This is a genomic window from Aminicella lysinilytica (assembly GCF_004362975.1).
Taxonomy (GTDB): domain Bacteria; phylum Bacillota; class Clostridia; order Peptostreptococcales; family Anaerovoracaceae; genus Aminicella; species Aminicella lysinilytica.
On the sequence record NZ_SNXO01000003.1, the window covers coordinates 1 to 57671 of the forward strand.

Annotated in this window: 63 protein-coding genes and 2 tRNA genes (1 of these 65 running past the window's edge); 57 read left to right on the plus strand and 8 right to left on the minus strand. The window is 45.4% G+C overall.

Translation table 11 applies throughout. The annotated features are described in order from the left end of the window. Positions 1-112: 112 nt before the first annotated feature. Positions 113-1252, minus strand: a complete 1140-nt coding sequence (locus EV211_RS01035) for a 3-phosphoglycerate dehydrogenase (RefSeq protein WP_133527579.1) — start codon at positions 1250-1252, stop codon at positions 113-115. A gap of 134 nt (positions 1253-1386) precedes the next feature. Here EV211_RS01035 and serC point away from each other — a divergent pair, with 134 nt between their 5' ends. The 5 genes from serC (at position 1387) to EV211_RS01060 (ending at position 7374) form a co-directional block, all read left to right on the plus strand. Continuing rightward, positions 1387-2478, plus strand: a complete 1092-nt coding sequence (serC, locus tag EV211_RS01040; protein ID WP_133527580.1) for a 3-phosphoserine/phosphohydroxythreonine transaminase — start codon at positions 1387-1389, stop codon at positions 2476-2478. A gap of 123 nt (positions 2479-2601) precedes the next feature. Continuing rightward, positions 2602-3816 (plus strand): cofactor-independent phosphoglycerate mutase, encoded by a 1215-nt coding sequence (locus EV211_RS01045; protein ID WP_133527581.1) that lies wholly within the window; start codon positions 2602-2604, stop codon positions 3814-3816. A gap of 25 nt (positions 3817-3841) precedes the next feature. Further along, on the plus strand, positions 3842-5173 hold the full coding sequence (locus tag EV211_RS01050; RefSeq protein WP_133527582.1) for a D-alanyl-D-alanine carboxypeptidase family protein: 1332 nt from the start codon (positions 3842-3844) through the stop codon (positions 5171-5173). 1 nt (position 5174) lies between these two features. Further along, the gene (uvrC, locus tag EV211_RS01055; protein WP_133527583.1) at positions 5175-7019 is read left to right on the plus strand and encodes an excinuclease ABC subunit UvrC; all 1845 of its coding nucleotides are present in this window, start codon (positions 5175-5177) and stop codon (positions 7017-7019) included. 73 nt (positions 7020-7092) lie between these two features. Then, on the plus strand, positions 7093-7374 hold the full coding sequence (locus EV211_RS01060; RefSeq protein ID WP_133527584.1) for a DUF1292 domain-containing protein: 282 nt from the start codon (positions 7093-7095) through the stop codon (positions 7372-7374). Positions 7375-7454: 80 nt separating this feature from the next. Here the strand turns inward: EV211_RS01060 and EV211_RS10645 are convergent, their stop codons facing one another. Then, on the minus strand, positions 7455-7625 hold the full coding sequence (locus EV211_RS10645; RefSeq protein ID WP_166635323.1) for a hypothetical protein: 171 nt from the start codon (positions 7623-7625) through the stop codon (positions 7455-7457). 134 nt (positions 7626-7759) lie between these two features. On the opposite strand from EV211_RS10645, the gene EV211_RS01065 reads away from it, so the two are divergent. From EV211_RS01065 to EV211_RS01075, 3 genes are all read left to right on the plus strand, one after another. Continuing rightward, positions 7760-9142: an NAD(P)/FAD-dependent oxidoreductase gene (locus EV211_RS01065; protein ID WP_133527585.1), complete on the plus strand. Its 1383-nt coding sequence runs from the start codon at positions 7760-7762 to the stop codon at positions 9140-9142. 87 nt (positions 9143-9229) lie between these two features. After that, complete coding sequence (locus tag EV211_RS01070; protein WP_166635324.1) at positions 9230-10306, plus strand: glycerophosphodiester phosphodiesterase family protein; 1077 nt, start codon at positions 9230-9232, stop codon at positions 10304-10306. Between the two features lie 123 nt (positions 10307-10429). Next, a tRNA-Leu gene (locus tag EV211_RS01075) sits at positions 10430-10512 on the plus strand. 73 nt (positions 10513-10585) lie between these two features. Here the strand turns inward: EV211_RS01075 and EV211_RS01080 are convergent. Genes EV211_RS01080 through EV211_RS01090 form a run of 3 tightly spaced genes read right to left on the minus strand, consistent with a single transcriptional unit; the run spans position 10586 to position 12461 of the window. After that, entirely contained in the window at positions 10586-11221 is a 636-nt protein-coding gene (locus EV211_RS01080; RefSeq protein ID WP_133527587.1) for an ABC-2 transporter permease, read from the minus strand. Next, complete coding sequence (locus EV211_RS01085; RefSeq protein WP_133527588.1) at positions 11218-12081, minus strand: ABC transporter ATP-binding protein; 864 nt, start codon at positions 12079-12081, stop codon at positions 11218-11220. The genes EV211_RS01080 and EV211_RS01085 overlap by 4 nt, the downstream gene beginning before the upstream one ends. 2 nt (positions 12082-12083) lie before the next feature. After that, a complete protein-coding gene (locus EV211_RS01090) occupies positions 12084-12461 on the minus strand; it encodes a GntR family transcriptional regulator (protein ID WP_133527589.1) in 378 nt (125 codons plus the stop codon). A gap of 172 nt (positions 12462-12633) precedes the next feature. Between EV211_RS01090 and EV211_RS01095 the strand changes: the two genes are divergently transcribed. The 4 genes from EV211_RS01095 (at position 12634) to EV211_RS01110 (ending at position 14801) form a co-directional block, all read left to right on the plus strand. Further along, positions 12634-13176 carry a nitroreductase family protein gene (locus EV211_RS01095; protein ID WP_133527590.1) on the plus strand — a complete coding sequence of 181 codons (543 nt, stop codon included), beginning with the start codon at positions 12634-12636 and terminating at the stop codon, positions 13174-13176. 29 nt (positions 13177-13205) lie between these two features. After that, positions 13206-14006 carry an alpha/beta hydrolase gene (locus EV211_RS01100; RefSeq protein ID WP_133527591.1) on the plus strand — a complete coding sequence of 267 codons (801 nt, stop codon included), beginning with the start codon at positions 13206-13208 and terminating at the stop codon, positions 14004-14006. A gap of 73 nt (positions 14007-14079) precedes the next feature. Beyond that, entirely contained in the window at positions 14080-14667 is a 588-nt protein-coding gene (locus tag EV211_RS01105) for a helix-turn-helix domain-containing protein (RefSeq protein WP_133527592.1), read from the plus strand. 58 nt (positions 14668-14725) lie between these two features. Beyond that, positions 14726-14801 (plus strand) — tRNA-Pro (locus EV211_RS01110). Positions 14802-14868: 67 nt separating this feature from the next. Here EV211_RS01110 and EV211_RS01115 read toward each other — a convergent pair. Then, positions 14869-15180 carry a type II toxin-antitoxin system RelE/ParE family toxin gene (locus tag EV211_RS01115; protein ID WP_133527593.1) on the minus strand — a complete coding sequence of 104 codons (312 nt, stop codon included), beginning with the start codon at positions 15178-15180 and terminating at the stop codon, positions 14869-14871. Then, positions 15173-15427, minus strand: a complete 255-nt coding sequence (locus EV211_RS01120; protein WP_133527594.1) for a type II toxin-antitoxin system prevent-host-death family antitoxin — start codon at positions 15425-15427, stop codon at positions 15173-15175. Before EV211_RS01120 ends, EV211_RS01115 begins: the two co-directional genes overlap by 8 nt. Positions 15428-15664: 237 nt before the next feature. Here EV211_RS01120 and EV211_RS01125 point away from each other — a divergent pair, with 237 nt between their 5' ends. From EV211_RS01125 to EV211_RS01265, 29 genes are all read left to right on the plus strand, one after another. Then, positions 15665-18049: an EAL domain-containing protein gene (locus EV211_RS01125; protein WP_166635325.1), complete on the plus strand. Its 2385-nt coding sequence runs from the start codon at positions 15665-15667 to the stop codon at positions 18047-18049. Further along, positions 18033-19046: a sensor histidine kinase gene (locus EV211_RS01130; protein ID WP_133527595.1), complete on the plus strand. Its 1014-nt coding sequence runs from the start codon at positions 18033-18035 to the stop codon at positions 19044-19046. Before EV211_RS01125 ends, EV211_RS01130 begins: the two co-directional genes overlap by 17 nt. Before the next feature lie 10 nt (positions 19047-19056). After that, the gene (locus tag EV211_RS01135) at positions 19057-19767 is read left to right on the plus strand and encodes an ATP-binding response regulator (RefSeq protein WP_133527596.1); all 711 of its coding nucleotides are present in this window, start codon (positions 19057-19059) and stop codon (positions 19765-19767) included. 107 nt (positions 19768-19874) lie between these two features. Further along, positions 19875-20411, plus strand: coding sequence for a hypothetical protein (locus tag EV211_RS01140; protein WP_133527597.1), 537 nt, complete (start codon positions 19875-19877; stop codon positions 20409-20411). Next, positions 20411-21733 (plus strand): Na+/H+ antiporter NhaC family protein, encoded by a 1323-nt coding sequence (locus EV211_RS01145; protein WP_133527598.1) that lies wholly within the window; start codon positions 20411-20413, stop codon positions 21731-21733. The genes EV211_RS01140 and EV211_RS01145 overlap by 1 nt, the downstream gene beginning before the upstream one ends. A gap of 35 nt (positions 21734-21768) precedes the next feature. Then, the gene (locus EV211_RS01150; RefSeq protein WP_133527599.1) at positions 21769-22386 is read left to right on the plus strand and encodes a CYTH domain-containing protein; all 618 of its coding nucleotides are present in this window, start codon (positions 21769-21771) and stop codon (positions 22384-22386) included. 143 nt (positions 22387-22529) lie between these two features. Further along, the gene (gene tig, locus EV211_RS01155; protein WP_133527600.1) at positions 22530-23933 is read left to right on the plus strand and encodes a trigger factor; all 1404 of its coding nucleotides are present in this window, start codon (positions 22530-22532) and stop codon (positions 23931-23933) included. Continuing rightward, positions 23933-24514: an ATP-dependent Clp endopeptidase proteolytic subunit ClpP gene (gene clpP / locus EV211_RS01160; RefSeq protein ID WP_133527601.1), complete on the plus strand. Its 582-nt coding sequence runs from the start codon at positions 23933-23935 to the stop codon at positions 24512-24514. The genes tig and clpP overlap by 1 nt, the downstream gene beginning before the upstream one ends. 13 nt (positions 24515-24527) lie before the next feature. Continuing rightward, positions 24528-25835 carry an ATP-dependent Clp protease ATP-binding subunit ClpX gene (clpX, locus tag EV211_RS01165; RefSeq protein WP_133527602.1) on the plus strand — a complete coding sequence of 436 codons (1308 nt, stop codon included), beginning with the start codon at positions 24528-24530 and terminating at the stop codon, positions 25833-25835. A 140-nt stretch (positions 25836-25975) separates the two neighbouring features. Further along, positions 25976-28309, plus strand: a complete 2334-nt coding sequence (gene lon / locus EV211_RS01170; RefSeq protein WP_133527673.1) for an endopeptidase La — start codon at positions 25976-25978, stop codon at positions 28307-28309. A 9-nt stretch (positions 28310-28318) separates the two neighbouring features. Continuing rightward, positions 28319-28909 (plus strand): ribosome biogenesis GTP-binding protein YihA/YsxC, encoded by a 591-nt coding sequence (yihA, locus tag EV211_RS01175; protein ID WP_133527603.1) that lies wholly within the window; start codon positions 28319-28321, stop codon positions 28907-28909. After that, entirely contained in the window at positions 28910-29257 is a 348-nt protein-coding gene (locus tag EV211_RS01180; RefSeq protein WP_133527604.1) for a YkvA family protein, read from the plus strand. Between the two features lie 11 nt (positions 29258-29268). After that, positions 29269-29811: a hypoxanthine phosphoribosyltransferase gene (gene hpt / locus EV211_RS01185; RefSeq protein WP_207667973.1), complete on the plus strand. Its 543-nt coding sequence runs from the start codon at positions 29269-29271 to the stop codon at positions 29809-29811. A 54-nt stretch (positions 29812-29865) separates the two neighbouring features. Further along, positions 29866-30441 (plus strand): PduL/EutD family phosphate acyltransferase, encoded by a 576-nt coding sequence (locus EV211_RS01190; protein ID WP_133527606.1) that lies wholly within the window; start codon positions 29866-29868, stop codon positions 30439-30441. A gap of 69 nt (positions 30442-30510) precedes the next feature. Further along, positions 30511-31188 carry a lipoprotein intramolecular transacylase Lit gene (locus tag EV211_RS01195; RefSeq protein ID WP_166635326.1) on the plus strand — a complete coding sequence of 226 codons (678 nt, stop codon included), beginning with the start codon at positions 30511-30513 and terminating at the stop codon, positions 31186-31188. A gap of 1 nt (position 31189) precedes the next feature. Then, positions 31190-31999 carry a PHP domain-containing protein gene (locus EV211_RS01200; RefSeq protein ID WP_133527608.1) on the plus strand — a complete coding sequence of 270 codons (810 nt, stop codon included), beginning with the start codon at positions 31190-31192 and terminating at the stop codon, positions 31997-31999. A gap of 35 nt (positions 32000-32034) precedes the next feature. Then, positions 32035-32595: a glycerol-3-phosphate responsive antiterminator gene (locus EV211_RS01205; RefSeq protein ID WP_133527609.1), complete on the plus strand. Its 561-nt coding sequence runs from the start codon at positions 32035-32037 to the stop codon at positions 32593-32595. A 16-nt stretch (positions 32596-32611) separates the two neighbouring features. Continuing rightward, on the plus strand, positions 32612-34273 hold the full coding sequence (locus EV211_RS01210; protein ID WP_133527610.1) for an MBL fold metallo-hydrolase RNA specificity domain-containing protein: 1662 nt from the start codon (positions 32612-32614) through the stop codon (positions 34271-34273). A gap of 1 nt (position 34274) precedes the next feature. Next, entirely contained in the window at positions 34275-35312 is a 1038-nt protein-coding gene (locus EV211_RS01215; RefSeq protein WP_243108526.1) for a homoserine dehydrogenase, read from the plus strand. Then, complete coding sequence (locus EV211_RS01220) at positions 35309-36214, plus strand: DMT family transporter (protein WP_133527612.1); 906 nt, start codon at positions 35309-35311, stop codon at positions 36212-36214. The genes EV211_RS01215 and EV211_RS01220 overlap by 4 nt, the downstream gene beginning before the upstream one ends. A 182-nt stretch (positions 36215-36396) precedes the next feature. After that, on the plus strand, positions 36397-36723 hold the full coding sequence (locus EV211_RS01225) for an ATP synthase subunit B family protein (protein WP_133527613.1): 327 nt from the start codon (positions 36397-36399) through the stop codon (positions 36721-36723). Continuing rightward, positions 36710-38695, plus strand: coding sequence for a V-type ATP synthase subunit I (locus tag EV211_RS01230; RefSeq protein WP_207667974.1), 1986 nt, complete (start codon positions 36710-36712; stop codon positions 38693-38695). Before EV211_RS01225 ends, EV211_RS01230 begins: the two co-directional genes overlap by 14 nt. Positions 38696-38734: 39 nt before the next feature. Further along, complete coding sequence (locus tag EV211_RS01235) at positions 38735-39205, plus strand: V-type ATP synthase subunit K (protein WP_133527615.1); 471 nt, start codon at positions 38735-38737, stop codon at positions 39203-39205. Between the two features lie 32 nt (positions 39206-39237). Beyond that, positions 39238-39846 carry a V-type ATP synthase subunit E gene (locus tag EV211_RS01240; protein WP_133527616.1) on the plus strand — a complete coding sequence of 203 codons (609 nt, stop codon included), beginning with the start codon at positions 39238-39240 and terminating at the stop codon, positions 39844-39846. Then, the gene (locus tag EV211_RS01245; protein WP_133527617.1) at positions 39830-40837 is read left to right on the plus strand and encodes a V-type ATPase subunit; all 1008 of its coding nucleotides are present in this window, start codon (positions 39830-39832) and stop codon (positions 40835-40837) included. The genes EV211_RS01240 and EV211_RS01245 overlap by 17 nt, the downstream gene beginning before the upstream one ends. 28 nt (positions 40838-40865) lie before the next feature. Then, entirely contained in the window at positions 40866-41192 is a 327-nt protein-coding gene (locus EV211_RS01250; RefSeq protein WP_133527618.1) for a V-type ATP synthase subunit F, read from the plus strand. Next, entirely contained in the window at positions 41189-42964 is a 1776-nt protein-coding gene (locus tag EV211_RS01255; RefSeq protein ID WP_133527619.1) for a V-type ATP synthase subunit A, read from the plus strand. Before EV211_RS01250 ends, EV211_RS01255 begins: the two co-directional genes overlap by 4 nt. Continuing rightward, the gene (locus EV211_RS01260; RefSeq protein ID WP_133527620.1) at positions 42961-44331 is read left to right on the plus strand and encodes a V-type ATP synthase subunit B; all 1371 of its coding nucleotides are present in this window, start codon (positions 42961-42963) and stop codon (positions 44329-44331) included. Before EV211_RS01255 ends, EV211_RS01260 begins: the two co-directional genes overlap by 4 nt. Before the next feature lie 10 nt (positions 44332-44341). Continuing rightward, positions 44342-45040 carry a V-type ATP synthase subunit D gene (locus EV211_RS01265; RefSeq protein WP_133527621.1) on the plus strand — a complete coding sequence of 233 codons (699 nt, stop codon included), beginning with the start codon at positions 44342-44344 and terminating at the stop codon, positions 45038-45040. Between the two features lie 61 nt (positions 45041-45101). Here the strand turns inward: EV211_RS01265 and EV211_RS01270 are convergent, their stop codons facing one another. Next, on the minus strand, positions 45102-45899 hold the full coding sequence (locus EV211_RS01270; protein ID WP_133527622.1) for a hypothetical protein: 798 nt from the start codon (positions 45897-45899) through the stop codon (positions 45102-45104). A 233-nt stretch (positions 45900-46132) separates the two neighbouring features. Between EV211_RS01270 and EV211_RS01275 the strand changes: the two genes are divergently transcribed. The 16 genes from EV211_RS01275 to EV211_RS01340 form a co-directional block, all read left to right on the plus strand. Then, the gene (locus EV211_RS01275) at positions 46133-46540 is read left to right on the plus strand and encodes a hypothetical protein (protein WP_133527623.1); all 408 of its coding nucleotides are present in this window, start codon (positions 46133-46135) and stop codon (positions 46538-46540) included. A 157-nt stretch (positions 46541-46697) separates the two neighbouring features. After that, positions 46698-47636, plus strand: a complete 939-nt coding sequence (locus tag EV211_RS01280) for a hypothetical protein (protein ID WP_133527624.1) — start codon at positions 46698-46700, stop codon at positions 47634-47636. Positions 47637-47638: 2 nt separating this feature from the next. Continuing rightward, positions 47639-48187: a hypothetical protein gene (locus EV211_RS01285; RefSeq protein ID WP_133527625.1), complete on the plus strand. Its 549-nt coding sequence runs from the start codon at positions 47639-47641 to the stop codon at positions 48185-48187. Between the two features lie 13 nt (positions 48188-48200). Continuing rightward, complete coding sequence (locus EV211_RS01290) at positions 48201-48956, plus strand: hypothetical protein (protein ID WP_133527626.1); 756 nt, start codon at positions 48201-48203, stop codon at positions 48954-48956. Beyond that, complete coding sequence (locus EV211_RS01295) at positions 48923-50362, plus strand: ATPase, T2SS/T4P/T4SS family (protein WP_133527627.1); 1440 nt, start codon at positions 48923-48925, stop codon at positions 50360-50362. Before EV211_RS01290 ends, EV211_RS01295 begins: the two co-directional genes overlap by 34 nt. Further along, positions 50359-51303 (plus strand): hypothetical protein, encoded by a 945-nt coding sequence (locus tag EV211_RS01300; RefSeq protein ID WP_133527628.1) that lies wholly within the window; start codon positions 50359-50361, stop codon positions 51301-51303. The genes EV211_RS01295 and EV211_RS01300 overlap by 4 nt, the downstream gene beginning before the upstream one ends. Next, the gene (locus EV211_RS01305; protein WP_133527629.1) at positions 51300-51902 is read left to right on the plus strand and encodes a hypothetical protein; all 603 of its coding nucleotides are present in this window, start codon (positions 51300-51302) and stop codon (positions 51900-51902) included. The genes EV211_RS01300 and EV211_RS01305 overlap by 4 nt, the downstream gene beginning before the upstream one ends. Continuing rightward, entirely contained in the window at positions 51903-52064 is a 162-nt protein-coding gene (locus tag EV211_RS10650; RefSeq protein WP_166635327.1) for a hypothetical protein, read from the plus strand. It begins immediately after the preceding gene. Position 52065: 1 nt separating this feature from the next. Further along, entirely contained in the window at positions 52066-52209 is a 144-nt protein-coding gene (locus EV211_RS10655) for a hypothetical protein (RefSeq protein WP_166635328.1), read from the plus strand. Further along, on the plus strand, positions 52210-52614 hold the full coding sequence (locus EV211_RS01310) for a hypothetical protein (RefSeq protein ID WP_133527630.1): 405 nt from the start codon (positions 52210-52212) through the stop codon (positions 52612-52614). A 6-nt stretch (positions 52615-52620) separates the two neighbouring features. Continuing rightward, positions 52621-52974, plus strand: coding sequence for a hypothetical protein (locus tag EV211_RS01315; RefSeq protein ID WP_133527631.1), 354 nt, complete (start codon positions 52621-52623; stop codon positions 52972-52974). 10 nt (positions 52975-52984) lie between these two features. Next, entirely contained in the window at positions 52985-53839 is an 855-nt protein-coding gene (locus EV211_RS01320; RefSeq protein WP_133527632.1) for a DUF5688 family protein, read from the plus strand. Then, positions 53836-54117, plus strand: coding sequence for a hypothetical protein (locus EV211_RS01325; protein WP_133527633.1), 282 nt, complete (start codon positions 53836-53838; stop codon positions 54115-54117). The genes EV211_RS01320 and EV211_RS01325 overlap by 4 nt, the downstream gene beginning before the upstream one ends. An 85-nt stretch (positions 54118-54202) precedes the next feature. Then, entirely contained in the window at positions 54203-54487 is a 285-nt protein-coding gene (locus EV211_RS01330; protein WP_133527634.1) for an iron-sulfur cluster biosynthesis family protein, read from the plus strand. 120 nt (positions 54488-54607) lie between these two features. Further along, positions 54608-57469, plus strand: a complete 2862-nt coding sequence (locus EV211_RS01335; protein ID WP_133527635.1) for an MSCRAMM family protein — start codon at positions 54608-54610, stop codon at positions 57467-57469. A gap of 3 nt (positions 57470-57472) precedes the next feature. Then, positions 57473-57671 carry the beginning of a hypothetical protein gene (locus tag EV211_RS01340; RefSeq protein ID WP_133527636.1) on the plus strand. 941 nt of this gene lie beyond the right edge of the window, so only the first 199 of its 1140 coding nucleotides appear in the window; its start codon is at positions 57473-57475; its stop codon lies beyond the right edge, outside the window.

Here is a 57671-nt window from a genome sequence, read left to right on the forward strand (position 1 = left end):
TAAGTTGTTTAGATTATTATATGAATTGAACCGCCGTATGCCGAACGGCATGTACGGTGGTGTGAGAGGGGCTACTTGCTAGCCCCTACTCGATTGTTTTCAGTTCGAGGTATTAGTCCTGGATGACTCTTACTTTAATGGTTCCGTCCATCTTAGGAACTGATGAAAGCTTATCGTCTGTTGCTACGAGGACATAACCGAAGTCGCCTTTGGCACCGCCGGCTACAGCCTTGACCGTAACTCCCAGGCCCTTTACAACAGCGTCAACAGGGTTTTCAACGCCCTTAGTCATTACGCATACTCTGGTCTCTCCGATAGGGCCAAGATCAGCCTTAGGGAAGTTTACGGAATTGACTACGTTTCCGTTCTCGATGTAATCCATGATCTCTGCAACTGCCATTGTAGCGCAGTTGTCTTCAGCTTCCTTAGTTGAAGCTCCAAGATGAGGAGTATATGTGACGCCTTCCTTGCACATGATGCCATCTGTAACGAAATCTGTGGTGTATTTGCCGATCTTTCCGCTGTCGAGAGCAGCAAGCAGATCAGCTTCATTGACAAGTTTGTCACGAGAATAGTTCAGCAGTGTAACTCCGTCCTTCATCTGAGCGAAGAGGTCCTTATTGAACATTCCTTTAGTAGCGTCCATTGCTGGAACGTGGATAGTGACGTAATCGCAAAGAGGAAGCATATCCTTAGGATCTTCTACTACCTTGACACAAGAGCAAAGATTGTGAGCTGACTTAGTATTAAAGAAAGCATCATAACCTATAACATTCATTCCCAGTTCAGCAGCTGCGTTAGCAACCAGAACGCCTATAGCTCCAAGTCCGAATACGCCAAGAGTTTTTCCTGCGATTTCTGATCCGGCAAACTGGCCTTTACCTTTTTCTACCTTCTTTGCCGCATCATCTTCACCCTCGAGAGTGGCTGCCCATTTGATGGCAGCTGGTACATTCCTTGCTGACATAAGCATACCTGCCAGTACAAGTTCCTTGACCGCATTGGCATTAGCACCAGGAGTGTTGAATACGACGATACCCTGATCTGCGCATCTGTCCAGAGGGATATTGTTGACGCCGGCTCCTGCTCTGGCAATTGTCATAAGACTCTTGGAGAAATCCATCTCTTTCATGTCCTGGCTTCTTACCAGAATGCCTGTAGCTGAATCCACATCATCTACTACGGTGTACTTGTCTGACAGGTGAGCCAGACCTACCGGTGATATCTTGTTCAAAGTTGCAATATTATACATTATTGACGTACCTCCTTACATACTTCAATGTAAACGAATCGTATAGAAAGTATATCACCGATAGGCTTTACTTTCAAGAATTAAGATGATATAATATTTTTACTCGTAAGAATTAAAGTAATGGGGGCGAAAAAATGAGTAAATACGATAGAGTCTATAACTTTTCAGCTGGTCCTTCCATGCTTCCTTTGGAAGTTATCGAGGATGTAGCTGCAAACCTTTGTAACTACAAAGGTACCGGAGAGTCTGTAATGGAAATGAGCCATCGCTCTAAGGAATTCCAGCAGATCATCGATGATGCAGAAGCTAACCTGAGAAAGCTGATCAACATTCCTGACAATTACAAGGTGTTGTTCCTTCAGGGTGGCGGAACCACTCAGTTTTCAATGGTTCCACTGAATCTTCTTAGAAAATCCAAGAAGGCTGATTACATTGTAACAGGTCAGTGGGCTAAGAAAGCATACAAGGAAGCCACCAAGTTTGGTGATATCAAACTGGTAGCAAGTTCGGAAGAGGATACTTATTCCTACATTCCGGAAGTAAAGAAAGATCAGTTCAGAACTGATGCAGATTATGCATATATCTGCACTAATAACACTATCTACGGAACTCATTATCCATATGTTCCAGACACGGGAGATGTTCCTCTGGTTGCTGATATGTCATCATGCTTCCTTTCAGAAGAGATCGACGTAAGCAAATACGGAATCATCTGGGCAGGAGCTCAGAAGAACGTTGCTCCGGCAGGAGTTACCATCGTCATCATCAGAGACGATCTGGTTGGCTTTGCTGATGAGAAATGCCCAGTTTATCTGGACTATAAGATCCATGTTGACAAGGGATCTATGTACAACACTCCACCATGCTTCTCAATATATGTAGCAGGCGAAGTTTTCAAGTATCTGCTGAAAATCGGCGGAATCAAGGAAATGCATGAGAGAGATGTAAGAAAAGCCGGAAAGCTTTATGATTACATTGATTCAAGCAGTATGTTCAAGGGAACAGTTCGTAAAGAGGACAGATCCCTCATGAATGTTACTTTCGTAACAGGAGACGAAGCTCTTGATAAGAAGTTCATTGCTGAAGCTAAGGAGCAGGGCATGATCAATCTTGCAGGACATCGTAGTGTAGGCGGAATGAGAGCCAGCATTTACAACGCTATGCCTGAAGATGGTGTAGATGCGCTGATCGCTTTCATGAAGAAATTCGAAGCAGAAAACAAATAGTTTTAAATTACTCACATTTAAAAAAATATCGGAGAGGATGCAATTTAGCATCCTCTTTGTTGATTATCAACCAAAAGTATTGTAGAATATTATGAAATAGAAATAAAGAGGTGACTAATAGAAATGAAATATCTGATCGTAGTTCCGGATGGTGCCGGAGATGAGAAAATAGAGGCCCTTGGCGGTAAAACTCCGCTGGAGGCTGCCAATATGCCTTTTGTTGATGAACTGGCCTCCATGGGAGAAGTAGGCATGGTCAAGACCATACCGCCGGGAGTAGCTCCGGGTAGTGACGCCGCCAACCTTTCAGTAATGGGCTATGACCCGTCTATTTATCTGACAGGACGTTCCCCACTTGAGGCTGCCAGCATCGGCATAGATATGTCCGACACAGATGTGGCTTTCAGGACCAATGTTGTGACACTCAGCGGCAGCGGTGCCTATGAGGACCTGACCGTTGAAGACCACAGCGCCGGAGAGATAACTACCGAAGAGGCGGATCAGCTTCTGCAGGCGGTAAATGAAGCCTTCGCAGACGACAAGATCAAGTTTTACACCGGCGTAAGCTACAGGCATTGTATGATCGTGCATAATGGCAGCACAGACTATGAGCTGACTCCACCTCACGACATACTTGGACAGAGAGTCGGAGACCATCTTCCCAAGGGAGATGGCTCAGAATTCATAACAGACATGATGAGGAAAAGTTACGACATTTTGAAGGATCATCCTGTTAATAAGGCGAGAGTGGCTAAGGAACTCAACCCGGCCAATTCCATCTGGATATGGGGACAGGGCAAGAAACCGCAGCTGTCATCATTCTATGACAAATATCATATTACGGGCACAGCCATAAGTGCTGTGGATCTGATCAAGGGCATTGCTATCTGCGCGGGATTAAATTCCGTAGATGTAGATGGCGCTACAGGTACTATCAAGACCAACTATGAGGGAAAGGCGGAAGCAGCCATCAGAGAATTCAGAGATGGCAAGGACTTCGTCTATGTTCATCTGGAAGGACCTGACGAATGTTCACACCAGGGAGATATGAACGGGAAAATAACCTGCCTGGAGGATATCGATAAGAAGATAATGAAGCCTATAGTCGAGGCCCTGAGAGCAGACGGCGAGGACTTCAGAGTGCTGGAAGTGCCTGACCACAGGACGCCTATAGCCATCAGGACTCACTCAACGCCACCTGTACCTTTTGTTATATACGACAGCACCAAAGAGCAAGCCAAAGACACAACTAGAAAATTCAACGAAAGATCGGGAGAAAAGGGCAGTTACTTCGACAGTGGATACTCCCTGGCAGACCATTTCTTCGAGAGAAAGTAAGTTGATGAGGGGGATATGAGAGAAAGTGTATAAGTGCAGCATTAAAAAATTAACGGTCATATTGATGTCGGCTTTGATAGTCATAGCCATGAGCGGTCTGTCGAGTCAGGCTTTTGCTGTTACAAAGGTAACTAAGCCGAGCATAACGGCCGGCGGTGCGATGGTTTATTGCGAGAATACCGGCGAGGTGGTTTATTCGAAAAACGCCGGAACCAGGTATTCTCCCTACAGCATAACCAAGCTGGTAACGGCATTGCTGGCGGTGCAGAATCTTCCTTTGGATAAGGAAGTCACCGTTTCGGCTAAAGTGGCAGCTATAGGAGAGACTACTATGAGTCTGGAGCCCGGAGAGAAGGTCACTGTAGAACAACTGCTCTACGGTATGCTTATGTTGTCCGGCAATGACGCTGCTTACGCCCTCGGCGAGGCTGTCTCCGGCAATATGAATGATTTTGTAGCCCTCATGAACAAAACCGCTAAGAACATCGGCTGCACCCATACGCATTTTGCCAACCCCAACGGTATGAAAAGCAGCAGCCACTACACTACGGCGGGCGACTTCATACAGATAACAAGGGTGGCTTTGTCCAACAGCACCATCAAGAAGATAGCCGGCACCAAAGTCTATAAGATGAAAGCCACGAATAAAAATAAGGCACGCACCTTCAAGACTCACATGGATCTGCTGACAGACTCCGGTTCTGGAGTTTACGCCGGCAAGACCGGGTACTGGACCCAGTATGACTGTTCCTTGGCCTGCGCCTATAAGAAAAACGGACTTAATCTGTATATAGTAATACTGGCTGACACGAAAACTCAGAGGGAGAATGACCTGAAAAAGCTCATAGATTATTCTGTGAAGAAGGTCGACGGCGTGCGCGTAGTCAAGGCAGGCAAGAATGAAGGCAAGGTCAGGATCAAACATGGAGTCAAGACCAGAATTGACGCATATACTTCAGAGGACGCATACGCGTATCTTCCCAAGGAAGGCTCCAAGTCTCTTATCAGCACCAAGACGGTCATGGATGACGATGTGAAAGCACCGATAACCAGGGGAACTGAAGTAGGGACCCTGAAAATATATGTGGGAGATGACCTGGTGAATCAGGTGCCACTTGTGGTAAATGAAGATGTTGCCACCGGATGGTTCCCGTCATATCTTGGAATATCTAATTTTGCATCTGTGATAATAGGTCTGGTCGCCCTGGCGGTTATGGGATTCTTTATCTGGGTGGTGGCTATGCGGGCAAGCTACAGGCGCAAAAAGAAAAAGATAAGGCAGCGTAAGATAATGCGCATGGCTGAAGAAGAAGCAAGACGCGAAGCAGAACGTAACAGAAGGGATTGGCATTTCTGATATGTTTGATATCAAGGAAAATCTGAAAAAACTCCCGGATTCACCGGGAGTTTATATGCATAAGGACAAACTTGGCCAGGTGATATATGTGGGCAAGGCTATTTCCCTGCGAAATCGAGTGCGCCAGTATTTCCAGAGCCCTAAGAGGCAGGCACCGAAAGTCAGGGCCATGGTTTCGCATATAGCAGAATTCGAGTACATAACCTGCAACAGTGAAATGGAAGCCCTGATACTTGAGTGCAACCTTATCAAGAAGTACATGCCTAAGTACAATGTGCTCTTGCGTGACGATAAGACATATCCGTATATTATGGTCACCACCAGCGAGGAGTACCCTAGAATAGTCAAGACCCGCATAATCAAGAAGGACGGCAACAGGTATTTCGGACCCTACAGCGACGCTGGAGCGGTGAACCGTATAGTTGAGCTGTTCTCATCGATATATAAGCTGAAGAGGTGCGCGGCGCAGGTTTTTCCGGAGGGATTCAGGCCCTGTCTGAATTACTTCATCAAGGAATGCCGGGGCATCTGTGCCGGCGGCGTTGACAGAGAAGAGTACGCAAAGGATATAGAGGAAATGATCCAGTTTCTGTCCGGCAAGGATAAGCCTCTTATCAAAAGTCTGGAGACGAAGATGAATGAAGCTTCGGATAAACTGGATTATGAAAATGCAGCTAAATACAGAGATTATATAGCGGATATCAGATCGCTGGCGGAGACTCAGAGGGTAACTATGATCAACGACAAGGATCTGGATATAATTCTACCGGTCAAGGACGCAGATAACTCCTTCATAGTTCTGTTCCCGGTGCGCGGCGGAAAACTCAGCGGCAGGGAGACATTCCAGATACAGTCCGGCGAAGGCGATACCAGAAAAGAAATGGTGTCGGAGTTCATCAAGCAGTATTACAGTCAGTGGGCTGTGGTCCCGCCTGAGATACTCGTTGAAGAGGAACCGCAGGATAGGGAATTACTGGAAGAATTCCTGGGCAGGGAAGGTCATAAGGTTTCCATATTTGTACCACAAAAGGGAGATAAGAGAGCCCTCCTTAACCTTACAAGGCATGATGTGGTGGAAATGACCAAGACCCTCACAGACAAGGCAGAAAGCCGCAGAGAGAAAGAGAAGGCCGTTTTGGACGAGATGAACAGGCTCCTTGAGGAGGCTGGCTATCCCAGAGATCACGGAGACAGGAACCGGCATGTCAGAGTTGAGTCATACGATATTTCCAATACAAACGGCGTCGATTCCGTCGGAGCTATGGTAGTCTTCAGCGGGCTGGAAAAAGTCAGCAAAGATTACAGGCGGTTCAAGGTCAGGACTATTGAGGGCCCTGATGATTACGGAAGCCTTCAGGAAGTCCTGTACAGACGATATAAGAGGGCACTCAGCGGTGATAAGAGTTTCATTAAAATGCCTGACATAATAATGATGGACGGTGGCCAGGGCCAGGTCAGCGCTGCTAGGAAGGTGCTTACAGCTCTGAAACTTGACATACCTGTTACGGGAATGACCAAGGATGACAGTCACAGGACCAGAGCCATAGTATTTGAAGACGGCACTGAAATAGACCTGAAGGAAAGGCCGGTTTTATTCAGGTATGCCGGCACTATACAGGAGGAAGTCCATCGTTTCGCCATAGACTACCACCACAAACTTCACGGCAAGAACGCCATACATTCTGTCCTGGACAATATAGACGGCGTAGGTCCCAAGCGAAGAAATGAGCTTTTGTACTACTTCAAGACCATTGATGCAATCAAAAGGGCAGACGTGGAAGAACTCTGCAAGGTGCCTTCTATAACAGAAACCGTAGCGAAAAAGATAGTAGAATATTTCGCATGATTCTTGCTAAAAGCGGATATTGATGTTATAGTAGTACATATTAAATTATGAAAATATTATGGAGGGCATAAACATGGCTGAAAATAGAAATGAACAGGCTGAAGAAGCTGAAATCATAACTCTTGAATTCGATGACGGAACCAAAATGGATTGTGAAGTAATGGGGATCTTCGATTTTGAAAAGAAAGATTATATTGCATTGATACCTGATGATGACAGTGATGATGTATATATCTACGGTTATGAGGAAAACAAGGACGGCTCATTCGAACTTCTGGACATAGTTGATGAGAATCTCTTCGGCAAGGTTGCCAAGGAATTCCAGGATATTATGGAAGAACCTGAAGAAGAGTAGTTCGCAACTTAAGCAAGTAATAAAAAGTGCACCTGTAGCTATATGCCGCAGGTGCATTTGATTTCTTGTAAACAGTGTGCTTATTTTCCGTTCTTGATGGCGCGCCTTAAGAATGCTCCGCCGATAATCAAACCCAGTACAGAAGCTGAAGCAAGATATGATGTGAATCCGTCACGGATCCAGGAACCTATTGAAAGCGCACTCATAATAAAGAACGCTATGGCGATCCAAAAATTTTTATCAAATGACATATAATACCCTCCAAATTTATACTAAAATAAGTATAACATATTTGGGAAATAAATAGAAGATTGTTTTTTGGGTGGATATATAGTAGAGTATATCTTGGTTGAGTAGGCCAATAGTAATGAACAGGAGAAGAAAAGTGGAAAAATATGATATAATCGTCGCGGGAGCAGGGGCATCAGGAGTGTTCATGGCTTACGAGCTGACGAAAATAAATAATAATGCGAAAGTCCTGGTAATAGACAGAGGCGCACCTTTAGAAAAACGCATTTGTCCTATCAAGGCTGGCAAGACCAAGACCTGCGTCAAATGCAACCCATGCCACATAATGAACGGCTACGGCGGAGCGGGTACTTTGTCCGATGGAAAATACAACCTCACCACGCAGTTCGGCGGCGACCTGCACAGGTTTGTCGGCCGTGACAAAGCCATGGAACTCATGGAATACGTAGACGATGTACTTTGTTCTATGGGTGGCTCGGAGGCGAAGCTTTACTCTACGTCCAACTCCGACCTTAAGACCAAATGCCTGCAGAATGATCTTCATTTGCTGGAGGCTAAGGTGCGCCACCTGGGCACCGACAGGAATGTGCAGATCCTGGGCAGGATATATGACTACATTAAAGACCGCATCGACATGAAGTTCTATACGGTAGTAGATGACGTCATTAGAAACGAAGACGGCACATTCACTGTATCTATCGAGGGCGATGGCAAATATGTATGCAACGATATGGTCCTGGCTACCGGACGTTCCGGGTCTACATGGATCAGCAAGATCTGTGACGAGATGGGGATCGAACAAAAGAAAAACCGCGTGGATATAGGCGTCAGGGTGGAGCTGCCTGCGGAGGTGTTCAAACATATCACAGACGTTGTCTATGAAAGCAAAATAGTATACAAAACGGAAAAATATAACGACATGGTAAGGACATTCTGCATGAATCCTTATGGTGAAGTTGTGTCGGAGAACACCAACGGAATAGTTACGGTCAACGGACATAGCTATGCGGACGATGCTCTTCATACGGAGAATACAAATTTCGCTTTGCTGGTATCCAATAAGTTCACCGAACCTTTCGAGGACAGCAACGAGTACGGCGAAGCTATAGCCAGCCTGTCAAACATGCTGGGTGGCGGAGTCCTCATGCAGCGTTTCGGCGATCTGGTCAAGGGCAGAAGGAGCAGCGAGCGCCGTATGGAGAAGTGCTTCACCAGGCCGACTCTCAACGCGACGGCGGGAGATCTGAGCCTGGTTATTCCTAAGAGGCAGCTTGACGATATCATAGAGATGATTTATGCCCTGGATAAAATCGCGCCGGGCATTGCCAATGAGGATACGCTTCTTTACGGAGTTGAGGTCAAGTTCTATAATTCCAAGGTAGCAGTAGACGGGAATCTTATGACTAAAGTACCGAATCTGTACGCACTGGGCGATGGTTCGGGAGTGACACATTCTCTGTCGCAGGCATCGGCATCGGGAGTTTATGTAGCCAGAATACTGGCAGATAAATATAAGTAGGACAGGATCATCACTGCCAGCTCTTGAAATATAGGGCGGGCAGTGTTAAAGTAGTATATGAACAGTAACGGAAAATTTAAGGAGATGATGAAAATTATATCGTTGAATAGGAGAGCAGAAAGGATAATATCGCTGGTAACAGCATTGATTGTCAGTGTTAGTTTGCTTTCTATACCGATAACAGCATCAGCTGCTACTGCCAGCAGCTTCAGAATCACTAATTTGTCTACTACCGGTACTAAGACTATACAAACTGGAAGGACTTTTACTGCAAAGTATAAAGTTCCTAAGAAATACAAGAAGTGCAAGATCGTATGGAAATCTTCAGATAAGTCTATTGCTACGGTTTCCAGCAAGGGTAAAGTTTCAACCAGAAGGTTTGGCGTCGTGACAATAAGCGCTTACATAAGTAAGCACAAGAGTATGAACACATCGTTTACATTGTATTCCAGGAATATCATCGGTCACAGGGGGTACAGAGCCAAGGCTCCGGAGAATACGGCGGCTTCATTTATTTTAGCGGGAAAAGCCGGATTCTGGGGTTGCGAATGTGACGTATGGGAAACAGCTCATACAGCGCAGACTTATAATGCAGATGGTAGCTACACGCCTCTTAAGGACACATTTGATATTGTTGTGATGCACGATTCAACATTCCAGAGAATGTGTGGAAACAGCGCTAATGTCAAGGATCTTACGGCAGATGAGATAAGTCAGCTTTCCATAATCAGTGGAAATAATATTGAGAAATACAGTGATGAGAAAGTATGTTTCTTCTCTACATATTTGTCCATATGCAAGGAATACGGTATGGTGCCGGATGTAGAGTTGAAAGATGGCAACATGTCACAGGCTGCTTTGGAAAAGACTGTAGATCTTCTCTATGAATATGGCCTTTTACAGAAGGCTTTGGTAGTAAGTTTCCACCTATATGAATTAAAGGATGCTATGACCTATGCAAAGAGTCAATATGGCGTGTCTATGAAAACCTACTATGCTATAACTCCGCATAATGCATCATCTACGGAAAAGGCTAAGGAACTGGTTTGGACAGCAAGCAATCTTGGTTTGACGGGTATCTGTCTGGATAAGAGTCTTTCAGACGTTACCATAGTTGATTACTGCGACCGGATGAAACTTGCAATGACATTAGAAACTGACTAATGTGACTGTTGCGGTCGATCAGTGTCTGGATCACGGAAATTTGCATAATCAGTAAATTGCCTCTTGAAATTGAGAAAAATATGTGTATAATAATAAGAGTGTGCTGCAAAGCACACTCCATATGCGGTCATGGCGGAATTGGCAGACGCGCACGGTTCAGGTCCGTGTGGGAAACCATGGGGGTTCGAATCCCTTTGACCGCACCATAAAAAAACAGGCTAGCAACGCTAGCCTGTTTTTTTATGGTACGGTATAGAATAGGGATTCGAACCCGAGCCGTTACAGTTCTTTATTCCTAAGCACTACCAAACTTATCCTGCCCATAACAACATCCCATAGTATGGCAACCACAGGCGTCAGGCATAGAATGATCGTTACGGTAGATTCAGGCAGATCGCTGAACTGTTGCCCAAGTATCTTGCCCAGGGCAATGAACAGCAACATAGGAATCGCAACTACGGCCAGGAGTATGATACGCGCCTTCTCCACGCCGAACTTGTACAGCAGCGGTATGCAGGTTCCTCCAAGGAACAGGGCTGTAGCCAAGCCGACTAATGTTATCAATAGAGTTTCCATGACGGAAAGGCTGTGGTCCATTATCAGACTTGTGCAGATGGTCACAATAAATCCCAGCAAAGCGCCAAAGACAGAGAAGATGGCCAGTACCATGAATTTGGATGTTACTATGTCCTTCCTCGTAACCGGCATGATAACGGCATATCTATTCCACTTGCAATGCTCATCGAAGGAGCATGTGGAAATAATCATAGTAGAACACATTACGCAGCACATTACTGTGAATATCTCAGGACCCATAGTAGGAATAAACATTACTGCGAAGAATACCAGCATAAGCAGAAGATATCTGCTGTTATGCCTTATATTGTAATAATCCTTCAGTATTAGACTTTTCATTTTATATGATCCCCCTTTACGTAGAGCAGAAGTATGTCATCGAGAGTTGGACTGTCTATAACTGCGTCCTTATGCTCCCGCTGAGCTTTTTCCTTATCAGCTACCAGTACATCCCACTGGTAATCGCTTTTGCGGTAGGCCAGCACATCATTCTTGTCGATAGAATCGAAGACAGCCGCGCCGCAGCGTATGATGCCGTAGTTATAACGGAGTTCATCCTTGGATTTGCAGAAGAGCAGTTTGCCTTCGTGGATGAAGGTTATGTAGTCGGCTATTTTCTCCAGATCGCTGGTAATATGCGATGACACCAGTATGGAATGTTCCTCATCCTGAACGAAATCCAGAAAAACATCCAGCAGGTCGTCTCGCATAACGGGATCCAAGCCGCTGGTGGCTTCATCGAGTATCAGCAGTTTGGGATCGTGAGACAAGGCCACAGCAATAGATAGCTTCATTTTCATACCCTTGGAAAGTGCCTTTATTTCTTTCTGAGGATCAAGTCCGAATTTCGTCAGATAGTCGCTGTATACTTCCGGCCTCCACTGAGTATAGCCGGCCGCAGAAATTTTCCCGATCTGCTCCAAGGTCAGAGTATCGTAGAAGTTTGTTTCATCGAAGACCACGCCGATGTTCTCTTTGATAGAACTGCTTTCTTCGCTGAGTTCTTCGCCCCAGAAGGTCACTTCTCCCTCATCCTTATGTATGAGCCCAAGAATAGCGTTGATGGTGGTGCTCTTGCCGGCACCGTTCTCGCCTATGAGTCCCATGATGCATCCCTTAGGTATATCCAGGGAAACATGATCCAGTGTGAACCCGGGGTAATGATTGGTCAGGTTGTTAATATGTAGAATCGCATTCACGGTCAGTCTTCCTCCTTATAAAAAATCGTCATTATGTCGACCAGTGTTTCTAACGGTATGCCGCTTTCGCGGGCAATGTCAACAGCCTGCTGGACATGTTCTTCAGCCCGGCGCTGTTGCTCCTCCTGGTAAAAGTCTTTGTTCCTAGCTGCAACAAAACTGCCGCGGCCAACGGTGGTCTCTATGAAACCGTCCCGCTGAAGGTCATCGTATGCCTTTTGCACGGTGATGACGCTGACATGGATAGACTTGGCCAGCCCTCGCATGGAGGGTATGGGGTCGCCGGTCTTCAGCTCCCCGCTCATTATGGAAGCCTTCATCTGCGAAGTGATCTGCTCGTAGATAGGCTTGTTTGAATTGTTGCTTATTATGATTTCCAATTGGCATCTCCTGTAAATTGTCGATGAGTGTACTTATCGTATAAGTACATTATAGTCACCGGACGAAGTTTGTCAAGGGTTTTTTATGTGAGTCGTAATATTTAGTGGAAATAGCGGCCTGAAAGTGATATTGTAATATTGTATGTTACAACAGTAAATAAGGAGACAATCAATGGAAGCAATCGAGTGCATCAAGTCAAGAAGAAGTATAAGAAAATTTACCGATAAACCGATTTCAGTTAAAACAATGAACGATCTGGTAAACGCCGCCGCCTATGCTCCGTCCTGGAAAAACACTCAGGTGGTGCGGTATATGGCCGTCACAGACAGGGAAGTAATGGACGAAATAGCGGATAACTGCGTTATGGGTTTCAAGGGCAACGCCGCTATAATCAAGGACTGCCAGGTACTCATGGTTATCGCTACGGTCCACGGCATTTCCGGCTACGAGAAAACCGGCGAACCGACCACGGACAAAGGCGACAGATGGGAAGTCTTTGATGCGGGAATTGCCACGCAGACATTCTGCCTTGCAGCTGAGGCAATGGGCCTGGGCACGGTTATCATGGGCATTTTTGATGAACAAAAGGTAGACAAGGCAGTCAGCATGCCGGCGGGTCAGAAGGTGGCGGCTTTGATCGCCCTGGGATATTCGGACACGGATCCCAAACCCCCGAGGCGCAAAGACGCAGAAGACCTGCTTACATGGAAATAGTTAATAATTTTTGTTAGGAGGAAAATTAAATGAGCGAAGCAAATTACACGAGTTTTGACGGTACCAGATTGTACCTGAACAGGGAAATCAGCCCCGACGATAAGGCTGTGTGCGTGGTAGTCCACGGACTCTGCGAACATCAGGGAAGGTATGATTACCTGGCTGAAAGATTTCATGATGCCGGCATCGGCACATACAGGTTCGACCACCGTGGTCACGGCCGTTCGGAAGGTGAACGCACCTATTACAAAGATTTCAATGACATGCTTGATGATGTGAATGTCTTTGTAGACCTGGCTATCAAAGAGAACCCGGACAAGCCGGTATTCCTGCTGGGCCACAGTATGGGCGGCTTCGCCGTTGCGCTTTACGGCGTCAAGTACCCTGACAAAAAGCTGCGTGGCATTGTTACCAGCGGAGCTCTGACTTATGATAACGGCGGACTAATCAGGAATGTGCCGAGAGACATGGAGCCCCATGCTACTCTGCCAAACGAGCTGGGCGCAGGAGTCTGCTCAGTGCAGGAGGTAGTTGACTGGTACGGAAAGGATCCATATAACACTATGACATTTACAGCCGGACTCTGCTATGCAGTCCTAGACGGCCTGGACTGGTTCGACGCAGCCAAGTTTAATTATCCAGTGCTGATGATGCATGGGGAGAAGGATGGCCTTGTAGCACTTCAGGACACCTATGAGTTCTTTGCTAATGCGGCATCTAAGGACAGACAGATGAAGATCTACGGCGGACTCTTCCACGAGATATTCAATGAGTACTGCCACGATGAAACCGTAGGCGATGCCGCCAAGTGGATCCTGCACAGGTGCTGAGGCTATTACTCCACGAAGCGTAGATTGATATTTCCGCCAAGCTGAGGTAAAGTACTTTTGGGAGGGCAAATAAATGGAACAACAGAAAACCGGACGATTGATCAGACAATTGCGAAATGAAAAAGGATTGACGCAGCAACAGCTGGCTCAGAAAATCCATGTCAGTGACAAGACGATTTCCAAGTGGGAATGTGGTCAGGGATTGCCGGATGTTTCTCTGCTTCAGGATCTGTCAGATATTCTGGGAGTCAATTCAGACAAGTTACTGGCAGGTGATCTGGAACCAAGCCTGACCAGAGGAGGAAATATGAGAAAAATCAAGTTTTATGTGTGCCCGGAATGCGGCAATATAATAACTGCTACAGTTGGAGCAGATGTGTCTTGCTGCGGTCGGCGCTTGGAACCCTTAGAAGTACAGAAACCAGACGCAGCCCATCAATTGGAGTTTGAAGAAGTGGAGGATGAATACTACATAACCTTCGATCACGAAATGACCAAGTCACATTACCTTAACTTCGTAGCCTGGGTCGGTATCGATAGGGTCATGCTGGTGCATCTCTACCCGGAACAGAGCAGCGAACTGCGTATGCCTAAGTTCCGAAACGGTTGCTACTACTTCGGTTGCAACCAGCATGGACTATTCAGATGTGAGAAAAAATAGTCTGCAATCAAATTCTGCCTTGAAATTACTCCCCGCCGTGTTATAATAGATAAGTCGGCGGGGTATAGCGCAGCTGGTAGCGCGCTGCGTTCGGGACGCAGAGGCCGAGAGTTCGAGTCTCTCTACTCCGACCAATAAACAACAGGCCAAAGGCCTGTTTTTTATTGGTCATAGAAATGAGGAGACTCGAACTCGAGCCGTTCAATCATCAAATAGTACACGCAAATAATCGCGGCATCCATAAAGAACCCTATCAACATAAACGTTGCTGTTGCTGATTCTGTAGAATACTATATAATTTCCACTAACCAGAAAGCGGCAGTCATCATCTACATTTGCAACAGAAGAAAGCTGCTCTCCAGCCATTGGATGGTCTATAAGGATACGAATGCTCTTGGTTATATTTTTTACAGTGGAAAGTACTGCTTTTGGATTTTCCAATTCTTCAGTAATGTATTTTTTTATTTCTGAAAGATCATTTTGTGCCTCTGAAGATAATCGTAAATTACTCATGTGTTATACCTAGATGTTCTTCCACGGCTTCCAAAGTGAGCCAGCCTTCTTCTTCACCTGATTTGCGGCCTTTGGCGAGCTCATTCATTAATCGAATGGTAGCCTGTGTCTTTTCATAGTCCTTTATATCGACGATGGCATATTTGCCACGGCCATTCTTGGTAAGAAAGACAGGAGCACCTACTGATACATCATGCAGGACAGCACCGTAATTGCGTAAATCAGAAATTGGTTTAATATTTGGCATATCTAACATCTCCTTTCACTTTTAGTATAAATCCTCATGCTGTAAAATACAACCGTTAATTTTACAGCACAATTGCTATGCTCTGCCTGAAAACCAATGAGGAGACTCGAATTCGCGTTACCAAAAGTTTACCGAATATCATTGACTTGCAGTTATGGGTCGAGTAAAATATGAGTTAACAGAATTAATAGAATAATTATGCGTTGCTCGACTGAAAATGTATGAGGTGTAAGCATTGTGGCTAAGGTTGATCATAAGAAAAAACTACTTATTGTGGAAGACAGTGTCATAAACCAGCAATTACTGGTTATGATTTTGAAGGACGATTATGAGACCGTTACGGCGAATAATGGCCGGGAAGCTCTGGACATTTTATGCGCTAAGGATGGCCACCTCATATCGGCTGTCATACTGGATATAGTAATGCCTGTAATGGACGGATTCGAAGTACTCCGGAGAATGCGTGAGAATAAGGCTTTGGCACAGATACCTGTTATAGTTGCCAGCGGTGGAGACGTCGAGGGAGACAATAAGGAGATACAGGCACTGTCACAGGGAGCCAACGATTATGTCAGAAAACCGTATAAGCCGGACATAATCAAGCACAGAGTTGCCAATGCCATATATTTGCGTGAGACGGCATCATTTATTAATACCGTTCAGCATGATTCATTGACTGGACTTTACAGCAAAGAATATTTTTATAATCAGGCAGAGGAAATCATGCAACGTGATATAAATCAGGATTATGATATTATTTGCTGTGATATAGAAAGATTTAAACTTGTAAATGATCTTTATGGTGCTAAAGTCGGAGATGACCTTCTTAATGCCTGCGCCGATATATTCAGAGACAGAAGTGATAACTACATAATATGCGGTCGTACAGGGCCGGATATATTTGCTTTTCTGCTAAAGCATATAGACGACTATTCGAATTTTGAATTCAGCAGTCTTGACAGCGATCTTGCAGAACTGGGCATCAACCTTAACATACAGTTGCGTCACGGGATATATATGGTAGAGGATAAGGAACTTCCTGTCAGTATAATGTGTGACAGGGCATGCATCGCAGCATCATCGATCAAAGGGATATATGGCGTATCATATAAGATATATGATGAGAAAATGCGTCAGAAAACGCTTGATGAGCAGTTTATAATTTCCAATATGAAAAGGGCTTTGAAAAATGGGCAATTTAAAGTTCATTTTCAGCCCAAATATAGCTTGAAAACCGAGAGGATCGTCAGTGCGGAAGCTTTGGTAAGATGGGAGGATCCTGATAGAGGATTGATATTTCCGGGAGATTTCATTTCGCTTTTCGAACGTAATGGATTCATTACAGATCTGGACATATATGTATGGGATACCTGCTGTAAGAGAATCCGTCAGTGGTTAGATGATGGCAATAAGATCGTGCCTGTTTCTGTAAATGTTTCTAGGACGGATATATATGACCCGAATCTGGACAAGATACTGTTGTCTCTTATACGTAAGTATGATCTGAGTCCTGAATATCTGGGACTGGAGATAACAGAGTCTGCTTACACTCATGATTCTGACCAGTTGATCGGGGCTATATGGAAGTTGAAGAGACTTGGCTTTACCATAGAAATGGACGATTTCGGCACAGGCTATTCATCCCTTAATATGTTGGCTGAATTGCCGATAGATGTATTAAAACTAGATATCAGGTTTATGCAGAGCCAGCATCATAAGAATAGCCGCAATATACTGAGTTTCATAGTAAGCCTTGCGAAACTAATGGATCTGACTATAGTTGCCGAAGGAACAGAGACGATCGAGCAGGTAGAACTTCTGCGGAATCTTAACTGTGATGTGGCTCAGGGATTCTATTTTGCGCGGCCTATGGAAATCAAAGCTTTCGAGGATCTGCTTAGAAAGCAGGCGGAGACGTATTCGGCAGATGATGAAACTGTGGAAGAAATCACTGAAGAACAGAACTGTCAGATAGATTCTGCAATTTTAGAGATGAAGACTAGAACTGAGCTGGATTGTGTTACGGGTCTTTTGAATCGAGTAGAAGTGGAAAACAGGATACAGAACTTCTTCTATGAAAACAATGAGCCGACAGGAGTTTTTATTGTCGCTGACATAGATGGGTTTAAGAATATAAACGGCGTATACGGCCATGAAGCAGGAGATGCACTGTTGAAAATTCTTGGACATATGTTAAGTGAGTTATTTACAGAGACTGCGGTCATAGGTCGCATAGGCGGAGATGAGTTCGCTGTGCAGATACCATATATACCTGAAAATGCTGATTTAGAGTCTAAACTCAACAGATTATGCAGTCCTATCAATTATGATGGAATGGATAAACCTATACACTTTTCTGCAGGCGTATGTGTTACGCCTGATGACGGGACTGATTTTCAGACTTTGTATGACAATGCCAGGATGGCACTGCTGCGCGCCAAGTATAACGGGAAAGGTAACTATCTTAAATATGAAACTGATATGGTGCCACCTATAGACGAATATATGGAAAACAGAATCTCAGGCATACTCGACTCTGCAACTGAGGCTGTATTTGTCAGTGACGCAGCTACGGGAGAAATAATATACATATCGGAACAACCTCATGCAGCAATTTATTAAAGGCAATATAGAGGAGACGGTGGAATATCGCAGAAGAGCCAAGGATGGGAGAACTATATGGGCACAGACCGTGGCCAGGCTTTACTGTGGTCCGATTACGGGCAATACCATGTGTTTTATTTATTCCTACGATACAAATGATAGTAAGATAGCTCAGGAAATGATAAGTAATGTCGTGAATCTGGACTATGATTATCTGTCTCTCGTGGACTTAGCAAACAATGATTATATTATGTATGCTAATACAGAGGATCCTACCAATCCGATCCCGCCTCTTCGCAGCAGTGATTATGAAAAATCTGTTGCTGATTACGCCAGAGAGAATCTGGTTACGGAGGACATAGATAGAAACATCAGAGATATGTCAATTGATAATATAAGAAAGCAGCTGGCGGACAAGGATTCCTTCATAAGCTATGTTTCTTTAAAGGAAAAGGATGGCAGTCAGAGCAGGAAAAAACTGCAGTATTCATATATGGACAGGGATCATGAAATGGTCCTTCTGAGCAGAATGGATATAACGGATATATATGAACGTGAACAGGAACAGATGCGGGAACTGAAGGATGCCAATCGGGCCAAGAATGATTTTCTGTCCCAGATGAGCCACGATCTGCGCACGCCTATGAACGCCATTGTCGGTCTTTCAAATCTGGCGAAGGATGAACTCGATGATCCTTCAGCTATGAAGAAATATATAGATAACATAAACGAGGCAGGCCAGTTCCTGCTGGGCCTTGTCAACGACTGCCTGGATATGGAAAAACTATCGGCTAAGAAAATGAAGCTGAATGAAACTCCGTATATTTACCCGCAATTTGTCAATAGCGTATGTACCATAATTGCTCCACTTTGCAGGAAGAAGAATATAAAACTTATAGTTGATAATTTGCCGGAACCTTACTATGTCCTGATAGATCATATCAGATTTGAACAGATATTTATAAATCTGTTGAACAATTCAGTTAAGTATACGCCTGAGGGGGGGAACTATTGAACTGAGGGTGATGGGTAATGAACGTGAAGGAGACTGCATACACTCGCATCTGATGGTCAAGGATAATGGCATAGGAATGAGCGAAGCGTTCCAGACCCGCATGTTTCTGCCTTTCGAACAGGAATCGCCAGGAGGTAATCAACAGGATCGAGGCACGGGTCTCGGTTTACCTATTGTGAAGAACCTTGTGGATCTTATGGGAGGAAAGATCACTGTTAAAAGCAAGCAGAATGTCGGAACTGAATTCCATCTGTTCTTTGATCTGCCAATTGTGGAAATCAATAAAGTTGAAGAAGCCAGACCTGTATCAGTTGATAATTCAGCAGTCTTGTCAGGAAAACGCATACTGATCTGCGAAGATAATAAACTTAATCTAGAAATAGCTAAGAAACTTCTGGAAAAGAAAAATGCTGAGGTCATATGCGCAGAAAACGGCAAGGCGGGAGTGGATACCTTCATGGCTTCCGAGCCGGGAACTATACAGGCCATAATAATGGACATCCGCATGCCGGTCATGGATGGACTGGAGGCAACCAGGAGAATCCGCGCTTTGAAAAGGGATGATGCGAGAACGATACCTATAGTTGCCATGACGGCTAACGCCTTCGATGATGATGTGCGGGCTACTTTGGAAGCGGGCATGAATGAACATCTTGGTAAACCCGTAGATCCCGGCAAGCTGTATGCAGTTCTTGCGGATCTGATAGAAAAGAGAAATTAATTCACATGCATTCGTTTTCAAATATACTTGGGCATTTTTTCTAAATATACTTGACATAGCACCGTCGTTTAATATAATAGAGAAAAACGCAGTGTTAGGGGTAAGTGATGGATAAAGCGTATAAAGTAATAGGCATTTTGAAGTGGACATGTTTCCTGTTGGGAGCCGTAATGTGGTATTTCACCAGGGATAGTTTCGGCAGTATTATTGCCATATGCCTGGGCGTGGCGGCCACAGTCTCATTCTGGCTCCTCATGAGGAAAGAAGAAACCAGACTCATAGGTCAGAACATAGCCATGTCCATAAGAGAAGCGATAAATGAAACAGCTCAGATCGAGAGCTTCATAGAAATAAAGAAAATGAAGGGCGGCATAATAGCCAGAGTATATCTCATAAACGCAAGAGAAATGGCAGCCACAGTTCAAAGAGCGATCAAGAATAAAATCGATGGAAGCATATTCAAGAAATACATATTGGTAATGCAGATGACAGATATGGCAAGTAAAGATGACCTGGCCAGTACCCAGAGGTTTTTGAACGATCAGCTGCTGAGACAACTGGTTGGCAGTGATGATAAACCCGATCTTAAGGCCGAAGTAAAGAAAACTGACAATGACGAGATAAAGGATCGGAAAGAATCATAATGAGTTTGATCATAAGTTTTGCTATTTTCATAGGTGCGGTAATAGCGTGTATAGTAACAGGATACACGCTTGTTTTAGCACTTGCGGCAGGGCTTGTGACTTTTTTTATCTGTGCACTGGTTCAGGGACACAGAGCTGCAGACGTGGTCATTATGTGCCGCAAAGGTCTGTCTAACGGTTTGATTGTCGTTGAGATATTGCTTATAATAGGCCTTCTGACAGGTGTCTGGAGATCTTCCGGGACCATAGCATACTTTGTATATTACGGCATAAGATTCATACGGCCGGGAATATTCCTGATCATAGCCTTCCTTTTGACGAGTATACTTTCCTACGCCATAGGCACGTCCTTCGGCGTGGCAGCAACCGTCGGCGTAATATTCATGACTCTTGCCAGAACAGGCGGCGTCAACGAACTGATCACGGCCGGCGTGATCATGAGCGGAGTGTATATCGGCGACAGAGGATCCCCGGCGGCGTCCAGCGCTATTCTGGTGGCGGCAGTCACCAGGACCGACCACATGAAAAACGTCAGGATAATGGCAAAATTCGCTGCGGTACCCTTTGTGCTCATATTAGTAATATATGCATGCATGTCCTTTGCAAATCCTATCCATCAGGTTGACGAGTCGTTTCTGACAAAACTCAGCGGGCAGTTTGTCATATCGCCATGGTGTCTGGTGCCGGCGATATTCATGCTGGTGCTGCCATTTTTCAAGGTCAGGGTGTCGTACTCCATGATAGCAAGCATAGTATCAGGAATGCTGGTCAGCGTTTTCGTCGAGGGAACCACCCTTAAGTCATTGTTTTACACTATGATAATGGGGTATCATTCAGACACATCCTTCGGTAGTGTATTCAACGGCGGCGGACTTTACTCCATGGTGGAGGTAGTTCTGATCGTTGGTATATCCAGCGTTTATTCGGGAATATTTGAAGATACGAAAATGCTGGAGGATTTCCAAAGCAAGATTGACATAATGGTGGAGAAAGTCGGCAGATTTCCAAGTATGGTCATTGTAGGACTGGTGCTTATAGGCATATTCTGCAATCAGACTCTGGCTACCATAATGGGTAACGATCTTATGGCCAGACCTTACGAGAAAAGCGGCGCGTCAAACTATGAACTAGCCAGCGATATCCAGAATTCGATAATAATATTATCGGCAGTGGTACCATGGTCTATAGCCTGCAGCGTACCGTTGAGCTTCATGGGAGTCGGCATAGGAGCCCTGCCATATGCCTTTTATCTTTACTTACTTCCGATAATTTATGGCCTGACTAAGTTGACTAAATGGAAGTTTTATGATAGAACACAGTAAGCAGTAATCTTGAGGAACGAGAGGGAAGATTATCTATGGAAATAGAACTGAAGTATCTGATCGATGATGAAAAGGTGGCAGATGAAATATTTGCCGACGATTACATTGAAAGTATCAGAGACACTAAAGAAGAATGTGTAGACATGGATGCTATATATTACGATACAGCTGACAGAAGTCTCACAGGCCAGGAAATGGCTTTTCGAATACGGCGAGAGGGAACATCTCATGTTGCCACACTTAAGTGGGATGGCACCAGCGATAACGGCATGCATAAAAGGCAGGAGATAAATGTTCCTGTAAGCGATGAGAAACTGATAGAACAGCCGGAAATAACCATATTCGACCAGAGTGATATGTCGGACGTACTTGCAGCCGTCTGCGGCTCCAGAAAACTTCTGCCGCTTATCGAGGTAAGTTTTGTGCGCAGAGTCATACGCCTTGATACGGGCAAATCCATAAGCGAGTTGTCAGTAGATCGGGGAGAAATCATTGCCGGTGGTAAAAAATCGCCTGTTTTGGAACTCGAAATAGAATTGTTTTCGGGAAATGAGAAGGAAATAGTCGATATTGGCAACAAATTGTCAGAAAAATACCATTTAAAACCGGAAAATAAGAGCAAATTCGAAAGAGGATACGAATTATTGCCTTAAAATAGCGGAAGAAAGTCGAGAAATAGGCTTTTCTTCTGTTTACTTTAATATTCAAAAAGTGTATAATGATATGGTTCTATGTGCGGATTTACAGTGGCCGCAATGAAATACGAAAATGATAAAATTTAGGAGGAAATATACAGATGAAAACTACACTTGTCTCAAATGAGAATAACGAGGTCAAGCTGACTATGGATTTTGCAGCCGATGAATTCGAAGAGGCTGTAAATAAGGTCTATAGGAAGAACAGAGGACAGTTCAGTATCGATGGATTCAGAAAGGGCAAAGCACCTAGGAAAATCATCGAGACACACTATGGCGAAGGCGTTTTTTATGAAGATGCCATAAATGATATGTTTAGCGAGAACTACCCTGGGGCAATAAAAGAATTAGATATCGAAGTTATCGACAGACCTGATGTTGACTTCAGCGATATCAATGATACCAAAGAAGGCAAACCTTTCACTATGACGGTAACAGTACCGGTATTCCCTGTAGTAGAAGTAAAAGATTATATGGGAGTAGAAGTGGATCAGCTGGAAGAGAAAATCAAGAAGGCTGACGTAGATAAGGAAATCGAAGCTCAGCAGAAGAGAAATGCCCGCATGGTAGTAGTTGAGAGACCTGTAAAGGACGGAGACACAGTAGTACTTGATTACTCCGGATTCGTCGGTGATGACCAGTTCGAAGGCGGCACAGCAGAGAGACAGGAACTGAAGATCGGTTCAGGAATGTTTATTCCGGGATTTGAAGAGCAGCTCGTAGGAGTTAAGCCTGGCGATGAAGCTGACGTTAAGGTCACATTCCCTGAGGAATATCAGGAACCTAAACTTGCCGGACAGGATGCAGTGTTCCATTGCCTGGTACATGAAGTAAAGGAAGAACAGCTTCCGGATCTCGACGACGAGTTTGCAAAGGATGTAAGTGAGTTCGATACTCTTGAGGATCTTAAGAAGCAGACTAAGAAGGATCTTCAGAAGAGCAAGGACCTTCAGGCAGAAAATGCTGCTAAAGATGCAGTTATCGAGAAGGTATATGAGGCAAACAAGTTTGATGTACCTAAGGTAATGGTAGAAGATGAAATAGACAATATGTCTCAGGAACTGGATCAGCAGCTGAGATATCAGGGCTTGAACCTGGATCAGTACATTCAGTTCACAGGCAAAGACAGAAAATCATTCAGAGATGAATTAAGAGAAGATGCCACCAAGAAAGTAGGCACGAGAGTAGTACTCAGATCCATCGCTGATAAGGAGAATCTGGAAGTATCTGAGGCTGAATTAGACGAAGAACTTCAGGAAATGGCTAAGCAGTATAACATGGAAATCGACAAGATCAAAGAAGCTCTTGCTGACAGCATGGAATACTTCAAGAAGGACATCGTTATCAAGAAGGTCATAGATACACTTTATGACAATGCTAAAGTAACCAAGAAGGCTGCTCCTAAGGCTGAGACTACAACTAAAGAGAAGAAGCCTGAGGAGAAGAAAGAAACTAAAGCTAAGAAGGCACCTGCCAAGAAAGCAGAGAAGAAAGAGGCAAAATAATGTCACTAGTACCTTATGTAGTTGAACAGACAAGCAGAGGAGAACGCTCCTATGATATTTATTCGAGACTGTTGAAGGATCGTATAATCATCCTTGGAGAGGAGATCAACGATACGGTCGCAAGCCTTATCGTAGCTCAGCTTTTGTTCCTTGAAGCGGAAGATCCGGATAAGGATATAAGCATTTATATCAACAGCCCGGGCGGTTCGGTTACAGCTGGCATGGCAATTTACGATACTATGCAGTATATAAAGCCGGACGTGTCGACTATATGCGTAGGCCTGGCTGCAAGCATGGGCGCATTCCTTCTGTCATCGGGCACAAAGGGAAAACGTTACGCTTTGCCTAATGCGGAGATCATGATACATCAGCCTTTGGGCGGATTCCAGGGACAGGCTACAGACATGCAGATACGTACTGACTGGATGATGAAGACTAAGGCAAAACTGAACAGGATCCTGAGCGAAAATACAGGCAAGGATCTTGCTACCATCGAAAAGGATACAGATAGAGATAATTTTATGGAAGCAGAGAAGGCCGCCGAATACGGTCTCATAGATGAAGTAATTACTTCCAGATAACAGAGGGAAAGAAATGACCGAAAAATTTGATGATACCACCAACGAACTGAGATGTTCCTTTTGTGGTAAACCGCAGAGCCAGGTAAGAAGGCTCGTCGCCGGCCCGGGCGTGTATATCTGTGATGAATGCATAGAAATGTGCATGGATATAGTCAGAGATGCTGCCAGAGAGTCCGGAGACAATACCGTTCAGGAAGATGCGGGACCTAAATATAAGCTACCTAAACCTAAGCAGATATATGACACTTTGTCAGATTATGTAATAGGTCAGGATGCTGCCAAGAAGGCCCTGTCCGTAGCGGTATACAATCATTATAAGAGGATAAACGGCCTGAGCAGGGCTGAAAGCAACAGCGTAGAACTGCAGAAGAGTAATATCGTAATGATAGGACCTACAGGCAGCGGCAAGACGTTGCTGGCTCAGACTCTGGCTAAGATACTCAAGGTACCTTTTGCTATAGCCGATGCTACTGCTTTGACAGAGGCAGGTTATGTAGGCGAGGACGTGGAGAATATCCTGCTCAGATTGCTTCAGTCGGCAGATTACGATGTGGAGAAGGCTCAGCGGGGCATCATATACGTAGACGAGATCGATAAGATCTCCAAGAAGAGCGAGAACCCTTCTATCACAAGAGATGTCAGCGGAGAAGGCGTACAGCAGGCTTTGCTGAAGATACTTGAGGGTACAGTTGCCAATGTTCCGCCACAGGGTGGAAGGAAGCATCCTCATCAGGAATTTATCCAGATAGACACTACCAACATTCTGTTTATCTGCGGAGGAGCTTTTGACGGACTCGATACTATCATACAGCGTAGGATAGGAGAGAAGGTCATAGGTTTCAATTCGGAAATCGGCTTGAATAAAGTCGAGGAGAAAAACATAATAGGAAAAGTCGAGCCTGAGGATCTGTTGAAATTCGGACTTATCCCTGAGTTCATCGGAAGACTGCCTGTCATCGTGACCTTGGAGGAATTGTCCGAGGAAGCGCTGATAAGGATCATGAAGGAACCGAAGAACGCATTGATCAAACAGTATCAGAAGCTCTTCGAAATCGACGGAGTGAATCTGGAGATAGAAGACGCCGCTATAGAGGCGGTAGCCAAGAAGGCTTTGGACCGCAAGACCGGTGCCAGAGGGCTGAGAAGTATCTTTGAGAAGACTATGACCGATATCATGTTCGAGATACCATCTCGTGATGACATAGCAGGCTGCGTAGTCACAGAGGATACGATAACCAAAGAAACAGAACCTAAGCTGATCATAGGCGAGAAGAAAAAGAAGATCAGCGATGATGCTAATAACGAGGCTGACGCCTCATAGAAAGGACAGGCGACATTTGTCGCCTTGTTCTGTATAAAGGCAAGAAGGGAGGATTTCAGATGAACGAAGAATTTGAAAACAACGAAAACATCGCAGTCGATAACAACGACAGCAAACCTGGAATGACAGAAACTGTGGACATGGAAGAAAAAAAGATACAGACTAAAGAAGTTTTGCCATGTATTCCGCTTAGGGGAGTTTCTATTTTTCCTAACACAGTAGTCCATTTCGATATTGGACGTGAGAAATCCATTAAGGCGCTTGAGGCAGCCATGGGGACGGATAAGCTCATGTTTGTGTCGACACAGAAGGATGAGAACATTCTGATCCCGACAGCCTGGGATATGTATCAGGTGGGAACAGTTGTAAAGGTAAAGCAGATGCTGAAGATACAGGGGGACGCAGTACGCGTACTGGTCGAGGGCATTTGCAGAGCTACTATAGACGAGAGTGTAACAGAGGAGAATTATATCTCCTGCGCTATAGACAGAATAGAAGAAAAATCAAATGAGAATTCACTGGAGCTTGAGGACAAGGCTGAACTCAGAATAATCAAAGAAGAATTTGTTGAGTATGCAGCTCTGACTTCCCAGGTCACAGATGAGATAGTGGATAAGACTCTGGCTGTAGCAAACCCTGTGGCCATGGTCGATAAGATCGCTAATGAACTTTTCGTTCCATGCGCCAAGAAACAAAAGGTGCTGGAAGCGCTGGTATTCTCAGAAAGATTGAAAATACTGGCTACTACCCTTGTTGAAGAAAACGAGATAGCAGTCATAGAGAGAGACCTCTCACAGAAGGTCAAGGAGAATATAGATAACGGTCAGAAGGAATATTTCCTCAGAGAGAAAATGAAGGCCATTCAGACTGAACTGGGCGATGAAGAATACGCCGGCGCGGAAGCGGAAGAGTGGCTGGAAAAGCTGGACGCTCTGAAACTGGACGAGAAGGTTGATGAGAAGGTCAGGAAGGAAATCGGAAAGTTTTCCAAGATGATGCCTTCTTCAGCAGAGAGCTCTGTAATAAGAAATTATGTGGAGACAATCCTGGACCTGCCATGGCACAATTCTTCTAAGGTGAATGTCAATCTGAAAAAGGCCGAGAAGATACTTAATGAGGATCATTATGGCTTGGATAAGGTCAAGGAAAGAGTACTTGAATATCTGGCAGTAGTACATCTGTCGAAGGCTATCAAGGGACCGATACTCTGTCTCGTTGGCCCTCCGGGAGTAGGCAAGACATCTATAGCCAAATCAATAGCGAGAGCATCCGGCAGAGAATTCGTAAGAATGTCCCTGGGCGGAGTTCGTGATGAGGCAGAGATAAGAGGCCACAGGCGTACATATATAGGCGCCATACCGGGCAGAGTAATTAACAGCATCAAGGATGCGGGAACTAACAATCCGGTATTCCTCTTCGATGAAGTAGATAAGATCGGCGCAGACTTCAAGGGAGATCCGGCTTCGGCTCTTCTGGAGGTCCTCGATCCGGAACAGAATAGTACATTCACTGATCATTTCCTGGAGATCCCGTTCGATCTCTCCAAGGTAATGTTCATAACCACAGCGAATACCGCAGATACTATACCTGCGCCTTTGCTGGACAGAATGGAGATCATAGAAGTATCAGGATATACTGAAGAAGAAAAGGTCAAGATCGCGACTAAATATCTGGTTCCTAAGGAACTGAAAGCCAATGGCCTGAAGAAGGAAAATTTCAAGATCTCTGAGAGAGCACTGCACGATCTGGTAAACTATTATACCAGAGAGTCAGGCGTAAGAAATCTTCAAAGAGATATAGCCAACCTTTGCAGAAAGGTGGCCAAAAAGGTCGTTACCAATAAGAACAAGTCCTATAGTATAACTCCGGGAAATCTGGAGAAATATCTGGGTAAGCATCGCTTCCATTACGATATGGTCGAAGGCGAGAACCAGATAGGCGTTACGACAGGTCTGGCATGGACTACTGTAGGCGGCGATACGCTGCAGATAGAAACTGCAGTTCTGCCGGGAAGCGGCAAGCTGTCACTGACAGGCCAGCTGGGAGATGTGATGCAGGAGTCCGCTAAGGCGGGAGTAAGCTACATCCGTTCAGTTGCGGATCAGTACGGCATCGAGAAAGACTTTTACAAAAAGTATGACCTGCATATTCATGTGCCTGAGGGTGCTGTTCCTAAGGATGGCCCTTCTGCCGGCGTTACTATGTGCACAGCGGTAGTTTCCGCATTGACAAAGACACCGGTCAAGAGAGACGTGGCAATGACAGGCGAAGTTACGCTGAGGGGCAAAGTTTTGCCTGTAGGCGGCATCAAGGAAAAGGTACTGGCAGCTCACAGAGCCGGCATCAAGAAGATACTGCTTCCAAGAGAAAACGAGCCGGATATAGATGAAATACCATCAGCAGTCCGTAAGGAGATCGACTTCGTCCTGATCGATGACGTCAGTCAGGCTTTGGACAATGCTCTGGTCAGATAGGTAGAGAAAATGTTAAAGATCAATAAATCGGATATTGTGGCCGTAGCCGTAAAGCCGGCCCAGTATCCACCGGACGACATGCCGGAGATAGCCTTTGCGGGACGTTCAAACGTAGGCAAGTCATCACTCCTGAATCTTTTGACCGGGAGAAGAAAGCTTGCAAGAGTAAGCGGATCGCCGGGAAAGACCAGAACCATAAACTTTTATCTGGTAAATGATGACTTTCGCATAGTGGACCTGCCGGGGTACGGATACGCCAAGGTCTCCAAGTCGACAACTGCCGGCTGGGGAGATATGATGGAATTGTATTTCGACAACAGACAGGGACTACGCAAGGTGATCCAACTGGTAGATGCCAGACATGAACCGACCAAACTGGATGTTCAGATGTACGATTATCTCAGACATTACGGACTGGACGGCATAGTAGTAGCAACTAAGGCAGACAAAATATCCAAGAGAGAATTACAGAAGAACATATCAGTGATAAGGAAGACCCTGGGTCTTTCAGGGGATGATAAGGTAATTCCGATTTCGGCTTTGAAAAGGACCGGTCAGGAAGAACTTATGGAAGAGATAGAGAAAATACTGGAGGGGTAAATGCAGTATTCGTTATTAACAACACTGATGAACAGGATCAAGGCGATACCGTTCTTGCTGAAGGATAAGACAGTGCTTAAACGAAAAAAGGCACTTGTCATATTCGGGATAGTTTACGTCCTTTTGCCGATAAACTGGATCCCGCCTATGTTCTTCACAGATGAACTGCTATTGTGGATATTCATAATATGGCATTTGAAGGATGATCTGGATGTATACTGGAAAAAAGAGAAAAACGAAGATCTATCGAAAAAATTCCGTGACAAGGATATGGTACATGGTGTAAAATTTACTGTGGTAGATGGCGGTAAGAGCGATGACGATAAGAATGATAATGATGACGAATAATGGAGGATACTATGGCGGTTAAAGATACTATAGGAAAGGTGTTATTCACCGAGAAAGATATTCAGAAGAGAGCTAAGGAACTTGGAAAAGTAATAACCAAGGACTATGCAGGAGAAGAACTCATTTTACTGGGCACCCTTAAGGGAGCAATAATGTGGATGAGCGAGGTCATGAAATACATCGAACTGGATACTAAGATAGATTTTGTTTCAGCCAGCAGTTATGGCTCCAGTACATCGAGTTCAGGTGTCGTTAAGATCACCAAGGACATCGGCATGGACATATATAATAAAAATGTCCTCATAATCGAAGACATCGTCGACACAGGGTACACTCTGAGATATCTGAAGGAATATCTTTCCGACAGAAATCCTAAGAGCGTCAGAATATGTACGATGCTGGACAAGCCATCCAGAAGAAAAGAGAAACTTACTCCGGACTACATAGGGTTCGAGGTAGAGGATCTGTTTATCGTTGGATATGGTCTGGATTATGATCAGAAGTACAGAAACCTGCCATATATCAGCTACCTTGAGGCAACTGATATTAAATAGGTGAAATAATAATTTAAATAATAATCAATTTTAAGAGAAGTGAGGTAAAAGAAAATGGGTTACAAAATTATCGTTGGTATATCTAACAAGCACATTCATCTGAGTCAGAAGGACCTGGAGACATTGTTTGGAAAAGGATATGAGCTGACAGTGAAGAAGGAACTGGTTCAGCCGGGACAGTTTGCATCAGAGGAAAAAGTTGATCTGGTAGGACCTAAGACAACATTCAAGGGCGTCAGAGTTCTTGGACCTGTACGTCCTGAGACACAGGTTGAGCTTTCCTTCACAGATGCAAGACAGTTCGGACTCAACATTCCTGTAAGAGAGTCAGGGAAACTTGAAGGAACTCCGGGATGCAAGGTTATCGGACCATGTGGAGAAGTCGATCTTGATCATGGCGTTATCGCTGCCAAGAGACATGCGCATTTCAGCCCTGACCAGGCTAAAGAAGCTGGCGTAGTTGACGGCCAGACTATAAAAATCAAATTGGAAAGCCCGGACAGAACTACCATCTATGATGATGTAGTAGTAAGAGCTAAGCCATATTATGTAAAAGAAGTACATGTGGATACTGACGAAGCTAATGCTGCAGGTATAGGACCTGACGCAGTTTGCGAGATCGTCGACTAGTAATCGATTTATTCAGGGAGAGGCAGTATCAATGCCTATCCCGTTGTTGAATTATGAATGGGAGCTAATATGCATAAACCAAGTGTCATCATGTCGGTATTGCTTACAGTGCTTATACCGGTAGCGATATTATTATTAAGTTCCAATCTGGTATTAAGAATGCCGCTTACATATGAATTCTATTTCAACGACAGTCAGACTCTGGATGAAATAGATTATAGCATTACAGTGTCTGATATGGGCAGTGCCATTGGAAAATACCTGTCCATGCCCGGGTCTGAGGACTTTCAGGTTTATGAAAATAATGGCAAATACAAAGATACGGTGTTCACTACAAGCGAGCAGACGGTAATGAAAAAGGCGAAGGGTTTTCTCTTTCGCCAGCTTTTGGTTGTGCTGGGATTGCTCATAGTTACTATACTCATTTACGCTAACACCAGCCGTAAAGGCTTGCGGGATCTGTTGCGGCATGAATCGTGGATAGCCATGGGTGTGACGGTGGCCCTTATGATACTGCAGTGGGTCCTCGTAAGGCACAAAAATTTCAGGGCTATGCTCTACGGCACTTTCATAGGTTCCAAACTCAGCAAAACGTCGACTTTGTATATCGTTTTCGGCGGTGGCAAAATCTACAGTACATATCTGATGTTTTCGACCATTGCGATGATTGCGCTGTTGCTTTTATTTGTTTATGTAAATTATAAATATACGAAACCTGACAGGATTTTTTACGGTAGGGGGTTTTAAAATGGGATTAAAGACGGATCTGCATATACATTCGACATATTCTGACGGCACCATGACGCCTGTGGAAATTGTCAGGATGTATCAGGAACAGGAATACGGACTAATAGCTATAACAGATCATGACGGTATAGGTGGAGTCAAAGAGGCGCAAATCGCCGGTGAAGCACTGGAATTAAAGGTGATTTCAGGAATAGAGTTTGGTACCCTTTACGAGGGCAGGACGGAACTCCATCTGCTGGGCTATTACATTGACATCGATAACGGACCGCTGAACGACAGACTGGTGCAGATCAGACAGGCGCGTGAGGAACGCAACGAGAAACTGTTGAAGGTATTTCAGGATATGGGTTATGATATCGCCAAAGAAGATCTCCTGCAGAGACCGGGCCAGACATACATAGGCAAGCCTAATTTTGCGCGGGCCTTTGTAAAGAAAGGCTACATCACCACGCCTAAAGAAGCCTTTGCGCCGGGAAAATTCATAGAATCACCCGAAGCGAAAGCTGTAGCCAAGGATAGAATAAGCACCGAGGTAGCCATAGATCTTATAAAGGGAGCGGGAGGAATTGCATCTCTTGCCCATCCTCTTAAGATAAAGGGACTGGGCTCTAAGGCTTCAGATGAATTTTATAACAATCTGGATGGGATACTGAGACCGCTGAAGAAGGCGGGACTCGGGGCTTTAGAATGCTTCCATCCATCTGCGACTCACGAGCAGGGCATAGACCTGGTGAAGTTTGCGGAGAAGTACCACTTGCATATAACTGAAGGGTCCGATTTTCACGGACCTGATTTTGAGGGAAAAAGATAATGTGAAACGCCAATAAACCGAGGAGATGATGAGATATGGCAAAGGTAGATTTCATTAAAAATCACATCGCAGCGGCGATAAGAACGGAGAAGGATTTCAGCAAGGCATTAAGGTCTGATGTGGACATGGTGTTCTTGCTGCACGTCAATATCATGAATGTGAGCCAGTGTGTCAAGGAGATACACAGCGCAGGTAAGAAGGCATTCGTACACATTGATTTTACAGAGGGAATTGGAAAGGACCGTTACGGCCTGGAGTATCTGGCCAAGCAGGGTGTAGACGGTATCTGCACTACGAGGACCAATTTAGTGAGAATGGCCAAAGAATTTAACCTGATCACAGTACAGAGATTCTTTATGATAGATTCTCATTCTGTGGGCACATCAGTTGATTCTATCAGAATGTCTAAACCCGACATCGTGGAAATAATGCCGGCTATAGTAACCAAGAAGATAAAGGAGTTTTCCAGTCTCGTAGATGTGCCTGTTATCGCAGGTGGATTAGTTGAGACTGAAGATGAAGTCAGGGCAGCATTGGAAGCCGGCGCTACAGTAGTGTCCACCGGCGAGACAGAGTTGTGGACTTTGAAGGTATGATGCGGAGGCGTATATTATGAAAATTAAGTTTTGTGGAGCGTCATCGGGCGTGACAGGTTCATGTCACCTGCTGACAACGGACAAACATAAGGTACTGCTGGATTGCGGTCAGTTCCAGGGTGGAAAAGCTCAGGAAGCCATGAATTACGAGCCATTTCCTTTCGAACCGTCAGAAGTTGAGTGTGTGATACTCAGCCATGCGCACATAGATCATTGCGGCAGGCTGCCGCTTCTTGTAAAGAGAGGTTTTACAGGAAAAATCTATTGTACAGACGCTACGGCGGATCTTCTGGAGGTAATGCTGAAGGACAGCGGATATATCCATGAGAAGGATGCAGAATGGCAGAATAAGAGAAATGCCAGAGCTGGCAAGCCTCAGATAGAGCCATTGTACACAGTTGCTGATTCAGAAGAAACTCTGAAATATGTGGAGCCTGTACTGTATGACCAGCTTATCGAGATAAATGATGAAATGAAGATCGTTTTCAACGATGCCGGACATATTCTTGGATCCGCCATAACGGAGCTTTGGGTCAACGAAGGTGAAAGGGAGAATAAGATAGTATTCTCGGGAGACCTGGGAATGACTGACAGACCTATTTTACGGGATCCTACGTACATCAAGAAGGCGGATTGCGTCATTATGGAGACTACATACGGCAACAGAAATCATGGAGAGAATGCGGCCAGCATCAAACAGCTCATCGACATAGTAGTCAATACAGCAAGACGCGGCGGCACTATAGTTATACCGTCTTTTGCCGTTGGAAGGACTCAGGAACTGATTTTCGAATTCAACAAGTTCTATGAGGAGAACAACGAGTATAAGAAAGATCTGGATAAAATCAATGTATATGTAGACAGCCCTATGGCGACTACTGCAACTGAGGTATTCCGCAAAAATGCTCAGGTATTCGATGAAGAAACCAAGGCGTACATACTGAAGGGCGATAATCCTTTGGATTTCAAGAACCTGAAATTCACCAGGAGCACGGAAGAATCTCAGGCCCTGAACTTTGACAGAAGCCCTAAGGTGATAATATCAGCCAGCGGCATGTGCGAAGCCGGCAGGATCAGACATCATCTGAAGCATAATCTGTGGGATCCGAAGTCAAGCGTAGTCTTCGTCGGCTACCAGGGCGAAGGAACTCTGGGAAGGGCCCTTATAGAAGGCAAGAAGGACATCACCCTTTTCGGCGAAGAAGTTCATGTAAACGCTGAAATATATAATCTGGAAGGATTTTCAGGCCATGCAGATCAGAACGGTCTGTTTACCTGGCTCTCCAAGTTCGAGCAGAAGCCGAAGCAGGTATTCCTGGTACATGGCGAAGAACAGTCCAAGCAGGACTTTGCCAAACTTATCCATGATAAACTGGGTTACGATCCTGTAGTAGTACTTGGCAATTCTGAGTTCGAGATAGATATGAACGAGGTCAAGGTCCTCAATATGGAAGAGGCTGTTAAGGAAAGCGCCACAGACGACGATGTTCAGAAGGTCAGAAACAAGATATCGGGTATCCATACGGAAATCGAGGATGTCCTGTACAATGCAAACCTGGCTATGGGTAGCGCTCTGCCTGACGATCAGCTGGTCAAAATCAACAATATCGTTCAGGAACTGGAGAAAGCAACGATAAATCTCGGCAGTGCGGTCAATGAAGACCAACATGGTGAATAGAATGAGAAATGTAAAGGTTGCGATGCTGGGCTTCGGCAATGCCGGCCAGGCTTTCGCGAAAATGCTTTGCGACAAGAGAACAGATATAGAGAAAAAGTATGGCTGTGGCGTTATCGTCACGGCCATTGCTACTAGAACAAAGGGTACAATAATCAACGATGAGGGCATAGATCTTGCCAGGGCCTGCAGGGATGTAGAGACCTGTGGACATTTTGCAGAGGACACGACGGGGCTATGCACTGCGTCGGACTTTGAGGTGATCCGAAGCGCGGACTATGACGTGATCTGCGAACTTACACCCCTTGAGATCAAAACCGGACAGCCGGCCATAGACCACATCAAGGAAGCCTTTGTGCACGGAAGCCACGTGATCACGGCCAACAAAGGCCCTATAGCCTGGGCCTACAGAGAGCTGGCAGACATGGCCAAAGCCAGGGGACTCATGTTTTTCTATGAGACCACGGTCATGGACGGAACGCCGGTATTCAACCTGGTGGATCATGACCTCAAACTCTGCAGGGTGACAGAAGTGTCCGGCATACTCAACAGTACCACCAACTACATTCTGGAGGAACTGGCTGCAGGCGGAGACTATGACGAGATAATTGCAGAAGGAAAACGGCGGGGATTCATAGAAGAAGATCCGGCCATGGACATAGAGGGATTTGACGCTGCGGCTAAGATAACGGCACTTTTGAATGTGCTTATGGATGCCGGAATAACTCCTGATCAGGTAGACAGAAAGGGCATCGAGGACATAACGATGGAGGATATCAAAGCGGCAGAGGCAGATGGCAAGGTCATCAAACTTCTGTGCAGAGGAACCATCGAAGATGGAAAAGTCAGGGCGTCTGTGGGACCGCAGCTGGTAGATAAAGGCCAGATGCTGGCGACTATAGACAGCACCACATCGATAGTATCTATAACCACAGATCTTATGGGTAAGGTCTCTGTAGTCGAGCATGCTCCTGAAATAGAGCAGACGGCCTACGGTATATTCGGGGATCTGCTGAGAGTAATGGAAGGACTGGTCAGGTGATAGAGGAGAAGACTACTGCCAATAAAAGTCTGATATTTGTGTTGTTTGTATTCCTGGGCCTCTTCTGGGGAATGTCTTTCTTCGCCACGACGGTGGCCCTGGAATTACTGACGCCTATACAGATACTGGCTATAAGGTGGGCTGTATCAGCGCTGATATTTCTGGTGCTGATCGCTGCCGGGAAAATCAGGATAAGAATAAAAAAGGGGAGTTTCAGATTCCTGATACTGACGGGACTGCTTCAGCCCTGTATTTACTCTATCTTCGAAACCAACGGCATTGCCATGACTTCCACATCGGAGTCATCGATTTTTATTGCCACCATTCCCTGCGCCACGCTGATATTCGGCGCGGCATTCTTCAACAGAAAAGTCAACTATAAAGTGGTGCTGAGCATAATCATAGCTTTTACCGGCGTCGTGATCTGCACGGTGTTCTCGCCTGATTTCACATTGAGCGGTAAGGGCAGCGGTTATCTGATGCTCCTGGGAGCCATCGTGACCGGCGGACTGTACTCGCACAGCAGCAGTAAAGCGGGAGAAACCTATAATACCCTTGAAGTCACAGCTGTCATATCCATTATGGGCGGCATATTTTTCAATGTCATAAGCCTGGCCAAGGGATATGGCGTTTCCGGGTACGTTGCCTGCTTCAGCAGTGCCAGGATGGCCTTCGCAGTTTTGTTCCTGGGCGTATGCTGCTCATGTCTGTGCTATCTGATTTTCAATTATGTACTGAGCAAAATGAAGCCTGCTATTGCCACGAACATTTCAGCCAACTCCACCACGGCGGTCGGCGTGATATCGGGCGTGCTCTTTGCGGGAGACCCTTCGGGCTGGTTTACCATAGTAGGACTGGCGCTTACAATTACCGGCGTCTGGCTATCTTCGAGAGAAGCGTAATTATTAAGAAAACTTCAGAAAGATTGATTTTACAAGGTTTATTTGTAATTAATAATGTATACAAAGCCCACATGGATTGTAAAATCCATGCTTTTTTGGTACAATAAATTATAAGCGAATTATTATAAGGGAAGCTTAACTATTCGCTGGCAACAATAATTCACTTACAGGAGGTGATCAATGTGTTCGTTGACGAACTGACTAAGATTAAAGAAAGTGAAGATAAAGCAGAAGAGATTCGAAAAGAGGCAAAGGTTGATTCTAAGAAAAGACTGGAGGAAGCTCATGCTCAAGCTGCGGATATCCTAGAGAAAGCCGAAGCTGAGGCTAAGACTATTCATGACTCCCTTGTAAAAGAGGGAACTGAGAAATCAGAAGTTGAATACGCTGCGTTTTTATCCAAGACAGAAGAGGATTGCAAGCGTATGACAGAAGCAGCTGCTGCCAGAGAAGAGAAAGCAATAGAGCTGATTAAAGAAAGGATCGTGAGTGCCGGTGTCGATAGTTAAAATGGGAAAAATCGATGTTATCGGACTGGATACGGTCAAGTCGGATCTTATTGCTAAACTTATGGACATGGGAGCCGTGCAGATCACAGATCAGAGTTCTAAACTGACCGATGAGAAGTGGGCGGCTGTAAGCGACAAGGATGGCGACGATGAGAGAGCCACGGCCCTTGACGCGGAAATAAGCAGAATAAATACGGCTATAGATGCTCTGAAAACATACAGCGATTACAAGTCGCCGCTGTTTATAACAAGGCGTGCTGTCAAGAAGTCTGATTTCACTGAGGTGATCAGTAACAGAGCTCAGATAGCAGATAACATCAATGATATCATGAAGCTTAACGATAAGCTCCATGTATTGCGCGAGAAGATAAATAAGAATAACACAGATCTGATGGCCATAACCCCATGGGAGGGGTATGACCTTCCTTTGGATGCGACGGGTACGCTGCATACAGCCATAGATCTGGGAATAGTTCCTGCGGCGGCGGATATGGATGGTCTGATCAGGGCCATATCGGAAGATTCCGAGTGTATATTCACCAGGGAAATCAGCAGGGATAAGGATATGGTCTATATGATCGTCATATCTATGAAGGATGAACGTGAGAAGATCATGGAGATCATGAAACAGCGCGGGTACACTCCGATGCCGTTCAAGGGTATGTCGGGTACCGTAGCTGATAATAAGCAGAGGATAGCAGAGAACATAGAGTCATTGCAGAAGCAGGTCATGGAAGTTCAGGGAGAGATAGCCGCCAAGGCTCATATGAGAACCGATATGGAGTGTCTGCAGGATCAGCTGATCATGGAAAGAGACAGTGAGAGAATCCGTACAAACCTTTTGAAAACCAAGCGGACATTCTGTCTGTCAGGATGGGTACCGGAGCCTTGCAGCAAGTCTGTAGAAGCACTTCTTGAGGAAAAGGGATGCTACTACGAGTACAGGGATCCGGAAGAGGGTGAGGAAGTACCGGTACTTACTCATAATAATGCCTTCTCCACGCCTTTCTCGGCAGTTACGGACATGTATTCCCTGCCGGATTACAAGGGATTCGATCCAACAGATATATTCTCAATCTTCTATGCAGTATTCTTCGGAATAATGCTCAGTGACGCGGGCTATGGCATGGTACTTGCCATAATATGCTTCGTCCTCCTGAAGAAGTTCGATCTAGAGGGTATGACCTATAAGATGATCAAGATGTTCATGATATGCGGCATATTCACAGTGTTCTGGGGCGTAATGTTCGGAGGCTTCTTCGGAGATCTGATACAGACCTGGGGAAGTACGGTATTCAACAAGGATATCACCATACCGGCGGTGTGGTTTGACCCTATGGAGGATCCGACCAAACTGCTCATATTCTCATTGTTGCTTGGTGTAGTACACCTGTTTGTGGGAATGGGAATAAACGCGTACATGCTCATTAAGCGCGGACATCCTATGGATGCCGTGTGCGACGTATTTTCCTGGTACCTTGTCATCGTAGGAGCAGGACTCTGGATAGGCGGAAGCGCTATATCAGCAGCATTGGTGACGCCGGGCAAGTATCTGTTCATAGCCGGTATTGCCATACTTCTTCTGACCGGAGGAAGAAAGAAGAAAGGCATCATCGGCAAGGTCACTGGTGGTCTGAGCGCCGTATACAGCATAACAGGATATATTTCAGATATACTGTCATATGCCAGACTACTTGCGCTGGGCCTGGCAACAGGAGTCATAGCCAGCGTGGTAAATCTACTGGGATCTATGATAGGAACAGGCATCAAGGGCGCTATAGCATTGATACTCATAGGAATCATAGGACACATATTCAGTATGGCGATAAATGTTCTGGGAGCATTCGTCCATTCAAGCAGACTGCAGTACGTAGAGTTCTTCGGGAAGTTCTACGAGGACGGCGGAGAACCGTTCAAGCCATTCTGCAAGGATACTAAATATGTAAGATTAGTAAATGATATAAACAAATAGTTTTAGAATGAATTAATAAATAATGGAGGTAACAAGAAAATGATTACTGGGCAAGCATTAGCATTGATAGGAGCAGCAATCGCTGCATTAGCAGGTATAGGAAGCGGACTTGGAGTAGGAATCGCAGGACAGGCTGCAGCAGGAGTTGTGGCAGATGATCCTAAGAAATTCGGTAAGACACTGGTGTTACAGGCTCTGCCTGGAACACAGGGTATTTACGGACTTCTGATGACATTCCTGATCTTCGTGAGGACAGGATTCCTGTCAGGAAACATGGTTGACATTACAATGACTCAGGGTTGGTTCATATTGGCTTCAGGTCTGCCGGTAGCTCTCATAGGAGTATGGTCAGGCATAGGTCAGGGAAAAGCAGCAGCAGCAGGAATCATGCTTCTCGGCAAGAGACCGGATCAGATGGCTAAGGGAATCATATATGCCGCAATGGTAGAGACATATGCTATTTTCGGTTTGCTGATATCCATTCTGATACTGTTCAACTGTGGACTGTAAATCGTTGACGTGTCAGTAAAGGATGTGAAGATATGGGCATAGAAAATATCACTTCCAAGATAATAGCCGATGCTAAGGGAGAAGCTGATGTAATGGCCAAAGAGGTTCAGGCATCTGCAGAATCGATCAAATCGGAAGCTGAGAAGAAAGCGGCCAGGATCGTAGATGATGCCAAGGCTAAGGGAGCTGTTGATAAAGAGAAGCAGCTGACCAGCCGTAGGGCGGTGGCAGTTATCGATGGAAGAAATATAGTGCTGGGATACAAGCAGAAAATAATAAGCCAGTGCTTTGAAGAGGCCGAGGATCGGGTAGCCGGTCTGTCGGATAAGGAGTATATGGATTTCCTCTGTGGCTGCGTCAAGGCTTCGGGAAACACGGAAGGTGAGATCTTTCTTAATAAGGAGGATGCGCCGCGTGGGGACGAGCTGCTGAAGCGGCTCGAGTCTGAAGTCAGCGGAAACAGTTTCACTGTTTCGGCTGAGGCGAAGAATATCAGAGGCGGATTGATGATAAGACTGGGCAACACCTGGTTCAATGGATCCATAGAGGCGATAGTTGAAGAAATAAGGAATGATTTAACAGCAGAGGTAGCCTCAGTGCTGTTCGTAGATCAGGAGAAGCAAGATGGCAATAAGAAATGAAGATGAATATATCTTTGCGGACGCATTCGTAGGTTGTCATATAACCAGCCTAATGAACAGGCAAGATCTGATCAGGCTGATAAACTGTCCGGATTTTACCAGTTCAGAATCACTCCTCAGGGAGTTTGGCTATGGTGAATCCAAGGAAGTAATAGAGGGAGATGTGGAAGCGTTCATAAGACGCGAGCAGAACAAACTTTTCGATGTAATTTTCAGCAATCTTACAGGCAGAGAAGAAATGGCTCCTTATATTTATCCTTTTGATTATCATAATATCAAGGTATGTATCAAGTCTGAACTTCTTGGTATAACTCCTGATGAGACTTATCTCATATCAACAGGAGATATCAACTGGATGCAGATGGTGGCCATGATAAGAGACAGAAATTACGAGAAAATGAGACCTGCCATGAGAGATGCTGTCGAAGAAGCTTTGGATGTATATAGCCGTGGCGGAGATCCTCAGGAGATAGATATAATCCTGGACAAAGCCTGCTATAAGGACATGGCTGACAGTGTGGCTGAAAGCGGATCACAGTTTCTGGTAGATTACATCTCGATGGACATAGATACATTGAATCTGAAGGCGTTTGCGAGACTGCGCAATATGGAGAAACCTTGGTCATTTTTCAAGAAAGTGTTCATTCAGGGTGGAAGTCTCACAGAAGATTTTCTTGTGTCCGTATATGAAGAATCATATACGCAGATCGCAGATAAACTCGTGTCTCAGGACCTGAAGAAGGCCCTCACAGACGGAGGCCGGGACATTGATGAAAAGGGCGACTTCGTTTTGTATGAGAAACTTCTGGATAACGCTCTTATGGAAGTGAATAAGAAAGCCAAATTTTACTCCATCGGCATAGAACCTATTGCCGGATACTGGTCGGCCAAGGAAGTTGAGCTGGACAATGTGAGGATCATCCTCAACGGCAAACTCAACGGCACTGATCCGGACGATATCGAGGAATTGCTGAGAGAAACCTATGTATAAGCGAAGGTGTTCGTAAGGAGAATGACAGATGTATAAAATAGGCGTAATAGGAGACAGTGAATCTGTAATAGGATTCAGGGCTGTAGGCCTCGACGTGTTCCCCTGTGAGGATCCTGCTGAGGCAGCAAGACTCATACGCGAACTGGCAGAAGGCGAATATGCCATTATTTACATAATGGAAGGCCTGGCTGCGCAAGTCGAGAAAGAAATAGATAAGTATAAAGACTCCAGATTACCCGCAATCATCCCTATACCTAACAAAGAAGGCGCGTCGGGGAACGGCATGCGTAATGTAAGGGAAGCGGTCAAGAGGGCTGTTGGAGCAGATATACTGTTTGGAGGTAACGATAAATGAGTCAGGGAAAAATAGTTAAAATATCCGGACCGTTGGTAGTAGCATCAGGCATGCAGGACGCCGATATGTACGACGTGGTCCGTGTTGGAGATCTTGGCCTTATTGGCGAGATAATCGAAATGAGAGAGGACATGGCCTCCATCCAGGTATATGAGGACACCGCAGGACTTGGACCGGGAGCACCGGTAGTTACTACAGGAGCGCAGCTTTCCGTAGAATTGGGACCTGGCCTCATAGAGAACATTTACGACGGTATCCAGAGGCCTTTGGAAGTAATGTACGAGGCCTATGGCAGCAACATAACGAGAGGTGTGCAGGCTCCGTCTCTGGACAGAGATAAGAAATGGGAGTTCAAGCCAACTGCTTCTGCAGGAGATCAGGTAGAAGCAGGAGATGTGCTGGGAACAGTTCAGGAGACTGCAGTCGTACAGCAGAAAATCATGGTACCGGTTGGCGTAAGCGGTACTATAGAAACTATAGAAGAGGGCAGCTTCACCGTTGAAGAGACCATATGCAAAGTCAAAGAGGAAGATGGAACGGTCCGGGAACTGACCATGATGCAGAAGTGGCCGGTCAGAGTAGCAAGACCGTATAAAGAAAAACTCATGCCGGAGATGCCTCTTGTCACAGGACAAAGGGTAATCGACACGTTTTTCCCTATAGCAAAGGGCGGCGTAGCTGCCGTACCGGGACCTTTCGGTTCAGGCAAGACGGTAGTTCAGCATCAGCTGGCCAAGTGGGCCGATGCAGACGTAGTAGTATATATTGGCTGCGGTGAGCGTGGCAATGAGATGACAGACGTACTGAACGAGTTCCCTGACCTGAAGGACCCACGTACAGGCGAATCGCTTATGAAACGTACGGTACTCATAGCAAATACATCGGATATGCCGGTTGCTGCTCGTGAGGCTTCCATATACACAGGAATAACCATAGCAGAGTATTTCAGGGATATGGGATTCTCTGTAGCCCTAATGGCTGACTCTACATCCAGATGGGCCGAGGCTCTTCGTGAAATGAGCGGACGTTTGGAAGAAATGCCTGGTGAAGAAGGATATCCTGCTTATCTGGCATCAAGACTCGCTCAGTTCTATGAGAGAGCCGGAAGAACGATTTCTCTCGGCAAAGAGGGACGCACAGGTGCTTTGTCAGCTATAGGAGCTGTATCACCTCCGGGCGGAGATATTTCAGAGCCGGTATCCCAGGCTACACTACGTATAGTCAAGGTATTCTGGTCACTGGATGCACAGCTGGCTTATGCGAGACATTTCCCGGCCATCAACTGGTTGAACAGTTATTCCCTGTATGTAGACAGACTGGCTTCATGGTATGAAGAGAATGTCAGCAAGGAATTCCCTAAACTAAGGGAAGATGCTATCAGGTTACTGCAGGAGGAAGCAGAGCTGCAGGAGATCGTACAGTTGGTTGGAGTAGATGCCCTGTCATTCGAGGACAGAATCAAACTGGAAGCATGCAAATCTATCCGTGAGGATTATCTGCATCAGAATGCCTTCCATGAGATAGATACTTATTCTTCATTGAACAAGCAGTATCTGCTGATCAAACTAATAATGACATATTACAACCTTTCTAAGGACGCCATAAGTAAAGGTGCGCCTTTCAATCAACTGGCTGCTATGCCTGTAAGAGAAGATATAGGAAGATTCAAATATGTCGAAGAAGCAGATACACAGAAAGCTTATGAAGACATTATCAATAAATTAAAAGATAAAATTTCTAAACTGATCACAGAGGAGGGCGATGAACAATGATGAAGGAATATAAGACTATATCTGAAGTTGCAGGACCTCTGATGCTGGTCAAGGATGTTGAAAATGTAACCTATGATGAACTGGGAGAAATCGTACTTCCAAGTGGAGAGACGAGATTGTGCCGTGTTCTGGAAATCGATGGAAGCGATGCGCTGGTACAGTTGTTTGAGAGTTCTGCCGGCATCAACCTGAAGGAAAGTGCCGTAAGATTCACAGGAACAGGAACTGAACTTGCTGTATCACCTGAAATACTTGGAAGAGTATTCGATGGCATGGGCAGACCTAAGGATGGCGGCCCTGAGATAATACCGGAGAAAAAACTCAACATCAACGGCTTGCCGATGAATCCATCTGCCAGAGATTATCCGGCAGAGTTCATACAGACAGGAGTATCGGCTATAGACGGACTTAATACCCTCGTAAGAGGACAGAAGCTGCCTATATTCTCAGGAAGCGGACTTCCTCATGCGGAACTTGCCGCTCAGATAGCCAGGCAGGCTAAGGTACTTGGGGATGAAGGCGGAAACTTCGCAGTAGTATTTGCCGCTATAGGTATCACCTATGAAGAGGCTGACTACTTTGCTTCAGACTTCAGACGCACAGGAGCCATAGACAGAACGGTAATGTTCATGAACCTGGCCAATGACCCTGCCGTAGAGAGAATAGCCACTCCTAAGATGGCCCTTACTGCAGCAGAATACCTGGCCTTTGACCTTAACATGCATGTTCTGGTAATAATGACAGATATCACTAACTATGCCGAGGCCCTGCGTGAGGTATCGGCAGCCAGGAAAGAAGTACCGGGCAGAAGAGGATATCCAGGATACCTTTATACTGACCTTGCCACTATGTATGAAAGAGCAGGCAGAAAGAAGGGATTCGACGGATCTATAACCCTTATCCCTATACTGACAATGCCTGAGGATGATATTACTCATCCTATACCGGATCTTACAGGATATATTACAGAGGGTCAGATCATACTTTCCAGAGATCTTTACAGGAAAGGAATCAGACCGCCTATTGATGTTCTGCCGTCCCTGTCACGACTTAAGGATAAGGGAATCGGAGCCGGCAAGACCAGAGAAGATCACGCGGACACTATGAATCAGCTCTTTGCGGCATATGCCCAGGGCAAGGCTAATCTTGAACTTATGGCCATACTTGGTGAAGCGGCTTTGACAGACGTAGATCTGATGTATGCCCACTTCAGTGAAGCCTTCGAGAAAGAATATGTGTCTCAGGGATATGATAATGAAAGAAGTATCGAGGAGACCCTGGATCTGGGTTGGAAACTCCTGAAGATGCTGCCTAAGTCAGAACTTAAGAGAATCAAGGACGAACTCATAGAGAAGTATTTAGGGTAGGTGAGATTTCATGGAACGAATGAATGTAAATCCGACGAGGATGATGCTGACTTCCCTGAAACGACGTCTTGCCACTGCCACCAGAGGACATAAACTGCTGAAAGACAAGCGAGACGAGCTTATGAAGGAATTCCTGGATCTGGCCAGAGAAAACGGTCGCCTCAGAGAAGAGGTAGAAGTTAAACTGGCCGATGTATATAAGAACTTCAGGAGAGCCAATGCCATCGTGAGTAACGAAGTAATGGAAGAGTCTCTGATGTTCCCTAAGCAGGGAGTAGAACTGGAAGTAGGCAGTAAAAACATCATGAGCGTCGACGTGCCGGAATTTTCCTTTACGACTAAGGCTGAGGATCCTGCGGATATTCTGCCTTATGGATTCTCGAGAACATCGGGAGAATTAGATAATGCTATTTCCAAACTATCAGACATTTTCCCAATGCTGCTGGATCTGGCAGCCAAAGAAAAGGAAACGGCTCTTCTGGCAGCTGAGCTGGAGAAGACGCGCAGACGTGTAAACGCTCTGGAATATGTAATGATACCTAAGCTTCAGGTCACTATCAAGTATATCACCATGAAACTGGATGAGAACGAAAGAGGTAATCAGACCAGGCTAATGAAGGTGAAGGATATGATGCTGGAGGAGGCATTGCAGAAGAAGAGAGAACACGATATGGAAGCCATCAACAGATTGGAAAACAATCAGCAATAAGCAACACAAAGGCACTCGCAATAGACGCGAGTGCCTGTTACTTTTTTTGTTCAGCCGGAATTCAGACTTCCACTTCGACGCTTATGGTATCGGATATTTCCACAGGACCTTCTATGTAAACTGCCTGAAGGTTCCCGTCCTTAATATCGACAGTAGCAGTAACGGTGCCGGCCGGCTGTTGCAGGCGGAAAGCGTGGCTGCCGTCTGCGAAGCCGCTGGAAAGGGCTATGGCCACGGCCGTGGAGCCGGAAGCACAACTGCCTTCGAAATACGTGGTGTCTACATCCTTCACGTAGACCACGGGAGTCAGGTATTCCTTTGCGCTATCATAAAACATCACGCCCATGGCAGGCGGATCGTATTCCCCATTGACCACATCTTTGATCCTGTCGAAGTTTTCCTTTGTGGCTTCGGTCCCCTGCAGGACCAGATGCATAATGCCTCCAAGGTCCACAAGAATACCGCCTCCCGCAGGCAAAATCGACCATTCCACGGCTTTTACGGCAGAAACGGGCAGAGGCATCCTGATCTTGGTATAATTGCTCTCAGAGTCGATTTCTACAGTCAGTGGTTTCTCGCTGCCGCTGACATTTACCACGATAGAGGCCTTGCCGGTGATGTCCCGGGCTTCGGCAGCCATGAGCGCAAAGGATCTGGACGCGTTGCCGCAGAATTCCAGCCCGCACATTTCCATGCTGTCGGCGCTTTTCACGAAGGCCACCTGCTCTGCGTGGAATTTTTCTATGGCCAGCAATTGCGTCGCCACATGCTGATAATATTTTCGCTCAAAGGGATCCATGACAAAAATTGTTATATTGCCGGCGGGATCCGCTATGCGTACGTTTATTTTCTTTCTCATTTCAGACTCCTTTTCGTAAGTAAATAATACCATAAATACTGCACAAATAATGGGTTATTTTTCAGGGTACAAAAAATGTGCAATTACAACAAAAAACCGATATTGTACATTAAAAGACCAAATGTGTACATCGGGTATAGTTTACTATTGACATATGCTCCAGAGTGTGAGATATAATAGTTACAATATTCTGAATGAAATTCAAAAAAGGAGAGGAAAGGAAGGAAAGAAAAATGAGCAGAGAATGGCAGCAAAAACGTTTTCCGGCATTTGTCATGCCGGACGCAGTTTACTACCAGTCCATATGGGCAGTGAGAGATCTGGCCAGAATGGAGGAAAGGTTGAAGGAGTTGAATTACGATGTAGAGACAGGTACTTTCGGCAGCGGAATAGTGAGCGATGGCCGCAGGGATTATAACATATCCCGGCCGACAGAGAAAAAGGCTATAGAAATAGCTCAACTGGAGGGAAGAGTGAAGGCTATCAGAAAGGCCTTGGATGTAGTTCCGGATCCCTACAGGGATTTTGTCCTGGACAATGTGACTTTGAATAAGAAGGCTCAGGGTTATCCGACTAAGATCTGGAAGATATGGAAACAGCGTTTCCTGTTCAATGTTGCGAAGAACCTGTCGCTGATGTGAAAATAATTTACATAAATGTTAAATTATGTATTGTAAGGGGAGGAAAACTGTGTTATTATGTTATTGTGAATAAATGGAATCGAAGAGGGAAAGGAGGAAACTCCTGCGATGAACGGGGACTGCTGCGGCGGTCCCTTTTATATTTGCGGGAAATCACATGAGAAAACTTGGCAGGTTAAGTTTTGTAATAATCGCAGCATGCATGGCCTTCATATGCTGCACCGCCGTGAGCCACGGCACAGGTGGATTTTCGACGGGGGAGATAGGCGTCATATCGGCATCATCCAACGGCGTCAGATCAACTTTGGCTATCCAGGCCTCCAAGAAGCTGGCAGAGACCGGCGGGGAAGTCATATTCAGCATCAGAGCATCCACGGATGTAAGATCGTTTACGGCATACGAGGGAGTTCACAAGCGTCATGCGGTTTACAGGTTCAATGGTCTGGAAAACCAGCGTATCAGCATCAATGACGCAGAACACGCCGGGTCATCTTGCACGGCAGTACTCGGCAGCGATGGACGGTATAAGATAGTAGCCATGACACGTTTTGTGTGGGAAACCGAAAGGGGCAAGGTGGCCGAGGGATTTCCCAGATACTTTCGATACACGGTCAGGTCCGAGCCTATATATGTAACGGCCGCAGATGTAGACAGAATAGTCAATGCAGGCCACAGCAGCGATAGCAAGCCGGTCATAGTGACGGCCGTAGAAGGCAGCGTAGGCCATACTGAGAAATGGGACCGCAACAGAAACGATTATAACAGCAACTGTTCACCGGAAAATCGGAGGGGCAGCGAGGTGTTCTGGTCGGGAGAGAAATTCATATTGACTGCTAAGGTCACATCAGCAGACAGACCTTCAGCAGTCACAGCAGAGATCGAGGGCACGTCATATAAGGCGGCTCTTGTTTTCGAAGGCGGCGTCTGGAAGGGAGAATTATTTAACAGATCCATGATAGAACGGTGGGGCAGGAACGGCAGTGAGAAGCTGAAATTTCTCTTTACTACTTCGGCCGATGGCAAGCAGGTGACCGATCGAGTGGAAGTATTTGTGGACGACAGAGATAATTATTGGGAAATGCATAGAAAGGAGTAAGAGTGGAAAAAGGCAAAAGAATACTTGGAGTCATACTCATATGCTTAAGCATAGGGGCGCTGTTCGCCTGGGAAAAATGGGGACGCAATAAATTCATTTATGATGATATCGCTGTCCTTTCTCATAGTGTAAACAGAGGCACTGTGATCACGGAGGAAATGCTGGAAACAGCTAAGGTCGAGCAGTACAGCAAGGGAATGATAAAGCCTCAGGATATGAGCTGGCTGATTGGGAAGGAAGCGGGACAGTATGTCAGAGCAGAGATGCCGCTCTTCAGGGAGTATTTTGATGAAGAAGGACTTGCGGCGGACCAGTCCCAGGACAGGCATATGTTGAATGTGCCGGAAAACTGGATAGATTCATGCCCGGAGACCATTGAACGAGGCCGGGAGGCGTGTTTTTACAGCGGAGGGAGGCTCATAACCAGAGCATCGGTATCAGCAGTGAATACTGAAAGCAAAAGTATCGAGGTAGTAGCCAGCGAGGCTCAGGTAAAGGTTATCAGCAGGATAGCCGCTTCGGGAAACAAGTTTGTTATCTCATATGATTAACAGGAGGTGAACATTGAGCAGAAATATAGCACTTATAGGAGGGGATAGTCAGGTAGGTACTACCATGACGGCCCAGGCTCTGGCTGAAGACCTTGGCGCAAAGGGTGACCAGGTGCTTCTGGTCATGGCCAGCGGCAAGGCAGGCGATGACTTCTTTGTAAACAAGGAGGGGAAATCCATAGATGACATCAAGGCAAATCTGATAAACGGACATATGGACAGTTATGAATTGAGGCAGGCCCTCATAAGAGATAAGAACATATGGATACTTCCCGGAGTAAAGGACAGCATCTCTGCGGCATATTATAACGAAAGATCCATGAAACCACTGGCGGCAGCCTCGGAGAATATGGATCATGTGATCTTTGACTGCGGCAACGAACTGAGACTGGGGCTTGTTATCTCGGCAGTGGATCTGTGCGCGGAGAGATATTTCGTTCTGACCCAGCAGGAAAAGACCCTCAGAAGGTTTGGCGACATGAAGGAAAGAATACTCGATCCGTTGGATTTCAGCGGAAAGATAATAGTAAACAAACATCAGAGCAATGTGTCTCTGCTGACTCCCGGTGAAATAAGCAGGCAGTTTTCAATGGACGTAGCGGCCAGCATCCCCTATGTGGAATATGGCTGGCAGGCCGAAATCGAGAGGCAGACCCTTATGGGCACAGGACGCTATAGCAAGGCCATAGGCAATCTGTCAGACATAATCAAAGGAGAGAGGACGGAAAATAGTTCATGGATAAAGAATTTGATCTTGAAGAATACATGAATCAGGCCGCGCCGGGCGTAAAGGAGCGGAAAGAGGGAATGGAAGGGTTCATGACAGTATGTGATCTGGTAGGAAGACAATTCGATTCCGAGTGGGAAGAGACCGACGACAGATCCAAGAATCTTAAACTGGAGAGAGAAAAGAGAGCAATAATCGGATATGAGAAGGATGTTGGCTATTATAAAGAACGCATAAGAGAAATACTCAGAGAAAAGAAACTGGCTGAAAGCTGGTATCCATCCTGGTATTCTGATCTGACAGAGGCTATATTTGCTGAGCTTTACGGGCTTTCAGGGCTGGCACCCTGGGCTTACGACATGTGTGAAAAATACAGGACATCTTCATCGGCCAAGCTCATAGGAGACAGAATGTACTGCCTTATAGACGGGAAATCACAGCTGCAGCCACAGGTGATAAATGAGAAGAGAAGACAGCAACTTAAACGCACACTGCTTCTGGCAACTCCGAGGGAGAGGCTGGAGTACGGCTTTCACGAGGTATACCTGCATAATGGCATAAGAATAACCATATACTCCGGTGACAGGACCAAGGAAAATCAAGACGTCATGGTGTTCAGAAAGTATGTGCTGAAGGAACTCAGTTTCGAGCAGATGGCAGATCTGGGAACTATACCCGTCGGTGCAGTGGAATTATTCAAGACCATGGTAGCCATAGGCTTCAATGTGATATTTGCAGGTCAGGTAAGATCGGGCAAGACTACGTTCATGCAGACATGGCAGAAGTACGAAGACCCGGAAATGGAGGGACTGGCCATTGCCACGGATCCGGAAACCCCCTGGCATGAGATAATGCCCGGTGCCCCTATAATGCAGCTGATCGCCGACGGCAGACAGCTGGAATCCTTGACCAAGTCACTTTTGCGAGGCGACAACGATTACATTTTGTTAGAGGAGATGCGCGACGGCACAGCCTTCAAGCTGGCCCTGGATATAACCAGTACGGGAACCACCAGAAGCAAGGCAACCATCCATGATAATGATGCGGTAAATATACCCTATAAGATGGCGGCCAAGATCCGCGAGACTTACGGTGGCCATGAGAAAGAACTCATAGCGCAGGTGTATAAGAATTTCGATTATGTTTTGGAATTCAGTCAGCATCCCTTTGATAAGAGCAGGAAGATAATGAAGGGTATAACGGAGTTTTCCTACGATCCGGCTGAGGACAGGATCAGGGCTACATACATATGTAAATACGATTTCGAGAAAGGCACATGGCAGTGGAATGATCATATAAGCCGCGATAAGGAGAGGAAAGCGGCCCTGTATCGTGACGATCTGGGGAATATGCGGAAACTGCTGGGGTCGCTGGCCAGGGACGCGCCTATGGAGGGCGAGTCGAGCATCAGTCCGGCCTATTACAGAGGAGGTGGAGGGTCTTGGTGAACAAAATAATCTATGGGGTGTTTTTGCTGGGGGTGATCCTCAGTCAGATGCCGCTCATAAAGTCGCTGTATCTGGGGTTTGTGAACAGGTACAGACTCAGGAGGAGCCTGAGAGAATTTGTGCCCGATGAATATGACAGAAAGAGGGGACGGATATCCAAACATATCGATAGGCTCATGAAGGCCACCGACCTGACGAAGATATATGGGAAGCCTGAAATGTTTATTATCATAAGCCTCGTCATCTTCCTGGGAGTGGCTTTCGCTCTTTACTGGACTTTGGGAAGTACGACGGCGATCTTGATGGGATCATTCTGCGGAATGATGCCATATATGCTCATGAGGGTCAAGCTGAACGCCATGAGGATCGGAGGCTCCAGAGAAGGTGACATAATGATGCAGGAACTTCTGAGCAATTATAAGATAAATGATTACAATATGAAGGAGGCTATTGAGGTGACGGCAGCTACAATTGAAGATGCGCCTAACTCCAAAAGGCTGCTGTATGACCTTGCAAAGGGTTTCAATAAGGCGTATACGGCTGATGATATCAAAAGGGTATTGGATATATTCAAATACTCTCTTAACACATCATGGGGAAATGCCCTGGCGTCAACTATGTATTTTTCTCAGATACATGGTATCAAGGTGACCAATTCACTGGAAGATCTGTCCGAATCCCTCATAAAGAGCAGGAAGGTCATAGAGCATGGAAGAAGAGAAAATAATGAAGCATCGTTGATGCTGAAATATCTGGCGCCCATAAGTTACCTGCTGTCGGTGCTCTGCGCTTGTAAGTATTTCGGCTTTACATTGAACAAATTTATACGTTACCAATTCGGGACGGCTCTGGGGCTGCAGTGGTTTATGATCATGGCGGCTTTTTTTATATCCGGTGTCCTCATAAACGGTTTTTTATCCAGGGAGAAAATGGATATATGAAGATGAAAAATAAAATATGGTTCTTCCTCGGGTTCAGAAGATTCAAGGGCCTCAGAAAGAGAGGCATTGAAGATCTCAGAGAGAAGCGGAGAACATTCAAGGAGAAGGTGCTGGCTCTTGACAGGAACAGCCTGGAACAGGAAATATTCGGAAGCTGTGTGATCCTGAAAAATCTGGCCATAGTTCAGAGCAATATGCCTATGTCAACGGATTATATCCTGGAGGAACTTATGGAGAACAGTAATTTACTGCGAGGGTCATATGGAGAAATGCTATTCAGGTGGAGAAGCGGATACGGGCAGGATTCTTTCAATGTACTGGATGAAAGGATACACACTAAGGCGGCAAGAAATTTCGCCTTTATTCTTTCGAAAACAGAGCAGATAAACCCGGCGGAGCTGGTGGAATCTATGAGAGTCTTTGAAGAGGCATTCGCGGGAGACAGAATGACCAGGGCCATGAAGAGGGCTTCCAGAAAAAGTATAGTGACCACTATGGCGGCGACGGCTTCCATCTTCGCCATTTTGATGAACTTCTCAATAGTGGTAGTGTTCATGGACATGCTCAATATGATAGGTGGGCTGGAAGGAGGATTTTAGATGAAAAATCTAATCATAATAATCGGAACGATAATTCTGGGTGTTGTAATAGTTAACACCATGATACTGGGAGGTGGTGATGCCAGCCTGAAAGGGGCGGCTAAGAATGTAGTGGAAAAGGGAACCAATACGATCAATTCACTGGAGATCGGAGGAGAGTAGGTTGAAGAATTTAGTTATAATAATCGGCACTGTGATACTTGGTTGCATTATCTTCACCATGATAGCAGGAGACAGTCATAGCCTCAAGTCCGCAAGTAAAGGTGTTATGGATAAGACAATCGAACACTATGAGGAAATACAGTAAATGAAGAATCTCATAACATCGATGGCGTGTATAGCCATATTGCTGGCTTTCGTGCTTCAGTTCACCCAGAATCAGGTGGTTTACAATCATATAGTGTCCATAGACCAGGCCGTCAATACATTTAAAGAGGTAGTTAAACAGGAAGGCAGCATAACGGCTGTCAATGAGGCGGCACTGAAAGGCAAGATCAGTCATAGAACCGGCTGCGGAAGCGGTGAGATCACCGTTGCGGGGACACGAAGCAAAGTCATGAGAGGAAACAGGATACATTATCGCGTGGAAGTTCCTATCAAAGGAATAATCGGAGCTGCAGGATTCTGGAAGATCAGCAGAAAGGACAATCGCATAAACTATGTAATAGACAGGTATACGACCAGTGAATATATCGGTCGCAAAGGAGGATGATGCCTTGTGAAAAACCTCATAATCACCATAGGCATAGTGGTGTTTATCGTTACCATCACAGGCATGCAGTTTACCTGTAATCAGATGCTTCATACTAAGCAGGAAATGAAGTTCGCTGCAGATGAAGCAGCGGCTACGGCCGCTTTATGTCTGGATGAAGAGGCTTTCGGCGATGGCAACCTTTATTTTAACAAAGAGAAGGCCGGGGCTCAGGCAAAAGCCATGGCAGGTCTTAATATGCCAAAGGGAAAGTGTAAAGTTGATATAGAATTTTTTGCCGGTGAAAGACCGGCTGTGAAAGTAATTATTAAGAGAGGAAGGCTGACTGCCGTATCGAAATACGAGTATGTGGCCTATTGAAAGGAGAAATATGAATTATTTAAGATTTAAGAACAAGGTGGTGGATAGCATCAAGGATTATCTGCCGGAGGAGTTTAAGGAATATAACGTAGAAGTGGAAATGATCCCTAAGGTAAATGGATTCAAAGAAGCAATCATAATCAGCAAGTCCGACTGTAAAGACCCGACGCCTACATTATATGTAGATCAACTGTATGATCAATATAAGGTATGCAAAAATATGGATAAGGTATTGAAATTTGCAGCGGAGTTTTACATCTATGGGATAAACTATGGCAAAGCTATGGCGGAGTGTATTACTGTTGAGAACAGCGATGATACTGTAATAATGATGTTGATAAACAGAGATAACAACAAGGACTTACTGGAGACCATGCCGCATAGAGATTATATGGATCTGGCTATTGTTTACAGGCTGATAATGCCATTGCCTGACGGTAGCTTCAATACGGCGAATATAACTGATGATATGCTCGAAAGAATGGGAAAAACTGAAGAAGAACTTTTCAGTCTTGCTGTAGTGAACACTCAGAGAATACTGCCGCCACATACAGAGAATATAGGTGAGAGTGTAAATATTGTAACTAATGAAAAGGGTATCATAGGCGCTGTGGCAATGCTTTATGACGAGCAGCTGAAGAACCTTGCTGATATGGTCGATTCGGATCTGTATATAATCCCGTCATCTATACATGAGGTCATAACTATACCGGTCTACGATGCTGACCCGGATCATCTGGCTGAAATAGTAGCCGATGCAAATAATACGGTATTAAAACCGAAGGATGTTTTGTCGAATAGCGTGTATTACTATACCAGAAGCAGCGGATCCATAGATATAATCAGAGAGGGAATAGCCGTATGAAAAAGATCGTAGCCATAATACTCATATGTATGGCGTTTCAGTGCAGTATAGTCCTGGGCAGCATTACCATAACCTATGGCGAGGTGGAAAAGTCCGGGAATAAAAATGTCGAGGTAAACGCTGTAGGTACAGGCCAGGGCTTCGTACTAAAAGATAAAAATTATAAAGAGGGGTTGGATTATCTGGTATTCATTAATAACCGCGGCACCGGGAAGAAGAGTGATGACAAGCTCATAAGCATTTATGCAGTCAAGGTGCCTTCAGGTTTGATAAAATAACTGAGATATAGTATATCGTTTCATAAGGTTATTCGCAGAAAACCTGGGTATAAGAAACCCAAGTTAGAGAAGCGGAGGTACTATTATGGATATGAGTGAAGTGAAAATCAGAATATCGGATAAAGCTAAGGAAAAGATACGTGAAATAGAGGAGTCTGGTATGCATCTCAGAATGACGGTAATCAAATCGGGTTGCTGCAGTTATACCTTTGACATGTATCCGGATAAACTCAGGGGTGACGACGAGCTGATACACGTTGAAGGCTTGCCGTTGATCATTGCGCCTTCTGCCAAACCTTTCATCAGGGACATCGACCTAAATTATGGCAGGTACGGAGCTTTTAAGAAATTTATAGTAAAGACTAATTGACTATGATAATACAGGCTAATAACAATTGAAAGTTCATATACAGAAGAGATCGGCTAGTTCTGGTCTCTTTTGTTTTGCAAGCAGGCACAGCCTGTTTTTTTGTGTAGAGAAGGAGGATGAATGAAAGTAAGTGATTTGTTGAAGAGGGGGCTCGTAATTATGCTAATAGCCCTGCTCATGATCGGGTTTTCAGTCAGTGCGGAGACATTTCCGGGCAATGAAGCCGGAATCTCCCATGGCGCAGTGACTAAGGAGTGCAATGTAAAGGCGTATTTTTACGCAGATACGGGGGTCCATACATATTTCAGTGCTACCACATCGTATATGGGAAAGCCCATAACTATGAAGGGATCCTGTACGGAATATGATGCGCAGAATTTATACGATAGTCAGGGCAGGCATTCTATGGTGAAAAAGACACAATCGGATCTGCGTACTAAAATTGCGTATCTGGCAGAAACATCGGGGAAGTACAGTCTTACGCCTAAGACGAACCCGCGTTACAGATACATAGTTTGCGCGGCTCTTTGTATGGCCAATTACAGATACGGCGCCACAAAATACAATCATAAAAGCGCCGGATCCTATGAACGTCAGAATGGCGATAAGGAGCAGATACAGAAGTTATTTGATCAGGCTAAGGCTTTAGATGCTGCACCTGACAATTTCGAATGCTTTTATGTGAACCTTAAGGGCGGCGACCAGCAGGACATGGTTTTTTGGTCCCTGCACCCGGCTTACGGATATATCAAGATAACAAAAAGTTCTACAGTGCCGGCTTATGCAGACACATATTCACTTAAGGGCGCGCAATATACCATTTACAAGGGCTGGAGCACCTCCGGCGCGCAGGCCGATGTACTTACCATAGGTTCTAGGGAAAAGTCGGGTAAGCTGAGCGTAGGAAAGTATTGCGTAAAAGAGACAAGAAGCCCGACCAACGGAAAATACAATAAAGACAAGAAATTGTATAAGGTCACCGTAAAGAAAAATGTAACTATAGTAGTCAAGAGCAAGGATGCTCCTAAAATGGGTGGTCTGAAGGTGGAGAAGCAATCTGCAGATCCAGCTTATACGACAGGGAATGTGTATTCTCTTAAGGGAGCAGAATATACAGTCTATGACAGCAATGGCAATCAGGTGACAGGCATGATGGTACAGGATGGTGACAAGGCAGGAATACCTGTAGATGTGCTGACTACCGATGAAGACGGCGAAAGCGAAACTGTAGCTATGAAGTACGGAAATTATACCGTAAAAGAAACCAAAGCTCCCGAGGCATATGAGTTGGATGAGACTGTACATGAAGTTAGCATACTGGAAGGCGCGGATATCACAGAGCCGGTAGTCGTGAACAGCATTGAAAAATTCCTTTCTTCGCCTTTGGAATTTATGCTGGAAAAGAAAGGCGACCGAACTTTCTGGTATGATGATATTCCCAGCCGGGCAGGTGCCATATTTGAGGTCAGGTATTACGATGGATATTACACAGCAGAAGATATAGAAGCCGGGTCTAAAACAGGCACAACCGCAGGAGAAGATACAGATGAGTCTTATGAAGATAAAGATTCTGATGTAGACAGCGAATTGGGTGATGGTGACGGTGACTCAGGAGAGGAAGAAGCAGGAGACGTTGCAGAAGAAGAAAGTAGCCCAGCAAGCATTATTCGCACCTGGCGTTTTGTTACAGATGAAAACGGTCGTATATCCTACGACGCAGCCCACCTTTTGTCAGGCAGTGATGACCTCTATAGAACCAGTGACGGTACGCCGGCCGCAAGACTGGGCACATACACATTCCAGGAGATCACGGCGCCTCCGGGTTATCTGATCAATTATAATACCATAACCACGCAGCTCAGATCTGACGGCATGACGCCGAAGGCTGTGGTATATAACGATGGAAATCCGGTGATACAGCCGGAGGCTTTCCAGCTGGTCAATATACATATAGAGAAGAAAGACGCTGAAACCGGCGGATCTGTGGCTCAGGGCTACGGCACATTGCAGGGGGCGGAGTTTTCCATAGAGAAACTTCGAGATGGCACAAAGGATACCTGGGAAAAGGCCGGCAATGTCACTACCGATGCTAATGGTTACGGGGTTTTGGAAAATCAACTGCCGGGAGCATATCGGATAATAGAGACAAAGGCGCCGTCAGGCTATGGGATCAATCACGAGATAATCTATAAGAACTGTCCGAGAAATGATGATTATACGGCATATTTCGACTACACGGCAACTGCCTATGACCATGTTACGACACTTCATGTGAGCAAGGTTTCATTCACAGGTGAGGAAGAACTGTCGGGGGCCCATCTCACTTTATTTGACAGCGCGGGCAAGGTAGTAGAGAGCTGGATATCGACTGGCACTGCACATATCATTAAAGGCCTGGCAACAGGTACATACAGGCTTCACGAAGACCTGGCACCCTTGGGATACGCCACGGCCGGCGACGTAGAAGTGAATGTAGGCAATGGGAATCCAGATCAGTACGTAACAATGACGGATAAGGTCATAAGAGTCGACATAAGCAAGGAAGATCTGTCGACAGGAGAACCGGTAGTAGGAGCTGAGCTGCAGATAAAAGATAGTAATGGAGAGGTTGTGCGTCGGTGGATTACAGGGAAAGAACCAACCAGAATAGAAAAACTGCCTGTGGGAGAATATACGCTTACGGAAATATTGGCGCCTGACGGCTATATGACCGCAGCCGATTTGAAATTCACTGTACTGGATACAGGTGAAATACAGAAAGTAACTATGAAGGACGAACGCGTAACGCCACATCTTTCCAAAACGGATTCCATAAAGGGCGAGGCAGAACTTTATAACAGTCCGGGACCGCAGACAGTTACAAGGACCCCGAAGACAGGAGACAACTCTAAATTGATACTGTACGCCATACTGTTTGCAGCGGCCTTGGTAGCCTTGGCAGCAGTATTGCATCAGAGAAAGAAAATCAGAAAGGAAGACTAAGAAATGAAGAAGAAAATATTAACAGCAATAACAACTATGTGCCTGGTATTTGCAATGATACCGTCTACAGTATTCGCGGGAGAGACTACGGGAAGGGCTGCATCTAAGGCTCTGGCAAGAACGCAGATCGAGACCAACGTGATAATAAAAGATGTGAAGGTAACTTTACCGGGCAGCAATTTCGATATGCTACCTGATTTCA

Bases quoted from the DNA above. Each gene is read 5' to 3' on its own strand.
- EV211_RS01035 (WP_133527579.1), bottom strand. From the start codon at position 1,252: ATGTATAATATTGCAACTTTGAACAAGATATCACCGGTAGGTCTGGCT.
- serC (WP_133527580.1), top strand. From the start codon at position 1,387: ATGAGTAAATACGATAGAGTCTATAACTTTTCAGCTGGTCCTTCCATG.
- EV211_RS01045 (WP_133527581.1), top strand. From the start codon at position 2,602: ATGAAATATCTGATCGTAGTTCCGGATGGTGCCGGAGATGAGAAAATA.
- uvrC (WP_133527583.1), top strand. From the start codon at position 5,175: ATGTTTGATATCAAGGAAAATCTGAAAAAACTCCCGGATTCACCGGGA.
- EV211_RS01060 (WP_133527584.1), top strand. From the start codon at position 7,093: ATGGCTGAAAATAGAAATGAACAGGCTGAAGAAGCTGAAATCATAACT.
- EV211_RS10645 (WP_166635323.1), bottom strand. From the start codon at position 7,625: ATGTCATTTGATAAAAATTTTTGGATCGCCATAGCGTTCTTTATTATG.
- EV211_RS01070 (WP_166635324.1), top strand. From the start codon at position 9,230: ATGAAAATTATATCGTTGAATAGGAGAGCAGAAAGGATAATATCGCTG.
- EV211_RS01080 (WP_133527587.1), bottom strand. From the start codon at position 11,221: ATGAAAAGTCTAATACTGAAGGATTATTACAATATAAGGCATAACAGC.
- EV211_RS01095 (WP_133527590.1), top strand. From the start codon at position 12,634: ATGGAAGCAATCGAGTGCATCAAGTCAAGAAGAAGTATAAGAAAATTT.
- EV211_RS01100 (WP_133527591.1), top strand. From the start codon at position 13,206: ATGAGCGAAGCAAATTACACGAGTTTTGACGGTACCAGATTGTACCTG.
- EV211_RS01105 (WP_133527592.1), top strand. From the start codon at position 14,080: ATGGAACAACAGAAAACCGGACGATTGATCAGACAATTGCGAAATGAA.
- EV211_RS01115 (WP_133527593.1), bottom strand. From the start codon at position 15,180: ATGAGTAATTTACGATTATCTTCAGAGGCACAAAATGATCTTTCAGAA.
- EV211_RS01120 (WP_133527594.1), bottom strand. From the start codon at position 15,427: ATGCCAAATATTAAACCAATTTCTGATTTACGCAATTACGGTGCTGTC.
- EV211_RS01130 (WP_133527595.1), top strand. From the start codon at position 18,033: ATGCAGCAATTTATTAAAGGCAATATAGAGGAGACGGTGGAATATCGC.
- EV211_RS01135 (WP_133527596.1), top strand. From the start codon at position 19,057: ATGGGTAATGAACGTGAAGGAGACTGCATACACTCGCATCTGATGGTC.
- EV211_RS01140 (WP_133527597.1), top strand. From the start codon at position 19,875: ATGGATAAAGCGTATAAAGTAATAGGCATTTTGAAGTGGACATGTTTC.
- EV211_RS01145 (WP_133527598.1), top strand. From the start codon at position 20,411: ATGAGTTTGATCATAAGTTTTGCTATTTTCATAGGTGCGGTAATAGCG.
- EV211_RS01150 (WP_133527599.1), top strand. From the start codon at position 21,769: ATGGAAATAGAACTGAAGTATCTGATCGATGATGAAAAGGTGGCAGAT.
- tig (WP_133527600.1), top strand. From the start codon at position 22,530: ATGAAAACTACACTTGTCTCAAATGAGAATAACGAGGTCAAGCTGACT.
- clpP (WP_133527601.1), top strand. From the start codon at position 23,933: ATGTCACTAGTACCTTATGTAGTTGAACAGACAAGCAGAGGAGAACGC.
- clpX (WP_133527602.1), top strand. From the start codon at position 24,528: ATGACCGAAAAATTTGATGATACCACCAACGAACTGAGATGTTCCTTT.
- lon (WP_133527673.1), top strand. From the start codon at position 25,976: ATGGAAGAAAAAAAGATACAGACTAAAGAAGTTTTGCCATGTATTCCG.
- yihA (WP_133527603.1), top strand. From the start codon at position 28,319: ATGTTAAAGATCAATAAATCGGATATTGTGGCCGTAGCCGTAAAGCCG.
- EV211_RS01180 (WP_133527604.1), top strand. From the start codon at position 28,910: ATGCAGTATTCGTTATTAACAACACTGATGAACAGGATCAAGGCGATA.
- hpt (WP_207667973.1), top strand. From the start codon at position 29,269: ATGGCGGTTAAAGATACTATAGGAAAGGTGTTATTCACCGAGAAAGAT.
- EV211_RS01190 (WP_133527606.1), top strand. From the start codon at position 29,866: ATGGGTTACAAAATTATCGTTGGTATATCTAACAAGCACATTCATCTG.
- EV211_RS01195 (WP_166635326.1), top strand. From the start codon at position 30,511: ATGCATAAACCAAGTGTCATCATGTCGGTATTGCTTACAGTGCTTATA.
- EV211_RS01200 (WP_133527608.1), top strand. From the start codon at position 31,190: ATGGGATTAAAGACGGATCTGCATATACATTCGACATATTCTGACGGC.
- EV211_RS01205 (WP_133527609.1), top strand. From the start codon at position 32,035: ATGGCAAAGGTAGATTTCATTAAAAATCACATCGCAGCGGCGATAAGA.
- EV211_RS01210 (WP_133527610.1), top strand. From the start codon at position 32,612: ATGAAAATTAAGTTTTGTGGAGCGTCATCGGGCGTGACAGGTTCATGT.
- EV211_RS01215 (WP_243108526.1), top strand. From the start codon at position 34,275: ATGAGAAATGTAAAGGTTGCGATGCTGGGCTTCGGCAATGCCGGCCAG.
- EV211_RS01235 (WP_133527615.1), top strand. From the start codon at position 38,735: ATGATTACTGGGCAAGCATTAGCATTGATAGGAGCAGCAATCGCTGCA.
- EV211_RS01240 (WP_133527616.1), top strand. From the start codon at position 39,238: ATGGGCATAGAAAATATCACTTCCAAGATAATAGCCGATGCTAAGGGA.
- EV211_RS01245 (WP_133527617.1), top strand. From the start codon at position 39,830: ATGGCAATAAGAAATGAAGATGAATATATCTTTGCGGACGCATTCGTA.
- EV211_RS01250 (WP_133527618.1), top strand. From the start codon at position 40,866: ATGTATAAAATAGGCGTAATAGGAGACAGTGAATCTGTAATAGGATTC.
- EV211_RS01255 (WP_133527619.1), top strand. From the start codon at position 41,189: ATGAGTCAGGGAAAAATAGTTAAAATATCCGGACCGTTGGTAGTAGCA.
- EV211_RS01260 (WP_133527620.1), top strand. From the start codon at position 42,961: ATGATGAAGGAATATAAGACTATATCTGAAGTTGCAGGACCTCTGATG.
- EV211_RS01265 (WP_133527621.1), top strand. From the start codon at position 44,342: ATGGAACGAATGAATGTAAATCCGACGAGGATGATGCTGACTTCCCTG.
- EV211_RS01270 (WP_133527622.1), bottom strand. From the start codon at position 45,899: ATGAGAAAGAAAATAAACGTACGCATAGCGGATCCCGCCGGCAATATA.
- EV211_RS01275 (WP_133527623.1), top strand. From the start codon at position 46,133: ATGAGCAGAGAATGGCAGCAAAAACGTTTTCCGGCATTTGTCATGCCG.
- EV211_RS01280 (WP_133527624.1), top strand. From the start codon at position 46,698: ATGAGAAAACTTGGCAGGTTAAGTTTTGTAATAATCGCAGCATGCATG.
- EV211_RS01295 (WP_133527627.1), top strand. From the start codon at position 48,923: ATGGATAAAGAATTTGATCTTGAAGAATACATGAATCAGGCCGCGCCG.
- EV211_RS01305 (WP_133527629.1), top strand. From the start codon at position 51,300: ATGAAGATGAAAAATAAAATATGGTTCTTCCTCGGGTTCAGAAGATTC.
- EV211_RS10650 (WP_166635327.1), top strand. From the start codon at position 51,903: ATGAAAAATCTAATCATAATAATCGGAACGATAATTCTGGGTGTTGTA.
- EV211_RS01310 (WP_133527630.1), top strand. From the start codon at position 52,210: ATGAAGAATCTCATAACATCGATGGCGTGTATAGCCATATTGCTGGCT.
- EV211_RS01320 (WP_133527632.1), top strand. From the start codon at position 52,985: ATGAATTATTTAAGATTTAAGAACAAGGTGGTGGATAGCATCAAGGAT.
- EV211_RS01325 (WP_133527633.1), top strand. From the start codon at position 53,836: ATGAAAAAGATCGTAGCCATAATACTCATATGTATGGCGTTTCAGTGC.
- EV211_RS01330 (WP_133527634.1), top strand. From the start codon at position 54,203: ATGGATATGAGTGAAGTGAAAATCAGAATATCGGATAAAGCTAAGGAA.
- EV211_RS01335 (WP_133527635.1), top strand. From the start codon at position 54,608: ATGAAAGTAAGTGATTTGTTGAAGAGGGGGCTCGTAATTATGCTAATA.